This is a genomic window from Hallella mizrahii (assembly GCF_009695775.1).
Classification (GTDB): Bacteria; Bacteroidota; Bacteroidia; order Bacteroidales; family Bacteroidaceae; genus Prevotella; species Prevotella mizrahii.
Map to the genome: position 1 here is coordinate 115344 of NZ_VUNG01000004.1, position 40849 is coordinate 156192.

43 protein-coding genes (1 of these 43 running past the window's edge) are annotated in these 40849 nt (G+C 49.1%); 28 read left to right on the forward strand and 15 right to left on the reverse strand.

Going from position 1 to position 40849, the window contains the following annotated elements; genetic code table 11:
* Positions 1 to 500, forward strand: partial view of a hypothetical protein gene (locus tag FYJ73_RS03105; RefSeq protein ID WP_154533256.1) — the 3' portion only. The gene continues 451 nt to the left of window position 1, outside the view; 500 of the gene's 951 nt are visible here — the last part of the coding sequence; the start codon falls outside the window, past its left edge; its stop codon occupies positions 498 to 500.
* Between the two features lie 293 nt (positions 501 to 793).
* Positions 794 to 1252, forward strand: a complete 459-nt coding sequence (locus tag FYJ73_RS03110) for a hypothetical protein (protein ID WP_154533257.1) — start codon at positions 794 to 796, stop codon at positions 1250 to 1252.
* 107 nt (positions 1253 to 1359) lie between these two features.
* Here the strand turns inward: FYJ73_RS03110 and FYJ73_RS03115 are convergent, their stop codons facing one another.
* The 13 genes from FYJ73_RS03115 to FYJ73_RS03175 all read right to left on the reverse strand — a co-directional run bounded on the left by FYJ73_RS03115 (position 1360) and on the right by FYJ73_RS03175 (position 12199).
* Positions 1360 to 1593: a hypothetical protein gene (locus FYJ73_RS03115; RefSeq protein ID WP_235899197.1), complete on the reverse strand. Its 234-nt coding sequence runs from the start codon at positions 1591 to 1593 to the stop codon at positions 1360 to 1362.
* A gap of 2 nt (positions 1594 to 1595) precedes the next feature.
* Positions 1596 to 2036, reverse strand: coding sequence for a hypothetical protein (locus FYJ73_RS03120; protein ID WP_154533258.1), 441 nt, complete (start codon positions 2034 to 2036; stop codon positions 1596 to 1598).
* Between the two features lie 281 nt (positions 2037 to 2317).
* Positions 2318 to 2752, reverse strand: a complete 435-nt coding sequence (locus tag FYJ73_RS03125) for a hypothetical protein (protein WP_154533259.1) — start codon at positions 2750 to 2752, stop codon at positions 2318 to 2320.
* 98 nt (positions 2753 to 2850) lie between these two features.
* Complete coding sequence (locus FYJ73_RS03130) at positions 2851 to 3768, reverse strand: hypothetical protein (protein ID WP_154533260.1); 918 nt, start codon at positions 3766 to 3768, stop codon at positions 2851 to 2853.
* Positions 3769 to 3818: 50 nt separating this feature from the next.
* Positions 3819 to 4316 carry a hypothetical protein gene (locus tag FYJ73_RS03135; protein WP_235899198.1) on the reverse strand — a complete coding sequence of 166 codons (498 nt, stop codon included), beginning with the start codon at positions 4314 to 4316 and terminating at the stop codon, positions 3819 to 3821.
* A 12-nt stretch (positions 4317 to 4328) separates the two neighbouring features.
* Positions 4329 to 4622 (reverse strand): HU family DNA-binding protein, encoded by a 294-nt coding sequence (locus FYJ73_RS03140; RefSeq protein WP_154533261.1) that lies wholly within the window; start codon positions 4620 to 4622, stop codon positions 4329 to 4331.
* A 78-nt stretch (positions 4623 to 4700) separates the two neighbouring features.
* Positions 4701 to 5411, reverse strand: coding sequence for a hypothetical protein (locus FYJ73_RS03145; protein WP_154533262.1), 711 nt, complete (start codon positions 5409 to 5411; stop codon positions 4701 to 4703).
* A gap of 146 nt (positions 5412 to 5557) precedes the next feature.
* Positions 5558 to 6268 carry a hypothetical protein gene (locus FYJ73_RS03150; protein WP_154533263.1) on the reverse strand — a complete coding sequence of 237 codons (711 nt, stop codon included), beginning with the start codon at positions 6266 to 6268 and terminating at the stop codon, positions 5558 to 5560.
* A 117-nt stretch (positions 6269 to 6385) separates the two neighbouring features.
* On the reverse strand, positions 6386 to 7612 hold the full coding sequence (locus tag FYJ73_RS03155; protein WP_154533264.1) for a toprim domain-containing protein: 1227 nt from the start codon (positions 7610 to 7612) through the stop codon (positions 6386 to 6388).
* A gap of 78 nt (positions 7613 to 7690) precedes the next feature.
* Positions 7691 to 9088 carry an ArdC family protein gene (locus tag FYJ73_RS03160; protein ID WP_154533265.1) on the reverse strand — a complete coding sequence of 466 codons (1398 nt, stop codon included), beginning with the start codon at positions 9086 to 9088 and terminating at the stop codon, positions 7691 to 7693.
* A 118-nt stretch (positions 9089 to 9206) separates the two neighbouring features.
* The gene (locus FYJ73_RS03165; protein WP_154533266.1) at positions 9207 to 9437 is read right to left on the reverse strand and encodes a hypothetical protein; all 231 of its coding nucleotides are present in this window, start codon (positions 9435 to 9437) and stop codon (positions 9207 to 9209) included.
* A gap of 143 nt (positions 9438 to 9580) precedes the next feature.
* Positions 9581 to 11377: a MutS N-terminal domain-containing protein gene (locus FYJ73_RS03170; protein ID WP_154533267.1), complete on the reverse strand. Its 1797-nt coding sequence runs from the start codon at positions 11375 to 11377 to the stop codon at positions 9581 to 9583.
* A gap of 54 nt (positions 11378 to 11431) precedes the next feature.
* Positions 11432 to 12199 carry a DUF4099 domain-containing protein gene (locus FYJ73_RS03175; RefSeq protein ID WP_154533268.1) on the reverse strand — a complete coding sequence of 256 codons (768 nt, stop codon included), beginning with the start codon at positions 12197 to 12199 and terminating at the stop codon, positions 11432 to 11434.
* 76 nt (positions 12200 to 12275) lie between these two features.
* On the opposite strand from FYJ73_RS03175, the gene FYJ73_RS03180 reads away from it, so the two are divergent.
* From FYJ73_RS03180 to FYJ73_RS03270, 19 genes are all read left to right on the forward strand, one after another.
* Positions 12276 to 13490, forward strand: coding sequence for a peptidoglycan DD-metalloendopeptidase family protein (locus FYJ73_RS03180; protein ID WP_154533269.1), 1215 nt, complete (start codon positions 12276 to 12278; stop codon positions 13488 to 13490).
* 363 nt (positions 13491 to 13853) lie between these two features.
* Positions 13854 to 14579 (forward strand): ParA family protein, encoded by a 726-nt coding sequence (locus tag FYJ73_RS03185; RefSeq protein WP_154533270.1) that lies wholly within the window; start codon positions 13854 to 13856, stop codon positions 14577 to 14579.
* Positions 14576 to 15079, forward strand: coding sequence for a hypothetical protein (locus FYJ73_RS03190; protein ID WP_154533271.1), 504 nt, complete (start codon positions 14576 to 14578; stop codon positions 15077 to 15079). The genes FYJ73_RS03185 and FYJ73_RS03190 overlap by 4 nt, the downstream gene beginning before the upstream one ends.
* Before the next feature lie 30 nt (positions 15080 to 15109).
* A complete protein-coding gene (locus FYJ73_RS03195; protein ID WP_154533272.1) occupies positions 15110 to 15766 on the forward strand; it encodes a hypothetical protein in 657 nt (218 codons plus the stop codon).
* A 27-nt stretch (positions 15767 to 15793) separates the two neighbouring features.
* Positions 15794 to 16075, forward strand: a complete 282-nt coding sequence (locus tag FYJ73_RS03200; RefSeq protein ID WP_154533273.1) for a DUF3127 domain-containing protein — start codon at positions 15794 to 15796, stop codon at positions 16073 to 16075.
* 30 nt (positions 16076 to 16105) lie between these two features.
* A complete protein-coding gene (locus tag FYJ73_RS03205) occupies positions 16106 to 17116 on the forward strand; it encodes a hypothetical protein (RefSeq protein WP_154533274.1) in 1011 nt (336 codons plus the stop codon).
* Positions 17117 to 17314: 198 nt separating this feature from the next.
* Entirely contained in the window at positions 17315 to 17677 is a 363-nt protein-coding gene (locus FYJ73_RS03210) for a DUF4134 domain-containing protein (protein WP_154533275.1), read from the forward strand.
* Between the two features lie 126 nt (positions 17678 to 17803).
* Positions 17804 to 18091 carry a DUF4133 domain-containing protein gene (locus FYJ73_RS03215; protein WP_154533276.1) on the forward strand — a complete coding sequence of 96 codons (288 nt, stop codon included), beginning with the start codon at positions 17804 to 17806 and terminating at the stop codon, positions 18089 to 18091.
* 44 nt (positions 18092 to 18135) lie between these two features.
* Positions 18136 to 21093, forward strand: coding sequence for a TraG family conjugative transposon ATPase (locus FYJ73_RS03220; RefSeq protein WP_154533277.1), 2958 nt, complete (start codon positions 18136 to 18138; stop codon positions 21091 to 21093).
* Entirely contained in the window at positions 21075 to 21899 is an 825-nt protein-coding gene (locus FYJ73_RS03225; RefSeq protein ID WP_235899199.1) for a hypothetical protein, read from the forward strand. Before FYJ73_RS03220 ends, FYJ73_RS03225 begins: the two co-directional genes overlap by 19 nt.
* 59 nt (positions 21900 to 21958) lie before the next feature.
* Entirely contained in the window at positions 21959 to 22642 is a 684-nt protein-coding gene (locus FYJ73_RS03230; protein ID WP_154533278.1) for a hypothetical protein, read from the forward strand.
* Positions 22643 to 22741: 99 nt separating this feature from the next.
* Complete coding sequence (locus FYJ73_RS03235; protein WP_235899200.1) at positions 22742 to 23407, forward strand: DUF5045 domain-containing protein; 666 nt, start codon at positions 22742 to 22744, stop codon at positions 23405 to 23407.
* 21 nt (positions 23408 to 23428) lie between these two features.
* The gene (locus tag FYJ73_RS03240) at positions 23429 to 24763 is read left to right on the forward strand and encodes a TraJ family protein (protein ID WP_154533280.1); all 1335 of its coding nucleotides are present in this window, start codon (positions 23429 to 23431) and stop codon (positions 24761 to 24763) included.
* Positions 24764 to 24889: 126 nt separating this feature from the next.
* Positions 24890 to 25486 carry a conjugative transposon protein TraK gene (gene traK / locus FYJ73_RS03245; protein WP_154533281.1) on the forward strand — a complete coding sequence of 199 codons (597 nt, stop codon included), beginning with the start codon at positions 24890 to 24892 and terminating at the stop codon, positions 25484 to 25486.
* 68 nt (positions 25487 to 25554) lie between these two features.
* Positions 25555 to 26013 (forward strand): hypothetical protein, encoded by a 459-nt coding sequence (locus tag FYJ73_RS03250; RefSeq protein ID WP_154533282.1) that lies wholly within the window; start codon positions 25555 to 25557, stop codon positions 26011 to 26013.
* Positions 26014 to 26038: 25 nt separating this feature from the next.
* Entirely contained in the window at positions 26039 to 27247 is a 1209-nt protein-coding gene (traM, locus tag FYJ73_RS03255) for a conjugative transposon protein TraM (RefSeq protein ID WP_154533283.1), read from the forward strand.
* Positions 27244 to 28188 carry a conjugative transposon protein TraN gene (gene traN, locus FYJ73_RS03260; RefSeq protein ID WP_154533284.1) on the forward strand — a complete coding sequence of 315 codons (945 nt, stop codon included), beginning with the start codon at positions 27244 to 27246 and terminating at the stop codon, positions 28186 to 28188. The genes traM and traN overlap by 4 nt, the downstream gene beginning before the upstream one ends.
* Before the next feature lie 207 nt (positions 28189 to 28395).
* Positions 28396 to 30699 carry a type IV secretory system conjugative DNA transfer family protein gene (locus tag FYJ73_RS03265; RefSeq protein WP_154533285.1) on the forward strand — a complete coding sequence of 768 codons (2304 nt, stop codon included), beginning with the start codon at positions 28396 to 28398 and terminating at the stop codon, positions 30697 to 30699.
* A gap of 114 nt (positions 30700 to 30813) precedes the next feature.
* On the forward strand, positions 30814 to 31395 hold the full coding sequence (locus FYJ73_RS03270; RefSeq protein WP_154533286.1) for a hypothetical protein: 582 nt from the start codon (positions 30814 to 30816) through the stop codon (positions 31393 to 31395).
* 75 nt (positions 31396 to 31470) lie between these two features.
* Here FYJ73_RS03270 and FYJ73_RS03275 read toward each other — a convergent pair whose 3' ends face one another.
* Complete coding sequence (locus FYJ73_RS03275) at positions 31471 to 31929, reverse strand: GAF domain-containing protein (RefSeq protein WP_154533287.1); 459 nt, start codon at positions 31927 to 31929, stop codon at positions 31471 to 31473.
* Positions 31930 to 32095: 166 nt separating this feature from the next.
* Positions 32096 to 32335, reverse strand: coding sequence for a hypothetical protein (locus tag FYJ73_RS03280; protein ID WP_154533288.1), 240 nt, complete (start codon positions 32333 to 32335; stop codon positions 32096 to 32098).
* 450 nt (positions 32336 to 32785) lie between these two features.
* On the opposite strand from FYJ73_RS03280, the gene FYJ73_RS03285 reads away from it, so the two are divergent.
* The 7 genes from FYJ73_RS03285 (at position 32786) to FYJ73_RS03315 (ending at position 40653) form a co-directional block, all read left to right on the forward strand.
* The gene (locus tag FYJ73_RS03285; protein ID WP_154533289.1) at positions 32786 to 33535 is read left to right on the forward strand and encodes a UpxY family transcription antiterminator; all 750 of its coding nucleotides are present in this window, start codon (positions 32786 to 32788) and stop codon (positions 33533 to 33535) included.
* Positions 33536 to 33585: 50 nt separating this feature from the next.
* On the forward strand, positions 33586 to 34458 hold the full coding sequence (locus tag FYJ73_RS03290; RefSeq protein WP_154533290.1) for a hypothetical protein: 873 nt from the start codon (positions 33586 to 33588) through the stop codon (positions 34456 to 34458).
* A gap of 242 nt (positions 34459 to 34700) precedes the next feature.
* Positions 34701 to 35723 carry an acyltransferase family protein gene (locus FYJ73_RS03295; protein WP_154533291.1) on the forward strand — a complete coding sequence of 341 codons (1023 nt, stop codon included), beginning with the start codon at positions 34701 to 34703 and terminating at the stop codon, positions 35721 to 35723.
* A gap of 3 nt (positions 35724 to 35726) precedes the next feature.
* Positions 35727 to 37259, forward strand: a complete 1533-nt coding sequence (locus FYJ73_RS03300) for an MATE family efflux transporter (protein ID WP_154533292.1) — start codon at positions 35727 to 35729, stop codon at positions 37257 to 37259.
* Between the two features lie 4 nt (positions 37260 to 37263).
* The gene (locus FYJ73_RS03305) at positions 37264 to 38496 is read left to right on the forward strand and encodes a Coenzyme F420 hydrogenase/dehydrogenase, beta subunit C-terminal domain (RefSeq protein WP_154533293.1); all 1233 of its coding nucleotides are present in this window, start codon (positions 37264 to 37266) and stop codon (positions 38494 to 38496) included.
* A gap of 9 nt (positions 38497 to 38505) precedes the next feature.
* On the forward strand, positions 38506 to 39636 hold the full coding sequence (locus FYJ73_RS03310) for a polysaccharide pyruvyl transferase family protein (protein ID WP_154533294.1): 1131 nt from the start codon (positions 38506 to 38508) through the stop codon (positions 39634 to 39636).
* A gap of 180 nt (positions 39637 to 39816) precedes the next feature.
* Positions 39817 to 40653, forward strand: a complete 837-nt coding sequence (locus tag FYJ73_RS03315; protein ID WP_154533295.1) for a Swt1 family HEPN domain-containing protein — start codon at positions 39817 to 39819, stop codon at positions 40651 to 40653.
* The last annotated feature ends 196 nt before the right edge of the window (positions 40654 to 40849 follow it).

A 40849-nucleotide genomic window follows, 5' to 3' on the forward strand; every position in this document is an offset into this window, starting at 1 on the left:
TGTCTTCGTCGCAGGGAAGCAAGGAACGCCATCTTCTTGCCCTCCCTACAGACAATGGATGTATGACCGTGTTCGATGGCAAGGAAATACGTCCTTTTTTAAACACCGGTATCTCTATTATCCCAGCCAAGTGCAAGACTCTGTACTACAAGGTGTTCGAGAATATGATGGACTATCTGGCCTATGTCGAACTGGATTCACGCAGAAGCTGGCAGATGATGGGCATCTCTACGGCAATCATCCTCAATGGAGAGGATAATATAGAGGACGTGATAAGTTTCTTCAAGAAGAACAAGGGTGTGGAAGCCATTCAGTGCTACTTCACTGATGACATTCGGGGAAACAACCTCTATAGGTATTTGGCTCGTGAAGTCGGGAGACGGTTTATCCGTAATAAGTCGGAGGAGTTCTTCCCATTCCACTCACTAAGCGAGACCGTAAGGACTAAGGTCCCAACGATTGTAATTAAGCAGTTAGTCAAATGGAAGAAAACCGCCTGATGATTAACGCCATTGAGTTGTTCATGTTATCATTAGACAATACATAATTTTGGTTAATACTTGTGTCTATCGCGCGATTTATTTATTGTCCAAGGACTTGTGAAAGCCCTTGGACATATTGAAATATCTATTGCTGGAGAACAAATACGGAATATTGCTTTTTGCTATTGACCCCTATTATTGCCCAGTAATTTTTTGGGGAATATGAATATTTTCGTTACTTTTGCACCTAAACAAATTTATTCAATATGATAGACTTCAAAGAAATCCATAAAAAGCCGTATCATTTTACATTGGAACGCTTAGATCCTGAGAACGAGAATGTGCCGGAAGCCATCATTCCGGATGATATGAACCTGCACTTCACAGCCGAAGAAATGCTGATGTTACGCCGTTTCTACAAGGAACGTGGCCGTGATGTCGAATTTGAGGAATTCGAAGGCTTCGATGAAGACTCCTACGAGGATGACTGTGATATATTGCTTCAATACTTGTATATGTGCACTTCAAAGGAGATGCAGGACTATGCAGCTGCCCATCCTATGACGGACTTGGGCATTTATACATACCAGTTGTCTCAGAAACTCCCTTACAACCTTGATGACTACTGGATTTGTCCGCCGGATGAGCTTATCGATAATGTTCTTGACGACAATTTCATGGACTGGGTAGGAATAATGAATGAGCAGGACTTACAAAACGCCATGTTTGATGCGACTGCGGATATGGACTTACCCAAAGACGATAACTGACTTTATCAGTCCTTCCTGTCAAGAATATCCTGAAACTGCGGATGCCTCTGGTACCAGACAACGGCGAATGAGCAGACGGGAAGGACGCGGAGTCCCCTGTTGATGGCCTAGTCGTTGACAGCACTGACAAGCAGACTCCCCACACCCATCCCTTCCTTGTAGGCATACGTGTGGTCAATGCTCAATACATTTCCCTTGAAGGAGAAATCCAGTCGGCCAACAAGTTCGTCACTATCATAGGCAAGTACCTTGCCGCCAGTATTCGTAGTCTCAATCTTCGTCTCCATATCGGGCACAAAGGTACGATATTTCCCCGACATTTCGGAGTTATTGTATTTCATACTCATATTATTATATATCTGATATTTCCAATAATTGCGTAGCGCGTCAAGAGCTTGACTTCGTCCTTGCAGTCATGGACGAAAGAGCGAAGTGAAGCATCCAAGGGCTTGTTCGCAAGGTATGTGGCGGAAGAGCATCGAAGCGCAGCCTTGATGCTACTGTAGCCACTTGCCTTGCGATACTGTTGGTACTCCCATGCATTGCGTGGCGGATATTCCCAATCATTGCGAAGCACTTCAAAAGCTTGACTTCGCCCTTGCAGTCCACCGACGAAAGAGCGAAGTGAAGCATTCGAAGGCTTGTACGCAAAGCATGTGGCGGAAGAGGCATCGAAGCGCAGCCTTGATGCTACTGTAGCTACTTGCCTTGCGATACTGTTGGTACTCCCATGCCTTGCATAGCTTATACTTCCAAGCCTTGCGTAGCGGGTAGTCCAAATCATTGCGAAGCACTTCAAAAGCTTGACTTCGCCCTTGCAGTCCATGGACTAAAGATCGAAGTGAAGCATTCAAGGGCTTGTGCGCAAGGCGTGTGGCGGAAGGGCATCGAAGTGCAGCCTTGATGCCACTGTAGCCACTTGCCTTGCGATACTGTTGGTAGTCTCATGCATTGCGTAGCTTATACTTCCAAGCCTTGCGTAGCGGGTACTCCCAATCATTGCGAAGCACTTCAAAAGCTTGACTTCGTCCTTGCAGTCATGGACGAAAGAGCGAAGTGAAGCATTCAAAGGCTTGTGCGCAAGGCGTGTGGCGGAAGAACATCGAAGCGCAGCCTTGATGCTACTGTAGCCACTTGCCTTGCGATACTGTTGGTACTCCTATGCATTGCGTAGTTTATACTCCCATGCATTGCGTAGCGGATATTCCCAATCATTGCGCAGCGCATCAAGAGCTTGACTTCGCCCTTACAGTCATGGACGAAAGAGTGAAGTGAAGAATTCCAAGGCTTGTGCGCAAAGCATGTGGCGGAAGAGCATCGAAGCGCAGCCTTGATGCTACTGTAGCCACTTGCCTTGCGATACTGTTGGTACTCCCATGCATTGCGTAGCTTATACTTCCAAGCCTTGCGTAGCGGGTACTCCCAATCATTGCGAAGCACTTCAAAAGCTTGGCTTCGCCCTTGCAGTCCATGGACGAAAGAGTGAAGTGAAGCATTCAAGAACTTGTGCGCAAAGCATGTGGCGGAAGAGTATCGAAGCGCAGCCTTGATGCTACTGTAGCCACTTGCCTTGCGATACTGATAATCAATCTACAAGGCTACGCCTCACCGAGCTCCGCTCCCATTTGCACTGCCAAAGAACGCGTGAGGCCATTGAGGTTCCAGTTCTTTCCTTCTGCCAGCGTGACTTCCTCGCCGCTGTCAAACTTGGCAACGACAGTGTTCCTGCCGAAGTCAAGACGCGCCTGTGTCAGCTCGAAATATCCCGGATGCGGATAGATGACCGGCCGTATCTTCCTCAGAAACCTCACCTGCTCATCGGCCAGCTCCCCCATCATCCTCAGGTAGTCGATGAACTGCTGCAGCGACGCGACACTGTCCTCCTCGAACGCCGTCGAGAGAATGTCGAACTCCCCGAAGTCCCGGATCTGAATGCTGTACCCACTCTGACGCAGTACATCCAGTCCGTAGCCGTTGATGAACATCCAACTCACCGGTCCTGTCGTAGCCTCCACGTGTCCCGTCTGCCAACCAAAGACCTCGAAGAGCCGGTCGGCATCCTGCCCGATGGCCGCCCAGCGCTTGGCATTCGGCTTGCCACACGGGAAGATGACGATATGCACGTCCTCCTCGCGCTGCGTCGCCTTGAGCAGAATGTCCACCAGCTCCCGGTTCCACTGTTCCGTCTCCGTCCACTTTTCCGGGTTGAAGCCCAGCTTCCATCTGATGAAGACAGACAAGATCTTGTCGTTGGCACCCTCGGCATAGTCGTCGAGAATGCCCAGTAGGTTACCTTTTTGTGGAATCCCCTCCACATCCGTGAACGACAGTCCATAGTCTTTCAGCAGCTTGCGCCACTGCTTGAACTCCTCCACGCTCGTTACCGACAGCAGCGTCTGATAAGCTTTCATGAGCTCCTTGTCATCGAACAGCTGCTTGTTTGCGGCATAGAAGTCCAGAATGTCGAGGTACTGCTTTCTGAGCAGATTCACCCAAGTCATGTTCAATGTTTCCATAGTAGTGTTTGGTGTTAGATGGTTTGTATCACAGTTGAATTGTTCCTTGTTCATGGTATCGGCAGTTCAAAGGCTTTGTACACCTGCTTGCCCTCCTTGTCGATGAAGCACCACCGCTCTGAGCGGTACGGCAGTCCGGCGGCATCGACACAGGCATAGTCGATCTTCACCTTCCATCCGCTGAACTCCCCATTCCTGTCGCCTTTCATGATGAGCGAGCGGATTTCCGCCATGCTCCGCATCTGCCTTTCGGCAAGACTGACGACATAGTGGTCGGACGGGTTGAAGCGGTTCATGTTGTCCGTCCGCTTCATGATCGTGTCCGTCACCACCTGCATCGTCCTGAGCATCCCCTTCACCTCATCTTTTGTGAAGTAGCCCGTTCCGAATGCCGAGTCCGGCTCCGACACCGCCAGCACACGCAGCTGCTTGGGATAGTCCACACTGAGCTCCAGGTTCTCCTTTGCCAGCCGCTTCATCTTCTCACCCGAGTTGCCGCACGACACCATCAGTGCGGCACCCATCATTAGTAATAATGACTTCTCCATCTTCCAAAGGCTTTATCGTCCGTACTTCAATGTGTAGTTGATCACGTTACCGAAGGCCTTGAATTTCACCTTCTTCATCGGCGGCGCAACGAACTTCTCCCCCGTCTGCGGATTGCGGCATATACGCTCACCGCGCCGGTAGATGTAGAACTTCCCGAAGTCCGGGATGATGACCTCCCCGTCCTCACGGAGGATGTCCGACACCGCGCAGAGGAAGGCATCCACCGCCTTCTCCACGTCCTTGACAGAAAGCCCCGACTCAAAAGCCGCCTTTCTCAACAGTTTCTTCTTGTTCACAGTACTCATAGTTAATGGTTTGAATGGTTGATAATCAATAGAATAGTAAAAAATAGACAACGTTTAGTTTAACTTGTTATGGTATGCTCACTTGTTATAATCCGCCACGATCCGTTTCCGGTCATCCGACAGCCGCAGGTACGCCTTCGACAGCGATCCCTTGTCGTCAATTAGCATCACCTCATTCTTGGTGACACCATACTCCAGCAGCTCCTTCAGCTCATCGAGCGTCACCTCATGCCCACGTATATGCCGCCATAAAGTAAGGTGGTACGGCTCCCCGAGCTTCTCATGACAGGAACAGTTGAACGCCAGCGGACTCACCAGCACGTCCTCGCCACAGACAGGACACTTGCCCACCACCGAGGATAGCGACATGCCATAGACCTCACTCTCCACCAGCACGGCCGAGAAGATCCGTCCCTGTGAGTTGAAACATCCGTCGAGCACCGTCGGATGCCCGTCGAGGAACGCCTCAATCTCATGCGGCAGGATGAAGCGGTGCGAGAGGATACCGTTGCAGTGCCATTTGCAAGCATCACCTTTGTCAAAGTAATGCTCACAGAAGTACCCCTTTGAGGTAATCTTGATACGCCCTCCACAGTGCGGACAGCGGTGCTCCAGATACTTGCCCTCCGGCACCACCGCCAGCTTGTCACTTTCCACCTCAATATGAGCGAGGTACTGTTTCCCCTTCTTGTCCTTGAATGTCAGCACACGGCTTCTGCCCGTGTTCTCCAGTTCCTTGTTGACAGCGTCCGTGATCTGTACGCCACGGATAGATTTCTTGATTTCCATAGTTGATAAAGTTAATGGTTGATGGTTATTAATGATTAGTAGTTATTGATTAATGAAAGTTTATTAGTAGTTGACATACAACTGTTTATATTAAAATCATAAAGTTTTCTTGCGGTTTAAAGTGACCACTTCTGACGATACATAGCCTATAGATATTTCCAATCCATTATGAGTCCGTCCACGATCGCCTTGCCCGACATCACCGTCGCCCATCCGTCCGGGTCGAGTCCGAACCACAGGTCATTCCACGAGAGCGTCCGGATCTGCCAGGCCAGCAGCCACAAGTCCGTGTTGATGCTCTCCAGCCGCGTGACAATCTCATTGGCCACATAGTACCGCTCCGCCGAGTTCAGCAAGTTGACCTTGTGTTTCTCCGTCTTGCCGTCCGCATTGGTAACGTTGTACGACCCACTTGTCACTAGCTGCTTCATGAACGGATAGAGCGAGAGCATCTGTGCCGAGGCATCCACAAGCTCTTCCGAGACCATCACGGCAATGGCAGTACCCTTCAGATTGCCCGGCAACGACTTGCGGAGCAACGCCATATTTTGGGGTATCTCCATACTCACGAGTTCCGCGGCACGCTTGATCTGATAGATATTCTGCATGGCACCCTGCGCGTTCTGCAGATAGCCCAACATCTTATCCTCCAAATGGTGCATCCGCTCCATGGCCAGCGTGACCCCGGCTTCCGTTGCGATGATCGCCTCCTGCGTCTTCTCGCGCTTCTTGAAGAGCTTCTTCAGCATTTCCGTCTGTGTGGTCACCGCCCCTGTCAGGAGCGGGTCTGTCTGCTGTGCGAAGCCGCAGACGGAACAGGACATGGCCAGCAACAGACAAAAGAATTTTCTTTTCATGGTTCTCCGGTTGTTATGGCCACGTACATCACTGACGGTACGGACTTGAAAAGTCGGTGCCGGAAGTGACGCGCCGTGACCTCGTTCATACTTTCCCATATACAGAGATACTGGAATTTACATCTTAAATCCGCTCTTGCACTCGTTGCGCTCCCTGAGCTCCGTCCTTATCCTCGCGAGATTTTCGTCCCGTTGGAACTTCGTCTTGAGCTGCAGGGCTTCCAAAGGCATGTCGCGTACAACATCGTTCCAGTCCTTGTAGTTCACCGGCGGCTTCATCACCTCTATGCGGTCAGAGAGCTTGACAAACTTCCCCAGTTCCTCAACAGAAGCCTTTCCCACCGGCATGTCAAAGGACTTCCCGTCCATCTCCAGCCTGAGGTTGTCCCCCATCTGAAAGACGCTGAGTCGCTTCCCGTCGAGCAGCGCCGCCATACGCATGCCATAGATCCGCCCCGGAAGGTCATTGTCAAAACAGTCCACCGCCTTGGCCATGCAGAAGTGCTTCATCAGTCCCGACACCTGTCCGTTGGACAGCGCGCCGCCCACAGAAACGAATGCCGAGTGTGGAAGGTCCATCTTCGCCCGGTTCGCCTGATAGAACGACATGGCATCGTAAGCCGACTCACAGAAATAGACATGCCTGACCATCTGCGGATTGTTCAGTGCCGAGTGTATGCCCGCCGTCCACATCGCCGTCGTCGAGTTCGTCCCTGCCGCCTTGCCCTTGAATCCACGGTCGCCCCGCAGCTCATAGCCTGCCAAGTCCGCATTGAAGTCCGGCTCGCGGTAAGGAAATCCTATCATCGGCAGACCGTTCCTGTTCTTCTGGTCCGTTACTATGGCGATATGCCGCTCAAAGAGCGATACAGTCTCACGGCTGATTCCCCTGTCCTCAAAGATCCCCATGGCATAGTCCATGTTCCTTGCCAGCGGCTGAGCCGTGTAACGTTTAGGATTGAACACCGGGTTCAGACTCCCCAGCCCACCACTATACCCACGGTCGTGATTGTCCACTACCGGCATGTTGGCAAAGTCCGCCAGCACCTTGCCGATGACCTCCCACTGGTTGCGTCCGAACTTGTTGAAGCGACCAAGGTTCTCACCGATGAAATCCACCACGTCGCCCCGCTTGCCCGAATTGCGGTGGAAGTACCGCTGCCGGTCCTTCTCCTGCGGATGCGAGATGATGATGGTGTCGAGCTTCTCACCCCTTCCGTCGGGCAGGATCAGTTCGATGTAACGTCCCACACCCGCCTGTCTGTTGAGCTTGTATCCGAGCGAGAAGGCAACATCGTCGATGCCTACCCTCGGCTTCATTTCCTGAAAAGATACGTAAGACATAGGCTTGTAGTTTTATGTTTGTTATAGGTTTGATAGTTAAGCAGCCCACAAATAAAGTTTAATGTGAGTATACAACATTCATAATTTCAAGCCTTTATTTTCCTTATTCTCCTGCTTCTGCTCCCATATCTCACGCACTTCCCCGACGAACTTTCTCGCTACCGTGTCGTGCAGCATCTGATCCTTCAGCGCCCCCACCGGCATCATCTCATATCTGATACCCGTAATCTTGCTGATGGGCTTCATGCCGAGATCCTGCCCCTCGAAGGTCGCACGCACCGCATAGCCCCCATCCATTCGCTTGAAGATGGACGCACTGTCGAACTTCGCTGAGAGCGCGATGTCATGCGGCTGCTGCCACTCCTTCTTGGCAGCTTCAACCCCCTTGTCAAGTCCCACCTTACGCTGGTTCTCTGTAAGGATAGGCGTCTCACCGAGAGCAATCTTCTGCTCGTCAATCTTCTCAAGGATCATCTTCGAGGCCTTGTTCACGTCAGCCATGACCGATACGATGAATTTCGGTTCCTCACGCAGGGCGTTGATCCATCCGTCCATGTAGGCAGCGTTGTTGTTGAGAATACGCTTGTCAAATCCCAGGGCATTGCCCACCATGGCAGCCGTGAGCTCCGCCACCAGCTCCTCCTTGGCATACTTCTCGTCCCCGAACTTCGCCCCCTTGTCACGGTTCAGCCGGTTGGGGGTGCCTGTGGAGTGCGTCATCTCATGGAGTGCCGAAGAATAGTACTCCATGCCGTCCTTGAAAATCTCCTCCGCGTTCTTGCCGATGTTGAACTGCTCCTTCTTCGGGACGATGACAATGTCGCGTGCCGGAGAGTAGAACGCCCCGTCCACGATCCTGTCGGTCTGCACACGGCATATCCACTCCTGCCGCTCGAACATCCGGTCGAGAGCACGGTTCTCGTACATGCCCTGCGTATCACGAAGCTGCGGCCCTTTGAAACGGTCCACAATGGCATCGTACTTCTCCTTGTTGACCTCTTCTAAGTTAGTCTGATCCACGTTGAACACGGAGAAAGCACGGAGGAACGGTCTGACCTCGCACTTCGCCTGCTCGCCGCGGCTCATCTGCCTGTAGTCCGACTCGGCGACCCGCTTGCCCCGCTCGTCCTTAATATTAAGGTCCCAGTAGATGACCGGCATCGACTGCGCGCCCTTCTTGATACGGAGATTCTCTTTCTGCGCCTGCATGAAAGTCATGTATACCGGCGTGCGGTAAGCGTTCATCGCCGTGTCCATTTGGAGGAAGAACGAGTTCGTGCCCGAGTAGTTGCGTCCGCTGAGGTTCTGCGGCATGCCGAGCATCGTACCTTTCCCGTTCGTCCATCCCTGCCGCCAGTCAGATGCCTTCATCGCCTTCATGCGGTCGATCATAAGCGAGCAGAACCTGTCTATGGCCTTGTCGCCGCTGCTCTTGTATTCCTGTCCTTTCCTTGACTTGGAATCCTTGTTTTCCATAGTGTCAGTATTGGTTATGTTAGGTTAGTAGTCCCTCAGTACGATGGCACTGCCTTCGCACTGAGGGCATAATAAAAATATGTGTCTTTCACAGTATCACTGAGGCAATGAAACCGTCTTAGATGACGGCTCCGACAAACTCCTCCGCGAACTCGTTGCCGTCGTCATAGATACGGCTCTCGGTCTCTTCGAGGTAGAGCTCAGCGTTGTTATCATCAGGCTCGATGCCGTGGTCGTCGCACCACTGGAGATAGGCTTTGCCGTGGTCACTGCGCAGTGCGAGCTCGCACCATCCTATCTTGCCGTCCTGTTTGAGTTGAATGAGTTCTTCGATTGTATTGTTCTGCATAGTTGTGATGTGTTAATGGTTGATGATTAATAGTTATGGTTAAAGGTTGATGATAGAGTTTTCTAATCGCTCTTACCAAACCTTCAGATGATTTGTATTATTCATTGACAGACAGAGAATAACGTCAAAAAGTTGAACTGGTTCTATCGCTTGAACGCCTGCTTCGCACTGACCTTCTCCGACTGCATCTCCTTGATTTCCGTGTTGAGATAGCGGGCAGCCAGTTGTTCCTTGGTAGCCGTATTATGCGTGAAGAGCGCCTGCTTGTCGTGCCATGAGAGCACCGCCTTGCCGGTCATCCTGTCGTCATCGAGCTTTGCCGACACCGTCCAGTCGCCCTGCTGGCTCTTGGCGATGCGCACCTCCTTGACACCTTCCTCCAGCTTGAACTGGTTGTAGAAGGAGGCAAGGTGCAGCTGCTCCCCGAAGTTCTTCTCCACGAGCTTGGAAGGCGTTGTCACACGGTCGAAGTAAGCGTTCAGATCCTCCTTCGACATCGTGCGTGACATCTTCTGCTCGCCCACCTGCGTGTAGAGCTTGTACTTGCCCACGTCCTGCCGCTGCTCATCGTGTTCCTTGTAGACCACCATCTTGTCGATGATGCGCCCGTCAGAGAGCTTGTTGTCAGCCTTGTACTCCTCCGGAGTAACCTTCTTGGCCAGCTTAGAGGGATAGTACGTTTGCATGAGCCCTTCAACCGTTGTCTCCCTCTTCTGATAGGCAACGGCATCCTCCGGCTTCATGAGCTGCGGACGGAGTTGCTGTCCGTCGATACGGGCGGTAAAATACCACTTGTTCGGGTCCAGGTTGCTTTGGAAGCTATGGCCGTGGGTCACCTTCTCACCGTTGACCGTCACCATCTGCGGCTCGCGCGGCTTGTGAACCTTGTTGTCAGCGGACTGTTCAACGGCTTTGTCGTTCTTCTTGGTCTCAGCCCTCACCGCAGTCTTGTCAGCTTTAGCAGTCTCAGCCTTGTCGACCTTGTTCTCGGTCTTCTCAACCTTGGCTTCCTTCGTCTTGGTTTTCTTCTTTTCTGTTTTCTTTTCCATAGTATCTGTTTGAGTTTGGTTTTTGGTTTGATTGGTGGTTTGCTTTTTGCTCGGCTCCTGCATGTCAGCGATCGCCACACGATTGCCCGCCCGGATAAGCCTTGGCAGGTAGACGTCGAGCGCATGATGCGGAAACTCCGCGATCAGCTCCCCGTCCTTCTTGAACTTCGGCTTCTGTGTCGGAATGTGTAACGTGTCCGACAGTTTTTGCGCATCCTCATTCAGTGAGCGGTAGAAGTCACCATTACGCATGAGGATCAGCGCGTCTGGGTGCTTGCTCTTGAGCCGCTGGTACACCGCCAACGGTGTGTCGGTCTTGTTCTTTACTTGCTTCTTGTCAGAAGGTTGTTCTTTCATCTTCTTTTCCATGTTAGTAGGAATTAGGTTAAACTGGAAGTTTTTGTTTGTCAGATGGTTCTTCGTATGTCCGAGGACGGCGAGCATCGTATCGGGATGACCTACAGCCTTGATGGCGGCACCTGCGGTATAGCCGGTGTCCAGCACATTATCTATGACGATGGGCGTGAGCTGATCCGGCACTTTTCGGTACAGATTGAGTTTCAGGTATATGCCCTCCGGCTTGAGGTCGTTCTTCTTGGCATAGTGCAGCGGCATGTGCGGTCGGCAGGAAAGGATATCCCATGTCGGGATGCCCGTCCTCCGGGAAATCTCGTTGGCGAGCGTCTTGGTATATACCGCCCTCCCATGGTGGTTCGGGACAGGCACCAGCACACAGTTGCGTCCTGCTGCCATCTCCCTTATCCCGTCAGCCATCATATCCGCAGCCTTGCAGATACTCGCGTAATCACCGTCCTTCAGTCCGTGCGCCAACTGACGGACTTTGGGGTATGGAGCGCAGGAGGTGAACGTACATTCTTGTTTGTTTGACATGATAAAAGATTAAGTCTCATAGGTTTGTAGTTGAAAACCAATAAGGAATGCCTTTCAGAGTGACAACCCTCTCTTCTTGTCCTCTTTCCTGTCTGCCTTTTCCCTCTCGGTCAGCCGTACGCTCTCCTCGTGGCGCAGCCTGTCCACCACCTGCTTGTATTCCCACCGATTCTCGTCGGTCTGCACGTACCCCATATAGCCCTCGTGCGCGTCATCATAACGGATGGCCTGCTGTCGCTTCCACTCCTCCATGTCGCCCTGCATGACCTTGAAGCCCACCGGCTCACGGAGATCCACGCCCACGGTTACCTTCTGGTCACCGACCTCAAGCTCCACCGGCTTGCCCGAAGCGAGTGCTTCCTTTTGCCCAATTCCGAGTCCGATGTCCTTGATTCTGTCCACTTCCCGAAGTTTTTCCTCAAAATTAACAGTCGCCACGTCACGGTACATCAGCGCGTTGGTCTCCTTGTCCAACTGCACGTACCGCATCTTGCGGTTGTCACCCTCCTTGAACTCCTTCTGTATGACATCGCCCTTGCGCACACGCTCCAGTTCTGTGTCATTCAGTTTCAAGTTGTTGTCAAGCTCACGATGTATCTGATACGTAAGCAGTTGCAACTGTCCGTCCTTGTCGTGAACGAGCTGGATTTTCATGGGGATGGACACCGCCGAGTTATCACCCACGGGCACGTTGAGACGCATGAGCGGCGAGAGCTCACCGCTCAAGATAGAGTCGCGCAAGTCCTTCGGCATGCGCATGAGATCCTTGGGATAGATGCCGATTTTGGCAAATTTGTCGAATGGTACTGGTTCTGTTTTCATAGTTGATGGTTTGGTTATTCAGTTGGTTTATACTAATTTTGTGGTGAAAACATATCAAACTTAACACACTACTACCATGAAACACACACTGACGTGCGCTGTGGTCCTTATGTTCTCGATGAATGTATTGGAATCACCGGCACAGTTTTACACTGTTGAGAAAGTCGGTCCGGCTGCCGACACGTTATCCATTTCCACGGACCCTTACGTCCGTGACGTACTCCACGAAACAAAGTCAAATCCCAAGGTCGAGACTGAGACCAAAAACAAGAAAAAATCCGTCTTCGGTCTGCCTTTGCCTTCGTTTCTGACCGCAAAGTTAGGAAACAAACCGCCAACCTCCAACAACGCTCAGGGAAAAGTGCTGGAAAAAGGCGAAAAAAGTCCAGGGAAAATAACAAGGAACAATCGCAAGACAACCGTTTTACCCTTTCTTAGCGCCTCAGACAGCCTTCTTTTGAGCGTTCTTGAAAAGCGCCTAAATATCTGTATGCCATTGGATTACATCACGATCACCTCACACTACGGCTACCGTCAAGACCCCTTTACCAAGTGCCAGCGGTTCCATGACGGCATCGATTTGCGATACGGAAACGGTTTGGTCTATAGCATGCTCCCGGGCAGGGTGGCTGCCGTGCACCACGGCGACACCGGCTACGGCAACTATGTCATCCTCGACCACGGCAGCCTCCGCTGCCTTTATGGTCACCTCAGTGAAATCTATGCCAGGGAAGGCAGCGAAGTACCGGCAGGTGCTGTCGTCGGGCTTGTCGGCTCCACCGGCCGCTCCACCGGTCCGCATCTCCACATCCAGCTACAACGACTGTCAGCAAACAACAGTTGGACCAGCGTCGATCCCATGCCGTTCATCCAAGCCCTCAACCAACAAGTAAAGACCTTTAACGACCGACTGGCGGACATCAGCGGTAACGACTCTCCTATATATAATAATGAGAAAACCAAGTCAAACGAGCTGACCATAGAGAATCTTTACGCTGCCTTGAAGAAGCACGGCATCAAATACCCGAAGATCGTCCTTGCCCAGGCCATCCTCGAAACCGGCCGTTTCCGCTCCCGTGTCTGCAACGAGAACAACAACCTCTTCGGACTCCGGCACTCGAATGGCTACTACGTCTTTGACCATTGGGAAGAGAGCGTCATTGCCTACAAGAACAAAGTGCAGTACAAACACCGCGACAACGAGAATTACTATGCCTTCCTGAGACGCATCGGCTACTCGACCTCAAAGGACTATGTCAGAAGGGTTCGTGAGATCGTCAGCCAGCTGTAATCATCACTCAAAGAGAGATGTGTTTGCAGCCAATAAGCCCACTGAGACATTGCTATTATCCTAATCGATTCCGCAAGTCGGGGCTTATTTGGGGAAAATAGACTTTTCTCATCAAATTTGGTGATATATCAGCAGTTTACAGTAGGCTAGTGTTGCCATTATGCGGAATAGTCACTATCTTTGCACCAGAAAATCACAACGCAAGGTTTACTAACCATTGCAGGGCCAAGCTCCCCTGGAATACCGGCCTAAAGAAAAGGAGCGCGTCTTTTACCGTCACACGGAACTATCTTATGCTGCCACGAGGCGGACATAACAGCAGTGACCAAAACTCCATGACAAGAGTTACCAACAATCAGCCTTATGAGCATTCCATTCTTCAACATTGGGAAGAACCCCAAGAAAAACAAGATCATCGTATTCGCCAACCAGAAAGGCGGCTGCGGCAAGACCACCAACTGCGTGATGTTCGCCGACCTGCTTGTCCAGAATTTCCATCACCGCCTTGTCATGCTCGATGCCGATCCGCAGCGAAGCATCGTCAAAAAGCATGAACAGGACCTTGAACGATGGCCGCAGCTCAAGCCCCTGTACCAAGTCGTCCCCTGTACCCAACTCAACAGCGAAAGTGATACACAAAATCTCATCAGAGCCATGCGCAACGAGGACTTCGACTTTGTCATCGACACTCCGGGCAGCCTTACCCTTCAAGGCCTGCTTCCACTTGTCTTCGAGGCTGATGCCGTCATCGTCCCCATTCAGTTGGAAAAGACCAGCATCAATTCCACCACCTCCTTTATTGAAATGTGCGCTATGGTCGCCAAGGAAAACGGTGGTAACAAGCTGCCAGATTTCTATTTCCTGCCAAATCAATTTAATAAGAACTGGGGCCGTAAGGCCGAGCTGACCGAGCAGCAGACGTTCCTCGACTACTTCGCCAAGTTGGGCACCGTCCTGCCGAAGGTACCCAACAGTGCCGAGATCCAGCGCTACAGCACACTCTATCTAACTGATAAGCAACATGAGATCATCGGCAGGCCATACGGGATGCTCCATGACTGCATCTATAATAAAAACAAGGCAGCATGACTGACAACTCTTCTCAGCCAATGGTTTTCGGGGATATTCACGAACTTCTCCGGAAAGTCAACGGTGAGAGCGAGCCAGCCTACATGTGGCAGAGTGACAAGCCGAAGGAAGAGATAAAGAAAGAAGCCCTCTCGAAAGCTCCTGAACAGCCAAGCAAGGATAGCGGCAAGAGATTGACCAAGGCTCCCAAGCGTAAGGCTGAAGGAGAAACAGATAGAAGGACCGGAGAAAAGACTGGAGAAAATAAACCGTCAGGTAAAGGAATTATCCCACCATCAAAGAGAGACCTTCAGTCCATGATTGAGGCCTTCAGCTATGGCAATGAGCATCGTCACCGGCACATGGTGTTCCTTCCTGATGACGTCTATGCCACACTGGAGACAGTCTATGGCAGCAACCGTATTTCCGCGATCCTCACCGCCCTTGCAAGGACCTACATAGAGCGCAACAAAGAGGAACTGCGCCAGCTTGTAGCCACGCGAATTAACCTGTTACAATAAAAAATCAACTAAAAAACTGGACTATAAAAAATGAACACGACTACCCAACCTAAAGCTAAGCGAACCGTATGGGGAATAGAGCACGACAAAGTGCTCCAGGAGCGCTTTCATACGGACTACATCCATGATATAGCCTCCCATCTTTGTTGTACGACAAGCACTGTCAGCCGCCATGCCCGTCTTCTCGGGCTGAGAAAGGAAAACCCCTCGGGTCGAAATCACGATGCCAGGGCCTTTGTAGAGATGGAATACCCAAATCTGTCCTATGGGGAAATGGCAGTTCGCACAGGCCTTTGCAAGAACACAATCTATCTTATAGCCCGTGAATTAGGACTGTCCCGCACCCGTGAGCAGATGAGTGCCATAAAAAGTCGCCGTCGCAAGGAACTTATCCGAAGCGAGCGCCGCCGTGCCCTCTTCGGATTAGAACCGAGAACACGCCTCAAAGTGGGTAGCAACATCCGTAAGATACGATTACGTGGAAACCTCAAGCGTCTCGGCTATTTAATCGATGACGACGGTACTACCTTCTACTATCATGCTGGCCTGTGTCGCCGTCCCATACGGGAAGAGCATGGTAGGAAATTCGGTTTCAAATTCATGCCATTGCCGACAGCGTGCACGGAGGAAACGATTAATGATTCAGCATCTCCGGCCGTGTCGGTAAATGGACAGACCATCAACTAATCCAGACATATAATCAGACTACCAACCATGAAAACCACAGGAACGATCAAGAAAGTCCTGCCCGTTAGGACAGGCACGTCCAAGAAGGGCAGCACATGGGCCGCCCAGCAGTTTGTACTCAAGACCGACGACGGGGATATACTCCTTGAAGTCTTCGGCCAAAAGGAGATAGACGAGTATGCCATCACCGAGGGCGAGCAGCTGACGGTGAGCTACGTCCCCAAAGTCCAGGAAGTCGGAGACAAGGTGTTCGGCAAGAACAGCGTCACCGGCATCGAGCGCGACGAGTCCCAACCTTTTGCAGAGTAGCTTATGGCATTCACCAGTATAGTAATAATTGTGGTGGTGCTCTATGCTTTGGGTTATACGGGCATGATCATCCACGACCTCTTCATCAAGAAGGATCCCGCAGAGTTCATGCCCAAGCCCAAGGACGTAGAGATCGACATCTCCGACGAGGCGGGGCAGTTCAAGCCCATTACTGTCGGGAATTCCGAGCCCAAGCAGCCCGCAGTCGCTCAGAGCTCCTCTGTTCCTAAATCTGATGAAGAGATAGTCACAGCACATCCCATTGCAGATGGAGAGTCCTGTGGAAAAGCCGAAGGAGAGCAATCAGACCAACCACCTTCTCCCTCAGCAACTCCATTTGGGTCAGACGATGCTAAGTCCGAAGGTAAGACCTCAGAAGACTTTGGTCCACGTCCAACCGATGCAGAAACACAGAAGCGTATTAATGAGCTTGTTAAGCTCAGACGTGGTGAGATGTTGACCGATGAGATGAACACCTTGTCAAAGGAAAGGAAAAACATGGAATCGAAGGAAGATGGTGATGAGAAGTCTGCTTCAAAGGAAGACAGTCTATCCGCATCAGAAAACACAAAAGAGGAAGAAGCCATAAACTCCGACCCAGATGTCCGCATCATTGGTCCTGGGCATACTGTTTCCCCTGATGTGTTGGATGCCGTAGGCAAAGAGCCTTCAAAAGAGAAAACTCCATCGGGGGCAAATTCCAAAGAAGTGACTCCGCCCACTCCTGCCCCTGCAAAGAAGTCAAGACCTCCCAAGCCCCCGAAGCAACCGGAGTTCCACAGCGACGCATTCTTTGACATCCTGAAAGTTCAGATTGATGACACCAAGCAGCACACAAAGTTGCAAGGAGCCCAGACTGCCGAACAAGTCAGCAAGGAGGCCAAGCGAGTCTCCCCTGACGATGCCCAAATGGCACTCAGACAAATCACCAGTTTATGGGAAAAGAAAGAATCGGAACGCGTCCCTGATGAGGACGAACGCCAAGCAATAGAAAAATCAGAACGGTCGAACCGTGAGGCTCCGCCACAATTCAATATATGATAATTGTTTCTCATAAGAAAAAGTCTTTTGTATGAAGTTAGTGTACAGCTTTTAGCGAAAAGCACATCCGTAAGACAGCTTCCGGAAGAGGGCTGCGCCGTGAGGCAAGGGGATCAGACGGCCACGTGAGTGGCGCTCACCCATCTTCCATTTTCATGTGGTCTTTAAATTGTAACAAAGAAAAACCTTAACAAACTTATGTTACAAACCATTTCAACCAAAACCATCATGAACTTCTGCATGAGCGCATGCAAGCGAATCCCCGTGAAGCGTGTAGCCGCCTTCCTCGGAATGTTCCTTTTCTGTACCGTCATGACCTTCGCCCAGAGCAAGGGTGTCGGCGGATTCCAATCAGCCATTAGAGAGATATCAGGCTACCAGACCCAAGTCAGTAACTTGATGAAGGCCATCGGTGCAGTTATCGCAATTGTTGGCGCGTTCTCCATTTATTTCAAGATGCAGAACGGAGATCAGGACGTGAAGAAGGCTATCATGCTCACGATTGGCGGTTGTGTAGCTTTCCTTGCAATGAGCGAGGCTCTGCCTTTGTTCTTCAAGTAGTTATACACTGCTACTTACAAGGTGTCCGACCGAAGTTAAGAGTCGGCTCGGACACCTTTCAACTCGAAAATCCACCTTAAGAACTATATATAAAGTAAACAAAATTCTAAACAAAATATCAGCCTAATGGACATCAATTTCAACGGCATCCCAGTCTTCAAGGGACTCCAGAAACCATTGGAGTTCATGGGCATACGGGGCAGGTTCCTGACCTACGCCGCCGGAGCCATCGGTATCAGCTTCCTTGGTTTCCTGCTGTCGTCCATCATCTTCGGCAAGCTCGTTGGCTTCATCGTCATGGTCTGTCTTGCCGCCGTGGGAATCATCTCCATCTACGTGAAGCAGCGCAGCGGACTGCACAGCAAGAAACGTCACCGAGGCAACTTCTACTACTGTAAGATGTATGAGCATTAACCCCAAATACCATTCTATTAAGACATAAAAAAACAGATATACCTATGAGTAACAAGAACAAGCCGCTTGACGGTCTCTTCGCTCAGCTCCAGGACATCAAGGATGCCGATGGCAAGCTGATGAACACGGTTCTCTTCTCGAAGAACGGCAATCCGTCCGTCATCATCGAGATAGAGAACCCCGTGCAGCAGTATGCCACCGATGCCGTGCAGTATGTCGCCTACACCGACGTGCTGAACAACATCGTCCAGACTCTCGGCGAAGGCTACGCCCTTCAGAAACAGGACATCCTCTGCCGTCAGAGCTACCACCATGCCATCACCGATGACATGGAGTTCCTCACGCGCAGCTACTTCCGCTACTTCAACGGCCGCCCCTATACCGAGATCCGCACCTACCTCATCATCACGCAGGAGGCGGTGAAGTCCGCCTTCGTGAAGTACGACCCCAAATCCTGGCTCGACTTCCACACGAAGGTGAGCAAGGTCATGGACATCCTCAAGGAGCGCGGCGTCTGGCACCGCAAGCTCACGAAGGACGAGGTCAACGAGTATCTCCACCGCTTCATGGCCTTCCACTTCAAGGCCGGTCCGTTCTCGATGCAGAGTTTCAAGGCCGGTGACGACTACCTGAGGATGGGCGACAAGGTAGTAAAATCCTTCGACATCGTCGACGTGGACGAGATAGACCTGCCATCGCTCATCAGGCCCTACCAGTCCGTTGCCGTCAACGGCTACGTCATCGCCACCGACCTGCTGGCCTTCCTCAGTGAGATACCCGATACCGACTGCGTCATCTACAATCAGGTCATCCAAATCCCCCAGCAGCGCAAACTATTGAGAAAACTCCAGGGCAAGGCCAAGCGCCACGGCTCCATGCCCGACCCCAGCAACAAGATCGCCAAGGCCGACATCGAAGCCGTGCTGAACCTCCTTGCCCAGGACAGCAAGCTGCTCGTCTACACCAACTTCAACCTGCTGGTCAGCTGCAAGGCCGAGAAGCTGACCCCCGTGACAAGCTTCATCGAAACCAAGCTCTACGAGTGCGGTATCTTCGCCAGCAAGTCCGCCTACAACCAACTGGAGCTCTTCATGGACTCTTTCCCCGGCAATGCCTATTCGTTCAACCCCGACTACGACCTCTTCCTGACGCTCAACGACGCAGCCCTCTGCCTCTTCTTCAAGGAGCACCTCAAGCACTCCGAGAACACACCCCTCAAGACATGGTACACCGACCGTCAGGGCCTGCCCGTATGCATCGACATCACCGGCAAGGAAGGCAGCGTGAAGATGACCGACAATGCCAACTTCTTCTGCATCGGGCCCAGCGGAAGCGGCAAGTCGTTCCACATGAACACCGTCGTCCGCCAACTCTTGGAGCAGAACACCGACGTGGTGATGGTCGATACCGGTGACAGCTACGAGGGTATATGCCGCTATTTCAAAGGCACTTACATCAGCTACTCAAAGGAAAAGCCCATCTCGATGAATCCGTTCAAGATTACTGACACAGAATATGCCCAGAACTTCGGCGAGAAGAAGAACTTCCTCAAGTCGCTCATCTTCCTCATCTTCAAGGGCAGCGAGGCACCCACGAAGATCGAGGACAAGATCATCAACCAGACCATCGTCGAGTACTACGAGTCCTACTTCACCCCCTTCAGGGCTTTTACCGACGAAGAGCGCGACCAGCTCCGCAAGCGTCTGCTCTTAGAGGACAAGAAGAACGGCACGTACGAGAAACACAGTAAGGAACTGGAAGAAAAATACAGACATACCGCGTATGAAACAGACATTCCCACCTCCGAGTATTCCGGAACATCCGAAGATCCATCTGCCTTTGGCGGACCGGATAGTGAATATGATCCTCTCGATCCTGCTGCTGACATTCGTCTGGCCGGTGACGGTTCTCTACATCCTGCTCAGGAGAAGGAAGCTTACGCACGAATCCAGCGGAAAGTGAACAAGCTCCACGACCTCATCAACGACAAGGCCGCCACCGACGGCGAGAAGGTAGCCGCCAACCGCCAGCTCATGCGCCTGATGCCGCAGCTCATCGAGGGCAACTACCTCATCACCATCGAGCAGCGCATCGACCGCATGGAGAAACAAAGAAGAAAGATGCACGTCGACAACCTCAGCTTCAACAGCTACTACGAGTTTGCCATCGAGCGCATCCCCCAAATTATGAGTGAGAAGAGCATCACCTTCGACATTGACAACTTCGCCGCCATTCTGGAGCAGTTCTACAAGGGTGGCGAACTGGAGCACACGCTCAACAACGACGTTGATGCCAGCCTCTTTGACGAGAAGTTCATCGTCTTCGAGATCGACAAGATCAAGGACGACCCCGTGCTGTTCCCCATCGTCGTGCTCATCATCATGGACGTGTTCCTTCAGAAGATGCGCATCAAGAAAGGCCGCAAGGCCCTCATCATCGAGGAAGCGTGGAAAGCCATCTCCTCACCTACCATGGCAGAGTACATCAAATACCTCTACAAGACCGTGAGAAAGTTCCACGGCATTGCCGGCGTTGTGACCCAGGAGCTCAACGATGTCATCGACAGTCCCATCGTCAAGGAAGCCATCATCAACAACTCAGACGTGAAAATCCTCCTCGACCAGAGCAAGTTCAAGGACCGTTACGATGCCATCAGTGCCATCCTCGGACTGACGCAGGTGCAGAAGCAGCAGATCTTCACCGTCAACGCCCTCAACAACCACGACGGCCGCAGCTACTTTAAGGAAGTGTGGATCTGTCGTGGCCAGTACTCCGATGTCTATGGCGTGGAGGAACCGCCCGAGTGCTACTGGGCCTACACCACCGAGCGCGCCGAGAAAGAAGCCCTGAAAGTCTATGAGCACCACTACGGTGACATACAGACCGCCATCACGAAAATCGAGGAAGACCGCAAGAAACTCGGAATCAAAAAGTACCTTGACTTCGCGGTCAAAGTGAACAAACAACAGAAAATCATGCCACTATGGGACAAATCAGACTGAAAACGAGCAAGACGCTCAGAAGGCAAAAGAACAAGACAGACAGAAGATACAAGAAATGCTGTGCTCTGACAGCAGCCTTTTTACTCTTCAGTGCGAGTCATGCCTTTGCCGGATGGCGCGTCGTTGTAGATACCAAGACCATCGCGCAGGTCTCCGCCAACGCCGCCGCACAAAAAGCCATCGAGGACAAGCACAACGAGCGTCTGGACACCATCTCCGACAAGCAGAAGAAGATTCTGCAGTACACCGCTACTATGGAAGGCATCAAGGAACTCTACCACCTGACGATGACCAACGTCCGCGGCTTCGGTGAGGAGACCGCCTACTACAAGGAAATCTTCCAGCTCAGTGCCGACATCCTCACCTCTGTGCCTACGGTGACGAAGTACATCCTCACGCATCCCGTGAAGAACTATATCCTCTGCCTGAACGAGCTCTCCGATGTCGTCATCGAGACCGAGGGCCTTATCCATGACTTCATCGACGTGGTGAACAACGGCAAGATACGTCTGCCCGACAATCCCATCATCCGCCAGAAGATACCCAGCGGCGGCGGACGCTACAACATGGGACAGGGCGACGGCTACAACTTCATGGACCGCTACACCCGTCTGACTATGGCCAACAAGATCTACTCCCATCTGCTGGAGATGAAGTACCGGATGGACGTGATGGTTATGATGTGTCAGTTCGGCAGCTGGGACGAAGTGTTCTTTGCCATCGACCCCGAGAGCTGGGCCGCCGTCTATCAGGCGAGCAGTATGGTGGACGGGATCATCAGAGACTGGAACGGAATCGGCATATGAGCCCCAAGGGGCCCTCTCCTACTGCGAGAAGAGTATTCACCCTAAAGAACCGAATGAAAATGAAGTACCATACCCTTATCATCTGCATTTTGGCCGTTGCCATTCTCTACCCGTCTAAAGCCCATGCCTTCGACTACCCCAATGACCAGCCCACCATCGAGGCCCTGATCTCGCTGCACAAGCTAATCAAGAAAGAAGAGGAAAAGGCACTGGAGAAAGTGGCAGTAAGCTATGGCGAGCAGAGCCTCGTCACCAAGGGCGCGACGAAGTTCAACGACGTGCGCATGACGCTGAACTCCAAGCTCAACAACGCCTACAGCTACGTCATCCTCGGCGCGGCACTCGCCTCTACCGGCACCGACCTTTACCGTCTCATCGACCAGTATGCCACGTTCACGAAGAACACCGCAAAATACGCCTTCAAGAAACCGGCTGTGATGTGGTACTATACCGAGGCCAACTACGCCTGTTCGCGAGAGATAAAGAACATCAAGGCTCTCTACGCCACCCTTACCGCCAGCGGACTGAACCTCATGCGTGCCAGCATGGACGAGAAACTGGAGCTTGTCAACACCCTCCACAGCTATATCTCCAACATGCTCGGCATCATCGACTCCGCCAACCTCTGGTGCAGCATCGTTGCCATGGGCGGCTTCCACTACGACTACATTTGGGACATTCTCAACAGTGATGTCAAGGATGAGATCGCAAAGAAAGTCATTGACAAGTGGTACGGGGCGTAGTCAGAGAAAGATTTTAAATGATGATAGAATTACACACATGTAAAACGAGTAAAAACCGACAATACCATGAAACACAGTCATTCTTCCATAATCTTCATAATGTGTACAGCTCTCGCTTTCCTCTTTGTGGGAAGCGGGAGCGCTTATGCGCAGAAGAAAGTGCACGATTCACAAAAGGAGAAACAGTGGCGGAGCATGGAGACCGGTCCTTGGGACTTCGAGCCAGGCTGGTACTACTACTTCCTCCACAAGAACTACTCCGGTGCCGAGACCTACTGGAAGTGGTCAGGCTTCAAGTCCGGCTACCGTGTCCGCTTCAAGGAACACAAGTCCAACGTCAAGACCGTCATGCCGCGCCGCATCGCCCAGGAGGAGCTGCAGAAAGAGAAAGTCAAGAAAGCCGAGGAGGAGCGTGTCAAGGTCAAGGAGATGCACGACGAGGAAGTCGTCCGTGCCGCCGACCGCAACGTTGACCTTGTCTACTCCTCTTTCAAGGATGACTTCAATCGCATGCAGGGTGCCATCACCGAGGGCCTCTCTTACTGCCTTACCAAAAGCAAAGGGAAATTGTACCCTCAGGTTAACGAGTTCCAGCGTCAGAACGACATGATCTGCCAGTCCATCGCCTACACCCACAAGCAGGGCATTGGCAACGAGCTTGAAAACTCCAAGCGTCAGGAAGCCTATGTGGAGTACAAGAAGCAGATGGAAGAACTCGTCTCTCGCGTGGCCCACCTTGTAGGCATGGCACAGCAATATTATTAACCTTAAAAACCACAGAACATCATGACAGACATACTATTATCAAGTTCAATGTTCATCAACCAGCTGCTGACGATGGGTCTCCCTGCCATCGACGACAGTCTGATGCGCCTGTTGACGGCCATGGAGACCTTCCCCAAGTCTGCCGTCCTTGGCAGTGCCATCAGCTTTGCCAAGATGCTCGGCCTGTCGCTTGCCCTCTGCATGGGCTCCTACGAGTGCTGGATGATGATGCTCGGCCGCCGCGGCATGGACGTGATGAAACTCGCCCGTATCATCGGCCTTTCCCTGTGTATCACCTACAGCAGCTATATCTGCACGTCGCTCAAGATACCCGGCAAGGGCCTGGAGGAAGTGACCCGTCAGATGGCACAGAGCAAGAACAGAGAAGTGGCGGCACTGGAGCTAAAGGTCGCCCAGAAGCAGGACGACTACCTCAAGCGCCTCCGTCAGGTCCAGGACAGTATCGAGACCGCCAAGCAGGTGCAGGAGATCGGTGAGGACGCCCACTGGTGGGATAAGCTCATTTATAACATGGAGAACCTCGGTACCACCATCAACAACTACGCCCAGCGTGCCGCAGTTGCCGCCGAGACCAAGGTCAGCGAGTGGATCAACGACGTGATACGCTTCGTCGGCGAGCTCATCTTCCAGATGTCCTACTACGGCATGCTCGTTGCCCAGCGTATCTTCATGACCATCCTCGCCACCTTTGCCCCGATCATGTTTGCCCTTAGCATCGTACCGCCATGGAGCAACGCCTGGGCACAGTGGATGGGTAAGTACCTGTCGCTTTCCCTATGGGGCTTTGTCGTATACTTCTGCCTCTACTACATTGACTTCATCCTGATGTATAACCTCATGGAGGACATCAAGGCCTACGACACATTGTTGCGAGGTACCGTGAACTCATGGCAGCAGATCGGTGCGCTTGGCTTGCAGGGCATCGGCTCCAACTGTATGTACGCCATGGGTATGCTCGTGGGCGCCTACGTCCTCCGCTTCGTACCCGAAGTCGCCTCGTGGCTCATTCCCGGCGGTATCAGCTCGAGTGCCGGAACCGCATCCGGCAGTATGGCCCAGACCATCGTCTTCGGTGGCGCCAGCTACGCCATGGGTGCAGCAACGACCACTGTTGCCGCAGGAGCCGCCGCAGCCAACGGCACCGCCTCCATCATCGGAGCCAGTCAGCAGTCGACCAGTGACGGTGGCGGCCGCTTCAGTGAGGCAGCCCGAACCTTCATGGCACAGACCGGCCTTGGAACATCCTATGCCCGAGGTGCCGACTCCGCCCGCAGTATAAACAATGTGGGCAAGTCCGACTCCAACTATAGACCCGGAGGAGCCGAGGGAAGTTAAGAGTTAAAAGATAGGAGTTGGGAGTTGTCAAGCCATGCGAGACAGCTCCGACTCCTAACCCAACTCAAAAGCTCCTATCCACAGACTTAAAAACTCATAAACTTCTATCTCATAACTAATACCATTATGCTGATCCAATCCTTAGAACAGAAAACCAAACTTGCCCTGATGACCGTCGTCCTCACGTTGGCGGCATGTACGGTCATCTGCATCTTCACTGTCTATCAGAGTTCCAAGCTCGTCAGTGAGGAGCGCAGTCAGATATACATCCTCGACGGTGACATTCCCTTCCTTGCCGAGCGCAGTCTGCAGGAAGCCAACTTCGTGATGGAAGCCAAGGCACATATACAGCTCTTTCACCAGTACTTCTTCAACCTTCCACCCGATGACGACTACATCAAGTGGACACTTGGCAAGGCGCTCTACATGGCTGACGGTACGGCGATGAAGCAGAAACAGGCCATGGAAGAAAACGGCTTCTACTCCGACATCATATCGAGCAGTGCCGTCTGCACCATCAAATGCGACTCCATACAGTTCAACGAGCACGACAAGAAGTTCAAGTACTTCGGCACGCAGCTCATCAAGCGTCGAAGCCGTGACCTCAAACGCTCCATCATCACCGTGGGCGAGATAGAGAACGTGCCGAGGACACAGAACAATCCCCATGGACTGCTCATCACCAACTGGAGAACACTCGAAAACAAAGATTTGGATTATTAAACCGAAGATACTCACTACCTAAAAGAGAGTAGATCGGTACAATTAAATAAAAAATAATTTTATGTACCATGAAGATTTTTAAACGCACCAAAGCAAAGAAAGACGCCAAGATAGCGGAAGGCATCAAGTCACTGACCGACAAGTTCAAGCTCAAGGACAAGATAGCCAAAGCCAACCAATGGGCGGACAAGCACAAGAAAAGAGTGTCCGTTATCACGATTAGTATGCTCATGCTCTCACTGGTTGTCGGCACGTGGCTCACCCTTACCTCCACCTACAACGAATCCGACATGATGACCGGTCTTTCCGACGTGAAGCCCGCCTTCGACGGCATCCGCCGCATCCAGCGTCTGAAGTCCATGCAGGTGGACCAGACCGTAGAGCTCACCAACAAAGGCCAGCAGCTCAAGCATGATCTCGACTCCCTCGTCCGTCTGCCCGTCAAGAACCATAAGGACTCCGTGGACATCATGGTGAAGTACCGCCAGTTGGAACTCGTGGTAAAGTACCTCGACAACAAACAATAAACAAATCACAATAAAAAAGTATGATATGAACTTACAGAAACTCAAGCGTCTGAACCTCAGACAACCCAAGTACATTTTCCCTCTGGTTATCTTCCTGCCCCTGTTGGGGCTCATCTACTTCGGCATGGAGACCTTCAAGGGCAACGGCAAGACCACCGGGAACGTCGTCACCGACTCCATCAACATGAGCATCCCCGATGCACGTGGTGAGGGCATGGACAACAAGATGACGGCGATGAACAAGCACTTTGCCGAGGACGGAGCCTTTACCGCCGTCGACGGCATCGGCGACGAGTACGAACAGAAGGACACCACCGGCAGCGGCTACAACGACGAGGAGCGGCAGCGAATCGATGCCGTCAATGCCGAGCGCCTCCGCCAGCTGAAAGCCGAGGAGGACCTCCGTGAGCGCCAGCGTGCCAACATGAACCGTATCAACGGCTATGGCAGAGGCGGCTATGGCAGCAGCGGCAGGAGCCAGCAGGAGGATCTCAGCGCCTATGCCCGTGAGCTCGACCGCATTCAGAACCGCAGCATGGAACGTCAGCGGCAGTACCAGGCTGAACAGGACCGCCGTGACAAGGAAGAGGAAGCCGAGGAAAGACGGCAGCGGCAGGAGATGATCGACGCGCTCACTGGCAACACCAAGAAGAAAGGCAAGAAGGAAGAGAAGGCCGAGATTGTCGAGAAAGTCAAGGAGGACAACTCCGAGAAGTTCAACACCGTTGCCAGTACCGAGAATGTCGACGAGCCGCTCATCAAGGCAATGATAGACCGCACGACCAAGGCACATGAGGGCACCCGTCTCCGCTTCAAGCTCCTCGACGACGTGACCGTGAAGGGCATCCGACTGAAGAAGGGCTCCTACCTCTACGGCATCGTCACCGGCTTCGGACAGCAGCGTGTCAAGGCGAGCATCACCAGCATCCTTGTCGGCAACAAGTTCATCAAGGTCGACCTCAGTGTCTTCGACAACGACGGCATGGAGGGCTTCTACGTTCCCGAATCCACCTTCCGTGAGATGGTGAAGGACGCCGGCTCCAATGTCGCAGCCCAGAGTGTCCAGTTCGACGTGAACGGTACCGGCAGCCTGTCCCCGGAGATCATCGCCCTGCAGGCCTTGCAAAACATGTATCAGTCTGCCAGTTCAGCCGTGTCGAAAAATATCCGCAAGAACAAAGCCAAAATCAAGTACAACACCATTGTCTACCTTATAAATACACAGAACGAATGAAAAAGATTATCATCATGGCACTGATGGCTGTCGCCATCCTGCAAACCCATGCAGAAAACACCATTACAGGTGAAGGCCTCACCAATAGTGAGAAGAAAGAGAAAAACGACACCGTCCGCATCCGCTACATCCACCGTCTCACGGAGGACGACGCACGTATCTTCGAGCGCAATCTTCAGAAGACGGTCATCTATGTCAATGACCAGGTGACTACACACCTCATCATGCTGGAGAACATCAAGCTCGTGGACATCTCCACAGACAAGCTCGTCGGCAACCAGTGCGCCGACAACATTGTCCGCCTGAAGCCCAATTCCACGCTGATGGACAACGAACTGGCAGGAACGGTAACGGTCATTGGTGAGCGTCATATTGCCCAGTTCACCGTCTACTACACGAAAGCCCCGAAGCGTGCCCACTCCGTCTATACAGTCGGACAGGAGGACATCCGCGACTACACCAATCCAGAGGTGAGCATGACACAGGGTGATATGTCGCGTCTCTGCTGGTCCATCTTCATGAGCCGTCGCAAGTGCTTCCGTGTGCATGGCAAACAGTATGGCATCCGTGCGCAGGTGAACAACATCTACACCGTCGGCGACTACTTCTTCATTGACTTCTCTTTGGAGAACAAGAGTAATATCAAGTACGACATTGCCGAGATCCGTCTGAAACTGATGGACAAGAAAGAACTGAAAGCGACGAACTCACAGACCATCGAACTGACACCCGTCTACATGGTCAACCATGCCGACCACTTCACGAAGTCCTACCGCAATGTCATCGTGCTCAAGAAGCTTACGTTCCCCGAAGAGAAGAAGCTGCGCCTTGAAATCACCGAGGACCAGATCAGCGGCCGTGTCAGCTACCTCGACATCAACTACCGTGACATCCTCAATGCCGACTCCTTCTCGCCGGATCTGCTGATGAACCTGCATTAAACGAGTGTTCTTGTTTCTCGCTTTAGCAGATGATTCTTATCTCTCGCAAAGCCGCAAAGGTCGCCAAGCACCGCATACCGAAGGAATCTTTGCGTCTTTAGCGCCTTTGCGAGGGAAAATACGTGCTATCAGTATAATCTGTGAGAAATAAATAACCTCCAGTGAGCGATATTCTCTAATTCTCAAATTCTTGATACTCCCCTTGCTATGGAAGAAACCCGTGAACAACAGCAGATGTACAGCATGTTCCGCTCGTGCATCTATCTGATACTGATCATAGAGATCGTGATGAACCTGCCCATCACCTCCGACAACCGCATGGTCGCCTTTGTCCTTGAGCTCTTCCACCGCTTCAAGGTCTTCGACTCCGTGGCTGTCTGCAAGGTGATGGAACTCATCTGTATCACCGTTACCTGCATCGGAACGAGAGCACGCAAGAGTTTGAAATGGAACCTCAAGACAATGGTGCTCTATCCCGTCCTTGCCGGAGCATCGATGATCGTCATGTGCTTCATCTTCTATGATATGCCACTCAACGGCTCATTCGCCGGTTATTCCCTCAACCGTTGCCTCTATGTCCTTTGCTCCGTCTCCGGCACGATGCTCATCCACCAAGGTTTTGATGCTATTGCCAAATATTTGGGCATGAAGATTGGCGAGGACAAATGGAATTTTGAAAACGAGAGTTTCGAGCAGAGCCGGAACAAGGAAGAGAACGAGTACAGTGTCAATATCCCTATGGTTTACTACTATAAGAAGCGTCTCAACCACGGCTGGATCAACATCATCAACCCCTTCCGCGCCACCATCGTCTTGGGAACGCCCGGCTCCGGTAAGTCCTTCGGCATCATCGACCCGTTCATCCGGCAACACTCAGCCAAAGGTTTTGCCATGATGGTCTATGACTACAAGTTCCCGGCTTTGGCAAGGAACCTCTTCTACCAGTACTGCAAGAACCGTAAGCAGGGCAAGCTGCCCCCGAACTGCGGCTTTCGCATCGTCAACTTCACCGATGTGGAATACTCCAATCGCGTGAACCCCATCCAGCGGAAGTACATCCCCGACTTGGCGGCAGCCTCCGAGACGGCGGCCACACTGCTTGTCTCTCTGAACAAAGGCGGTGGCGATAAGAAAGGCGGAAGCGAGGCCTTCTTCCAGAACTCCGCCGAGAACTTCCTTGCTGCCATCATCTACTTCTTTGTCAACTTCCACCCCACGGGCTATAAGAACGGCAAGAAGCTGAACCGCTATGTACTGTGGAATAACCAGAAGCTCCGTCTTGTCATACGCAGTTGGAGAGACTATAAGGCTTTGGATGAGCGGGGCAATGTGGTGTTGGACTTCATCGACTGCAACAGCAACAATGTCTCCACCGACAGTGACGACATGTTTGTCGACTTGAACGGCTTCACCTATCTCAACGGCAATAAGCAGGAGATACGCATCGATCGCTGCTGGTACGAGGACGAGAACGGCAACGAGGTGGAGCCTGACACCATCACGGGCGAGTACTCCGATATGCCCCATGTGCTCAGCTTCTTAGGCCGCAGCTACAGCGAAGTCTTTGACATTCTCATGCAAGATTCAAAGATCATGTCCCTCATGGCACCGTTCCAAAGTGCCTATAAGAACAAGGCCAATGACCAGTTGGAAGGTATGGTGGGTACGCTCCGTGTCAATGCCGCCCGTCTTGTTTCCCCTGAGGCCTACTGGGTGTTCACCGGCGACGACTTCGACCTGAAGATCTCCGACAAGTCCAACCCCAGCTACCTTGTCATCGCCAACGACCCGGAGAAGGAACAGGTCATAGGCTCGCTCAACGCCCTCATCCTCAACCGTCTGGTCACCCGTATCAACAGCAAGGGCAACCTGCCCGTAAGCATCATCGTCGACGAGCTTCCCACACTCTACTTCCACAAGATAGACCGACTCATCGGTACGGCACGAAGCAACAAGGTCGCCGTCACCCTCGGCTTCCAGGAGCTCCCCCAGTTGGAGGCAGACTACGGCAAGAACGGCATGCAGAAGATCATCACCACCTGTGGCAACATCTTCATGGGTGCTGCCCGCAACAAGGAGACCTTGGAGTGGGCACAGAACGATGTCTTTGGCAAGGCCAAACAGACCTCAAAGTCCATCACCATCAACGACTCAAAGGTCAGCACCTCCATCAGCGAGAAGATGGACAACCTCGTCCCTGCCGCCAAGATTGCCGACATGGCCACCGGCTGGCTCGCCGGACAGGCTGCCCGTGACTTCACGCCAACAGAGCGCAGCTCCTTCAGCGGTATCAACCTTGAAGAAAGTCCGGAGTTCAGGACCACCAAGTATTTTTGTAAGACCAACTTCAATATGGGGAAGATCAAGCAGGAGGAAGCCGCCTATGTCGACCTTCCGAAGATCTACGCCTTCAAGGATGATCGACAGAAAGAAATCATGCTCAACCGTAACTTTGCCCGGGTGAACCGTGAGATTGATGAGATGATAAAGAGCCTGCTCAACTCACAGTAAGTTATCGCAAGTAATTAAGCATCAATAGGGATATTCTCTAAATCCGTAGGGAATATCCCATTGTTTTTTGCCAAATTATCTTTACCTTTGTACCATACATCAACAACGTATCTTATGAACAAAATCATTACGCTTATCATGTGTGTGGCGTTCTCCGCCACGGTGTCAGGACAGACTGTTAAAGTTGAAGACCGTATTAAGACACTCGAAGGAGATGTAAAGACCCTGAAGGGTCAAATTGAAACGCAGAATGGTCAGATAGCCTCAATGCTGTCTCGTCTTAACGAGCTTGCAGACCGGAATGCAGAGTACAAAAAACAGTTGGACATCCGTCAGATCCTTTCCGTAACAGTGGATAGTGTCAAGTATGGAGTTGCTTCTGCTGAGGGAAATGCCAAGACTGGCAATGTCGTCGTCACTTTGATGGCCCTTAATACAGGAGAGGATGCTTACCCAAAGATTCTTCATGGTGCATCCTTTAATGATTATGACGGTAACATCTATCAATGCCCGGAGGATTCTGTGTCAGTGGGTGGACTTAGCAACTATGAAGTTCTCCGTAAAAATATCAATACAAAGATAATTCTAAAGTTCACGAGTGTATCGGCAAACGCTCGTATTTCAAATCTCTCATTCTATGGAGGTGGCGGAACAACGCTCTTTAGCCTTCGTGACATTAAAATCGATTGGAAGTAAAAAACACAGCCGGTACCGTCAGCATGGAGGCTGATGGTAGCGGTCTTTTTGTGTCTTTACAAGAGGGAGACGGCTTTACTCAAACAGCTGACTGATTATCTTTGCAATCTTCTCCAGTCCTGCTTTGTCAATGTCATCGAATGCACTATATCCCTTGCTGTCAACGTCAATGACGGCAACAACATCATCACCCTTGAACACCGGCACTACTATCTCTGACCGAGACTTCGATGAACAGGCGATGTGCCCTGGAAACTGGAGAACATTAGGAAATACAATAGTTTGCTTCTCTTCCCAAGCCTTGCCGCATACACCACGTCCTTTCTTGATGGTATAGCAGGCTACATCTCCTTGGAACGGTCCCAATTCAAGTTTGTCTCCACTGACAATGTAAAATCCACACCAAAAGTAATGCAGAAACGAAGAATGAAGGAGTGCCGACACATTAGCCAACGCCCCGACATGATTGTCAACGTCCTTAATCAGTGCTTCTACTTCAGGGATAAGCTGTTCATAGGTTTTAGCTATTTCCATCTTGAGCACCTGTTTCTTTGAGAGTTTCTCTTCTTGTATCTTACGTTGGCAATCCTTGCAGATATGCCGACCGCGACCTATGCCACTGAACTTTTCATTTGCTCTGAACCTCCCACAAATCTTGCAGTACCATCCCTTTTTACTTGCTATCTTCACCATATAGTTCTTAGTCAGTTAGTTGTGGATACTTTTCAAGCAGCTTGTTCATCAGCATATCAAGATTGTCGCTTAAATCATGTGTGTAGTCAATAGGCACAAACACCTCATGCGTCGGCATCTTCACACCCAACATGTTCAACACCTCGTGATATATGACTGGAAAATGAATGTCTCCGAAGGCAAATGCGAACTTGCCTCCGCGAGCTGTGTAGTCGCTTATTTCTTGCTTGAATGTATTCTTGTCCATTTTGTTCCCTTTTTGTGACTACAAAAGTACAATAGAATCTTGAAACTACCGCTAACGTTGACATAAATTACGTTTATCAACAAAAAACATATTTCCTGCTACTTTTCTTTAAATGTTCCTAATCAATCAAATATAGGTAAAATGACAAAAAAAAGTCAACGAAGTAATTTTCGATTAATAAACTTTGCCTATCTCATTTATTTAAGTTACCTTTGCAGAGGCTGAATTGTTATCTCATCCTCGTTAGAGGAGGTTTGGACGGAGTCTATCAACGGCTTACTACCGACGCATTGACCAACGGATTAGTTTTACAACTATTTCTGTCGATCCTCGATACGGAAGATTGCTATTAGACTTCTACGTAGTAATATCAGCCTGACACGATAAAACGTTTGACGTTTGCTTGTGCCAAGTCCTATGTTCTGAAATTTAGAATAGGAATTCGCCGATATGGAAATTAATTCCATAAACCCGGATGAGCAACATCAACTGGTCGGCTTGTCTGCTTGCACTGGGCCTATCCCCAATGCCAACTCCAATGATTCAATCTCTTCAAATGGAGGAGATGAAACAGAGGGGTGTCCACCAACTATGCCCCAGCCGCTCGAACCAGAAAGTAAGGATAAAAAGATTCTATGGTATGTTCTGCGTGCTGCATATGGCACCGAAAAGCAAGCGTATGACTATATCACTGAAAATTCTGATCCTAAGGATGTTAAACTATTTTGGCCCAAACGGTTTGTCAGACAAACTATAAATGGTCGTGTTATAGATAAAGAAGAAATTCTAATACCCAATATACTTTTTGTCAAGGCGAGTAAGAAACTGTTGGATGAATTCGTTTTTGACAACATCCATTTGCCCTATCTTAGATATTATTATCACCAATATCATAAGGATGATGTGCTTGTGCATGAGCCCCTGTTTGTTCCAGCCAAACAAATGACGAGTTTTATGCAAATCTATGACTCAAATGTAGAAGGCAAATATATAGCAGGAGATATTATCTCAAAGTTTGCGAAGGGTCAACTTGTACGTGTTATAGATGGTCCGTTCAAAGGTGTCGTCGGTCGTGTCGCTCGGTTTAAGGGACAACAGAGAGTAGGCGTTTGCGTGGATCACTTTATGACAGCCGTTACTACTTGGATAAAAAATAAGTATCTTGAGGTGTTAGAAGAAGATGAATTGCGCAACGAGTAAAAAACAATATTTTTACAACTGTGTAGCTTCACAAATAAAGAACTCTCGATATGAGATATACATATAAAGGTAAGGACTACCCGAAGGATCTAAACATAAAACATCAGGAGGTGTTTACTACACTTTCAAAAGACCCTTTGGACATAACCCGACGTGAGTTTGACCACCTGTTCGACATTCCTACAGAAGAATTCTGTGCTGATGAAGAACAGTTAATCCTCTGGGAGCTTGGCAAGCAATGGGGCAAAAGTGCAGAGCAGTTGGAGTCAGATACGACTGTCAACCATTTCATCATAAGGAATACTCTCATAACCCTTTTGACCTCATACTCTTTTTCTTCTTTTGATGTAGTACTTGAAGTGCTGCGTCAGTCGGAAGACATAATCAGATTCAACCTTCCTGATTATAATGGATTTACGTACATATTGCCGATATTGTCGATAGTTTTTGAATATGAACCAAAACAACTTGAGCAATTCTTATTGGAAGAAGGTTTAACTGACTACTCAAAACGAATTGTAGCCGATCTGTTGGCAAGGATGGGTTGTGATACAGAGACAAAGACTGAAGCCAATAACAAGAAGGTACATGACGAGCTGTCTGGCATCTTCAGCAGAGTTCTTGATGTCTACATCTCTGATTACCCAACAGGAAATATCTGTGATAAATACGTTGTCAGCCATGTCGTTAAGGCTATTGTCAATTCAGGTCTCGAGGAGTTGTCAGAGCAACTGAAGACAGTGTATTCCAAAGACATGGTCGATAAGAAGATATGTGGTGAGTTGGACACAAATCTCTCTGTGATGAAAGATTTAGGATGTGCAGATTTGAATTACATCGAAACAGGCATTTACCCATTAATGTTCCTACCCACTTACCTCATATGGGATAATGCCGACAACCCCGATTTTGGCGAGCAGTAATTATGGGCTGCGAAAAAAAGTTGGAAAATATATAGGAGAGGACTATCCGAACGAGATAACACTCAACTACCCAGAGTCGAGAACTATTCTCAGCAAGCCGAAAAAGTGCATACCGATCCACATAACTCACAGATGAATCTTAGCATAATATATCCTGTAATCTATCAAGAAGCTAAGCGTAAGGGGAATTAAAAACTATAGTGTGAGAAATCTAGAACAAGCACAGATTGAATAATAAGATTATGAAGTTATCAGTCTACGACTCCAACGTCCTCAAAGGTATTGCAATACTCATCATGTTGTGGCATCATCTTTTTCTGAGACCAGAGATGTATGCATACAATGACATTGTTATACATGGCCATGGTATTGCGCAAGAGATAGCAATCATGTGCAAAGTATGTGTCGCAATCTTCGTGTTCGTATCCGGATATGGACTTACTGAAAAGTATGGTGATTGGGCAAATATCAAGTTGAAGGATTTCTATTGGAAGAGATTCACGAAACTGATGTTTAACTATTGGTTCGTTTGGTTGATATTCGTTCCTATTAGTGTTCTATGGCTTGGTCCCTCGTTTGCAGAATCTTATGGCTCTGACAAATTCCTTCAGGGAAGAGTGGTATTGGACTTCTTGGGAATCGTCAATTGGTTGGGACCTACTGTTTATAATTACAATGCGGCATGGTGGTTTTATGGATGTATTATAGGTTTGTATCTATTGTATCCATTATTGCTCAGAATGGCGAAACAGAATGAGTATTACTTAATAGTGTTTGCCATAGCAGTGTTTTGCCTCCCAAGTGATTTCCTTTTCTGTATAAGGATATATTTGCCTGTTTTTGTCTGTGGAATGCTCTACTCACTGCATGACAATGAGAGAACTTACCATATTGCCCCCCCCATTTCTGTATGGATAATAACATTCTTCTTTATTCTTATTGGCAGGCACAAAATACAAGGCAACGACTTTTATGTTTATGATGCTTTAATTATGATTTCTGGTGTCTATGTTTATCAACATATATCTGGATTTATCAGGACGAAGCAATGTTTGGCATTCTTTGGAAAATATAGTATGGACATGTTCCTAATCCATGGTTTCTTTTACAAATGGTGGATGCATGATATCATTTATTACACCGGGAATCCTTTCATAATATACATAACTCTAATTGCCATAAGTTTGGTTGTAGCAATTGCAATAGAGAAAGTAAAACAAATTTTAGGTTTCAATCGTATGATGAAATACCTACGTAGTTTATAATCTATGTCCACTTCATCTGAAAATAACAAGCGCATCGCCAAGAACACCCTCATGCTCTATTTCCGCATGTTGGTGATGATGGCTGTATCGTTGTATACCTCCCGTGTAGTACTTGATACTCTCGGAGTATCTGATTATGGTATATATAACGTCGTCGGCGGCTTCGTCACTATGTTCTCGCTTATCAGCGGTGCCATGACTACCGCGACGCAAAGATTCCTGTCATTTGCCATCGGTGAGGGAAAGACGAAAGAAGTCACAAGCCTTTTTTCTACCGCAGTCATCATTCATATTGGATTGGCACTTATCATCTTGGTCGCAGGAGAGACTATTGGTGTTTGGTTCGTTGCCAACAAGATGAACTTCCCTCCAGGACGATATACGGCAGCCATTTGGGTGTTTGAGTTTTCACTACTCACATTTCTTGTAAGTGTTATCAATGTCCCGTACAATGCGGCCATTATCGCCTATGAGAAGATGTCTGCTTTCGCCTACATCAGCATTATTGAAGTGGTGCTAAAGTTGGTGATTGTCTATTTGCTATTGATTACTCCTTTTGACAGGTTGATATTCTATGCCATTTTGATGGCTATCGTGCAATTGGGAGTCCAGCTGATTTATGCATCCTATACTCACAGGAAGATAAAAACGTGCCATTGCAATTGGAAACTGAACCATGAGTACTTCAAGCAGATGACATCCTTTGTCAGTTGGAATCTCATTGGCTCACTAGCAGGAGTATGCAAAGACCAGGGATTGAATGTCGTACTTAATCTTTTCTTCGGTACAGCAGTAAATGCAGCAAGAGGTGTAGCTATGCAAGTATCGACAGCAATATACAGGTTCGTAGCTAATTTCCAGATGGCAATGAATCCACAGATAGTCAAGTTATATGCAGCGGGAGAGAAAAAGGAAATGTTCAAACTTGTCTTTAGGGGAAGTCGTTTTTCATATTTGTTGCTCCTATGTCTTTCATTGCCTGTTGTCATAGAAGCCCCGTTCATATTGAACATCTGGCTAGTGAAAGTACCTGATTACACGGTAGTCTTTTTGCGCCTGATAATTTTCACTGCTTTGATTGACTCCTTGTCCAATACCCTTATCACATCCATGCATGCATCAGGAAAAGTTAGAGATTACCAGATTGTCGTCGGAGGACTTTCCCTTCTGACTTTGCCTTTTGCATATCTGTTATTAAAAATAGGATATAGTCCGACATCCGCACTTGTAGCATCGCTTATTATATCTGTTGTCTGTTTGTTTGCAAGAGCAGCTTTACTTTCAAAATCAATTGATTTTCCAGCTGTTTCATTCTTGCGTGATGTAGCACTCAAGATGTTTATATTAACAATAGGCTCCTATGTCATTCCTATGGCTTTATATTATTTCACAGAAGTTAATTGGTGGACATTCATTCTTGTATGTCTTGTCAGTTTTGTAAGCGGAGTGATATTTAGTTACTATCTTGGAATAGAAAAGCATGAACGTGATGTAATAGTGTTAAAAGTAAAAGAAAAACTTCATAGAACTAATTAGGAGGATGAATAAGCCAAATATATCAGACATCCATAATTGCTACGGATGTGGCGTATGTACTAAAGCGTGTCCGGTACATATCATCGATTTGCATCTTAATACGGAAGGATTCTACGAGCCTTTCATCGCAGAAGAAGACAGATGCATCCATTGCGGATTGTGCAGAGATGTCTGTGCCTATATCAAGGATGAGCCTGCCCAAAACAATGCTCTCGTCGTGAGCTATGCAGCTTGGAGCAATGACGAGCAGGTTCAGAAGAAATGCAGTTCTGGTGGCGCCGGTTTTGAAATTGGCAAGTACCTCTTGGGCAAAGGATATAAGGTAGTCGGTGTTCGTTACAATGCAGAGAAAGGCCGCGCAGAGCATTTCATTGCAAGTTCCTTGGAAGAATTGGTGCAGACGACAGGGAGCAAGTACATCCAGAGCTATCCTGTTGATGGCTGGAAGGACATAGACAGAAACGGAAAGTATCTTGTCACTGGCACTCCTTGTCAGATAGATTCGTTCAGGTACTATATGAAGAAGATGAGGCTGCCGGAGGAAAACTTCATCCTTCTTGATTTCTTCTGCCATGGAGTTCCTTCCATGCTTGCCTGGCAGAAATATACTAAAGATGTCGAGAAAAGATTAGGAGGAAAAATCACTTATGCTTCATGGCGTAACAAATGGGATTATGGATGGCATGATAGTTGGGCTATGGGCATTGACGGTGGGCAGCAGTGTAAGAAAGTCGATTGGCATGAAAGTTACAACTTGTTAATAAGGGGAAAAAAAACTTTCTTACAAAGCCGGCTCTCACAAGGTGACAAATTTTTCCGTCTTTTCCTTGGCGACCAATGTCTTGGACGGCAATGCTATGAGCACTGCAAATATAAATATGACCACTCCTCGGCTGATATCCGTATCTGTGACTTGTGGGGCAAAACCTATCAAGACAATGAAGATGGGGTCAGTGGTGCTGTTGCTTTTACTCAGAAAGGGGCAGAAATATTAAAAGAGATAGACTGTAATCTCATAGAGCATCCATTCTCCGTTGTCGCGGAAGGGCAGATGAAGACATGCCCGAAAATGCTGCCACTAAGAGATTCGATATTGACAAGCTTGGCTGACGAAAACAAGACGATTGACGATGCTGTCAGTGTTTTAGATACCTATCACAGGCGTCAGAGAAATATTGGAAGGCTCAAGCATCCAGTCAGAACCGTTTGTCATTTAGTAAAACGTATCTTCAAATAGACACAGAAAATGAATACCGACACTATTACGTGCCATAACGTGTATAACTATGGAGCTTCGCTTCAAGCATATGCGTTGCAGCACTATTTGGAATCGTTAGGCCATGATGTGAAGATTATAGACTTCCAACCATGGTTCCATCGGGATAGGTACAAGCCTTTTTTCATTTCTCCAGGGGGAAGGCTATATAGCATCTGCAAGGCATGTCCTCCCCTAAAATATATCCTTGTGCCTTTAAAGTATCGTAGTCGTCTAATTTCCATGGTGAAAACATGGGGACGTAAAAAAACTTTTGATGATTTTACAAAGCAATATCTTAGTTTGACATGTAGGTATAATACTTCAGAAGAGTTAAAAGCCAACCCTCCACATGCAGATGTCTATATTGCAGGAAGCGATCAAATATGGAATACTGAGAGTTATAACGGTAAGGAGCCCGGTTATTACTTAGATTTTGGAACGGCCAAGAAAATCTCATATGCTGCAAGTTTCGCAGTAAGTGAAATTCAAGAAGAATGGCGTCCTTTTGTAAAGAGTCAACTTTCTCATTTCCAACATATATCTGTCAGAGAAAAGACAGGAGTGTCAATATTAAAGAGCATGGGGTTCCAAAACGGAGTACAAGTTGTGGATCCCGTATTCCTGCTGGGTGCTGACGAGTGGAAAACATTGGCTCACAAAGCGAAAGATTACGGCTTAAAGGAAAACAATTACATCGTAGTGTATGACTTCCTTAATGATGAAAGGATAGCCGCATTTGTGAAGAAGCTTAAAGAACATACGAACATGACGGTTGTGAGCATCAATGATTTCAACATATTGCCATATGTTGATATCAACATCAACGATGCAGGCCCTCTTGAATTCGTTTCTCTGATAAGTAAGGCAGCTGCCGTGGTATGCAGCAGCTTCCATGCCTCTGCATTCAGCTTGATATTTAAGAAGCCATTCTATGTCTTCCCATTAATTGGGCAGAACAACTCGTCCCGAATGGAGGATTTATTGAATCTCATAGGCCATCACGAGCGTTTTATGCCAGACGAGATTTTGGATGATATGGATTATGATGCCATACAATTTGTCTTGGATAAAGAGATTGGAAAATCAAAAGACGTATTGCAGTCCTTTATCAAGAGTTAATTGTTGCAATGAACTTTTATGCCAATCTATTTGATTCTGCATGTTGACTTCAAATAACTTCATTAGGCTTTTAGCATCTGCAATTTTGTATAATCGTTTTTGGATTAACGAGATTCGAGTTTAAGTTTAGTGTTATTTTAAATTTCCGATATTTATAAAAAAAGTCCAGGTTCTATAGAAATGGAATTTACATATCAGCTACCTGATAAAACTGAGTTTCTTCAAGCATTATTGACGCTTATGTCAAACTCTCCGAAGATAGAAGTGAGGATGGTATACAATATAATAAAGTATGCAACGCTAGAATTCAGGGAGTCAACAGAGTTTTCTCAAAAGGTTTGGAATGCTTACAAATTATACATTACGCTTAGATTACCAATCGATATATACTCAAAACAGCAAGTGATGCTTGAAGGCTATAGTTCTGAAATTAAGAATATAGCACAAACTTTATTGCCAGCGGATTGTGGTTATTATGTATGGAGTGTTGATATTGTTCCAGCTTTTGAATCAGCGAGACAAGGCGGATTGGAGGTCCTTTCATCATCCCAGAATAATGATAAATTGGACATACTTGATAAAGACATAGTAGAAAAAGGCAAGAAGATGTCAGATGCCTATCTGGTCATGTATTGCCTTGAAAATCTCCTTCGAGATTTTATTGATAGGACATTGACCAACAACTATGGTCAGAAATATGAGGAAAAGATAACCATAGCTAATAGTGTCAAGAACAAGGTAAAATCACGTATAAATGATGAGGCAAAGAACAAATGGCTTCCTTTGCGTGGCGACTCTTATGTCTATTATCTTGACTTTAACGAACTCGGTGACATCATTTCCAATAATTGGAATGACTTCAAAGAACTATTGCCAAGCCAAGAATGGATAAAGGCGAAGGTTGGCGAATTGTACAATATTCGTTGCCTTATCGCTCATAACAGTTATCTCGACTCTACATCCATTGAAGTCCTGAATGTCGATTATAAGCAAATGATTAAGCAGATAGGGAAATAAGGTACATCAAACTTTATCAATAATAAAAATAATGTTAGTATAAAGGATTACTTATAAGAAAATTTATATTGTAAGCGTCCAAAAATGACGTATTGCTTAAAGCCTTAAAATCTGTTACTTTTGTCCTCGACTTAAATTCATACAATTTATGGAGAGAACATCAGATTTTGAACAGCTGCTCTTCCTATATAAGACG

Bases quoted from the DNA above. Each gene is read 5' to 3' on its own strand.
- FYJ73_RS03295 (WP_154533291.1), top strand. From the start codon at position 34,701: ATGAAGTTATCAGTCTACGACTCCAACGTCCTCAAAGGTATTGCAATA.
- FYJ73_RS03225 (WP_235899199.1), top strand. From the start codon at position 21,075: ATGGGACAAATCAGACTGAAAACGAGCAAGACGCTCAGAAGGCAAAAG.
- FYJ73_RS03165 (WP_154533266.1), bottom strand. From the start codon at position 9,437: ATGCAGAACAATACAATCGAAGAACTCATTCAACTCAAACAGGACGGC.
- FYJ73_RS03135 (WP_235899198.1), bottom strand. From the start codon at position 4,316: ATGGAGAAGTCATTATTACTAATGATGGGTGCCGCACTGATGGTGTCG.
- FYJ73_RS03120 (WP_154533258.1), bottom strand. From the start codon at position 2,036: ATGATTTGGACTACCCGCTACGCAAGGCTTGGAAGTATAAGCTATGCA.
- FYJ73_RS03130 (WP_154533260.1), bottom strand. From the start codon at position 3,768: ATGGAAACATTGAACATGACTTGGGTGAATCTGCTCAGAAAGCAGTAC.
- FYJ73_RS03155 (WP_154533264.1), bottom strand. From the start codon at position 7,612: ATGTCTTACGTATCTTTTCAGGAAATGAAGCCGAGGGTAGGCATCGAC.
- FYJ73_RS03210 (WP_154533275.1), top strand. From the start codon at position 17,315: ATGTTACAAACCATTTCAACCAAAACCATCATGAACTTCTGCATGAGC.
- FYJ73_RS03150 (WP_154533263.1), bottom strand. From the start codon at position 6,268: ATGAAAAGAAAATTCTTTTGTCTGTTGCTGGCCATGTCCTGTTCCGTC.
- FYJ73_RS03315 (WP_154533295.1), top strand. From the start codon at position 39,817: ATGGAATTTACATATCAGCTACCTGATAAAACTGAGTTTCTTCAAGCA.
- FYJ73_RS03300 (WP_154533292.1), top strand. From the start codon at position 35,727: ATGTCCACTTCATCTGAAAATAACAAGCGCATCGCCAAGAACACCCTC.
- traK (WP_154533281.1), top strand. From the start codon at position 24,890: ATGCTGATCCAATCCTTAGAACAGAAAACCAAACTTGCCCTGATGACC.
- FYJ73_RS03140 (WP_154533261.1), bottom strand. From the start codon at position 4,622: ATGAGTACTGTGAACAAGAAGAAACTGTTGAGAAAGGCGGCTTTTGAG.
- FYJ73_RS03250 (WP_154533282.1), top strand. From the start codon at position 25,555: ATGAAGATTTTTAAACGCACCAAAGCAAAGAAAGACGCCAAGATAGCG.
- FYJ73_RS03240 (WP_154533280.1), top strand. From the start codon at position 23,429: ATGACAGACATACTATTATCAAGTTCAATGTTCATCAACCAGCTGCTG.
- FYJ73_RS03190 (WP_154533271.1), top strand. From the start codon at position 14,576: ATGACTGACAACTCTTCTCAGCCAATGGTTTTCGGGGATATTCACGAA.
- FYJ73_RS03285 (WP_154533289.1), top strand. From the start codon at position 32,786: ATGGAAATTAATTCCATAAACCCGGATGAGCAACATCAACTGGTCGGC.
- FYJ73_RS03230 (WP_154533278.1), top strand. From the start codon at position 21,959: ATGAAGTACCATACCCTTATCATCTGCATTTTGGCCGTTGCCATTCTC.
- FYJ73_RS03185 (WP_154533270.1), top strand. From the start codon at position 13,854: ATGAGCATTCCATTCTTCAACATTGGGAAGAACCCCAAGAAAAACAAG.
- FYJ73_RS03280 (WP_154533288.1), bottom strand. From the start codon at position 32,335: ATGGACAAGAATACATTCAAGCAAGAAATAAGCGACTACACAGCTCGC.
- FYJ73_RS03180 (WP_154533269.1), top strand. From the start codon at position 12,276: ATGAAACACACACTGACGTGCGCTGTGGTCCTTATGTTCTCGATGAAT.
- FYJ73_RS03290 (WP_154533290.1), top strand. From the start codon at position 33,586: ATGAGATATACATATAAAGGTAAGGACTACCCGAAGGATCTAAACATA.
- FYJ73_RS03145 (WP_154533262.1), bottom strand. From the start codon at position 5,411: ATGGAAATCAAGAAATCTATCCGTGGCGTACAGATCACGGACGCTGTC.
- FYJ73_RS03175 (WP_154533268.1), bottom strand. From the start codon at position 12,199: ATGAAAACAGAACCAGTACCATTCGACAAATTTGCCAAAATCGGCATC.
- FYJ73_RS03275 (WP_154533287.1), bottom strand. From the start codon at position 31,929: ATGGAAATAGCTAAAACCTATGAACAGCTTATCCCTGAAGTAGAAGCA.
- FYJ73_RS03170 (WP_154533267.1), bottom strand. From the start codon at position 11,377: ATGTCAAACAAACAAGAATGTACGTTCACCTCCTGCGCTCCATACCCC.
- FYJ73_RS03195 (WP_154533272.1), top strand. From the start codon at position 15,110: ATGAACACGACTACCCAACCTAAAGCTAAGCGAACCGTATGGGGAATA.
- FYJ73_RS03200 (WP_154533273.1), top strand. From the start codon at position 15,794: ATGAAAACCACAGGAACGATCAAGAAAGTCCTGCCCGTTAGGACAGGC.
- traN (WP_154533284.1), top strand. From the start codon at position 27,244: ATGAAAAAGATTATCATCATGGCACTGATGGCTGTCGCCATCCTGCAA.
- FYJ73_RS03160 (WP_154533265.1), bottom strand. From the start codon at position 9,088: ATGGAAAACAAGGATTCCAAGTCAAGGAAAGGACAGGAATACAAGAGC.
- FYJ73_RS03115 (WP_235899197.1), bottom strand. From the start codon at position 1,593: ATGAAATACAATAACTCCGAAATGTCGGGGAAATATCGTACCTTTGTG.
- FYJ73_RS03270 (WP_154533286.1), top strand. From the start codon at position 30,814: ATGAACAAAATCATTACGCTTATCATGTGTGTGGCGTTCTCCGCCACG.
- FYJ73_RS03215 (WP_154533276.1), top strand. From the start codon at position 17,804: ATGGACATCAATTTCAACGGCATCCCAGTCTTCAAGGGACTCCAGAAA.
- FYJ73_RS03220 (WP_154533277.1), top strand. From the start codon at position 18,136: ATGAGTAACAAGAACAAGCCGCTTGACGGTCTCTTCGCTCAGCTCCAG.
- FYJ73_RS03310 (WP_154533294.1), top strand. From the start codon at position 38,506: ATGAATACCGACACTATTACGTGCCATAACGTGTATAACTATGGAGCT.
- FYJ73_RS03265 (WP_154533285.1), top strand. From the start codon at position 28,396: ATGGAAGAAACCCGTGAACAACAGCAGATGTACAGCATGTTCCGCTCG.
- FYJ73_RS03235 (WP_235899200.1), top strand. From the start codon at position 22,742: ATGTGTACAGCTCTCGCTTTCCTCTTTGTGGGAAGCGGGAGCGCTTAT.
- FYJ73_RS03305 (WP_154533293.1), top strand. From the start codon at position 37,264: ATGAATAAGCCAAATATATCAGACATCCATAATTGCTACGGATGTGGC.
- traM (WP_154533283.1), top strand. From the start codon at position 26,039: ATGAACTTACAGAAACTCAAGCGTCTGAACCTCAGACAACCCAAGTAC.